Origin of the sequence: Neomoorella stamsii (assembly GCF_002995805.1) — a bacterium.
GTDB lineage: Bacteria > Bacillota > DSM-521 > Neomoorellales > Neomoorellaceae > Neomoorella > Neomoorella stamsii.
Map to the genome: position 1 here is coordinate 1 of NZ_PVXL01000043.1, position 56,629 is coordinate 56,629.

Here is a 56,629-nt window from a genome sequence, read left to right on the forward strand (position 1 = left end):
AGGCAAGTACTGGCTGGCGAAGCTGATTATCTTAATGACGTAACCTATGACCCCTTAGTTCTTTAAGCAGCTTAATATGGCAATATGTGGATAAGGACTACCCCTGATACCCTAAGTCCTTTAACCAGAGAAGGGGAAAGAACATGGTTGTATACACCATTATTGTTGTTATATTACATTTAATCAACTACCATATATTGCCTTGCAATGGGTTAAAGATTTTTATGCAACGCTAGTGGCCTAAGATATAATTGACGATGGGGGTGGTATACCAAATGACTGCCTGTAAGGCCTGCGTTTTAACCTGTATGGACTTCCGTATTCAAAGTGCCGTAGCTAACTGGCTCCGAGAAAGGGGACTGTCTGGTAAATATGATTATCTGGCCCTGCCCGGCGCCAGCCGCAACTTTGTTGCGGAAGGAAAACTGGCTTTGGTGGAGTATTCCTACAGGCTCCACCACATCCAGGAAGTTTACCTAGTCCACCATGAAGACTGCGGCGCTTATAGCCTGGGAGATTTGCCTGTTGAAGAACAGCTGGCCCGCCAGCGCCAGGACATGGAACTGGCTGCCCGACTACTGAAAGAACGCCATCCGGAACTAAAGGTATACCTTGCCTTTCTTTACCTGGATGGCCGCATGGTTGAATTAACTGGCTAATAAATAAGCCGGCTCCAGGGATAACCCGGAAACCGGCTTTTTTATTCTATCCCTAGTATGCACTGTGGGATGAGCCTACCCGAACCCTGCTGGTCCGGCTTGTTTTTGTTCTATCCTCAGGGCGCCTGCTCCAGGCCGGCGGCCCGCAGGACATTGGCCTGGTGCTGGGGCTGGATCTCATTGGTATTGTGGCTGCGGCTGTTCCAGAAATAGACGTCAAAATGGCCGGGGAAATCATTGTCCAGTATCGTTTCCACGCTGTGGGGCATGCCGGCCATGGAAGCCGCCAGGACGCGATCCCCCACTTTAAGTAATATAGCCCGGGTATCCCAGGACCAGCGGCCGTTAAAAATTTGCTTCATGGTGGCTGTGTCAGCCGCAGTCAGGGGTTCCGAATCGGCATGGTTGGACCCGCCCAGGTGCCGGACGCGGAAGGACAGCCCGCTGTCCAGGTCGGTAATGGTGGCCACGGCGCCAACGTTATAGATCCAGCGTGCCCATTCCCAGTCTAAAAATTCGCCATAGCCCGGTTTTTGCTTGCCACGGGGGCCAGCCACCGGTACCGGTTCCGTCCGGCTGACGGGTATGTACAGGGGCTGGCCGGGCATGAGGATGTCTGAATTTAGCCTGTTGGTGTCATAGATGGCCCTGACGGTAGTGTTAAACCTTTGGGCAATGGTTGACAGGGTATCTCCTGCTACGACCCGGTAAACCGGCAGTTCCGGTTCTACCGGTTGCGGTTGCGGTGCAGGTGCCGGTGGTATTTCCATCACCTGGCCTACCATGATTAAATCCGAAGGCAGGTTGTTAAAGCGAGAAAGTTCAGTTACGGTCAGGTTAAAACGCCTGGCGATAAGATAGAGGTTATCACCCGGCTGCACCTGGTAGATAGTAGCCCCGCTACGGGCCAGGGGAATGAGTAAGGTTTGCCCGGGGTAAAGGGTGTCCCCCGCCAGGTTACTTGCCGCCTGGATGGCCGCTATGGAACGGCCCGTCCGCAGGGATATGAGGTAAAGGGTATCGCCCCGCTGGACGGTATACTTATAGTTACTATCCTGCAGGGTTACCGGCAGGTACAGAACCTGCCCCGGTACTAAAGCATCACCAGGTAACTTATTCAGTTGTTGAATGGCAGCCACCGTTGCTCCATAGCGCTGGGCGAGGAGCCAGAGGCTATCCCCCTGCCGGACCTGATAAAGGATGATCCCTGAACCGGTCCCGGCCCAGGCCGCCGGCGGGGCTCCCCACAGCAGGATCGCCGTTAGGAAAAATACTACCCCCCAAAAACGCCACACCCGCATAGCATACCCCCTGCTTTGCCAGGAAAGTCCTCCATTGGTTCCTGGCGACATGTTTTGACAAATTATTCTACACGGGTGCAGGTTTCTCCTTTATGTAAATTATACCAGGGCCAGTTCAGCTGGGCAGCCTGGCAGGGCCTGGTCGGGCAGTCATAAGCCACTTTCTTGATGGCCAGGGAACTACCAACATTTGTTCATTTGCCCCTTGTTATTTTAACGGCCAGGGTTATAATATAAATAAAAACAAATGTTCGTAGAGGTGAGGGTATTGTCCCTGGCTTGCTCCATTCTTTTATGTGATGCCAACAGCTTCTTTGCCTCCGTTCACCAGGCCCTGGACCCGGCTTTACGCGGGCGCCCGGTTATCGTCGCCGGCCGGGAGACCACCCGCCACGGCATTGTCCTGGCGGCCAGCTATGAGGCCAAACGGGGTTACGGCATTAAAACCGGGATGACCGTCCGGGAGGCGCGCAGCCTCTGCCCGGAAGGCATTTTTATCTCTCCCCGCCATGACCTGTACATCGAATTTTCCACCCGCCTTTTACGCATCATGCGGGACTTTACTCCCCTGGTGGAGCCCTTCTCCATCGATGAAGCCTGGCTGGATGTCCGCGGCTGCCGGGAACTCCACGGTTCGCCCCTGGCCATCGCCCGCCGGTTGAAGAAGCGGATTAAAGACGAGGTGGGCATTACCACCAGCATCGGCCTGGGGCCTTCCAAGCTCCTGGCCAAGATGGCGGCTGAGATGCAAAAGCCCGACGGCCTGACGGTCCTGGATTACCCGGATGTCCCTAAAAAAATGTGGCCCCTGCCGGTGAAGGAACTTTTTGGCGTCGGTCCCCGCATGGAGGCTCACCTGGCCAAACTTGGCATCCATACCATCGGCGACCTGGCCCGTTTTCCCGTCGAGGTACTGGTCAAGCGCTTCGGGGTCGTGGGGCAGATTTTACACCAGTGCGCCCACGGTGTTGACTACAGCCCGGTGGATCCTCACTCCCTGGAAAGGGTGAAATCCATTGGCCACCAGATTACCCTGCCACGGGACTACCAGGGTTATGAAGAGATTGAGGTGGTTTTACTGGAACTGGCCGAACTGGTGGCTCGGCGGGTGCGCCTGGGAGGGTATCTGGGGCGCACAGTGGCTTTAAGCCTTAAAGACCCGGAGTTTAACTGGCTGGGACGTTCTTACACCCTGCCCCATTATACCGATACGGCGGCCGATATTTACTCGGCGGCCCGGCAGCTCCTTCGCCGCCACTGGCCGCCCTGGCGGCCGGTGCGGCTGGTGGGGGTGAGCCTGGCCGGTCTGGTGCCGGCAACAGTGCGCCAGGAAGACCTTTTTGGCCGGGTGGAAAAACAGGCCCGCCTGAACCGGGCCTGTGACCGGTTAAAAAACCGCTACGGCGAAAGGATCATTCACCCGGCGGTATCCTTGACAAAGGCAGGGGTTCTCTATGCGCGGGGCTAACGCTTTATATGAAGGCCACCGGCTGATGCTGCCGGGGCTTAAAGACCGGGCCACGGCCACCTGCCAGGGCTGCCGCTTTTATGCCCTGGTCCTGGGCCGGGAGGAAAATAAACCAGCTTGCCTGGCCACCCTGGATCTCTATCTTACGGGGGAACGCCGGGTGCCGGTGGAACTCCAGGCCCGGGATTTTATCTGGCTGGCCGGTAAAGAAGCCCTGGTCAAGGCTGTGGAGAAGGTCCGGCCGGAAAGGCAGGCCTGCGGTTTCTATTGCCCGCGGGAGTAACGCGGATTATCGTCTTGCCCCCACTTCTCGGAAGCCTGGATTCTATCCAGTGGTGAGGGGTGAGATGAGGTCAGCCATTCGATAAAGGGCGGCGGGGCTACGTCGCCGAGGTTTTTCCGGGTCAGGTCCACTTGCAACTTGATCATGGCCCTGGGGTTACCGGTAAGCTCCAGGGCCACCTGGTCGGCTTCAGTTTCATAGCGGCGGGAGATGGCGTTCTGCACCGGCTGGCCCAGGAAGGACACCAGCTGGAGAAAAAGGAGCATGGCAACCAGGAGGTGGGGCGGGTATGGCCCAGGCCGGGCTATCTCGTAGGTGAAGGTTAGTTTCAGGACGGCATATAACAATCCCAGAAGCAAGAAATTAGCCAGGATACCCCACAGCAATCCCCGGACAATATGGCCGCGTTGCCAGTGGGCCATTTCGTGGGCGACTACGGCTTCCACTTCATCAGGGGGGTAATTAGCCAGGAGCGTGTCATAGAGAACGATACGTTTGGTAGCTCCCAGGCCGGTAAAATAGGCATTGGCCTTGGTGGTCCGGCGGCTGGCATCCATGACCAGTATTTCCTTAACCTTCAACCCGGCGCGGCCGGCCAGTTGCGTAACCATAGTTTTAACCGGTCCTTCTGTGACCGGCTGGAAACGGTTAAAGAGGGGGGCGACAAGGAGCGGCCAGAGGAAGGTGGAAACAAAGAGCCAGCCGGACAGGAACAGGCCGGCGGCAGCCCACCAGGTATGGGGCCAGCGGCCGGTAACCCAGAAAAGGAGTATTACCCCGGCCCCGGATAAGATTAGGTCCAGAAACGAGCTTTTCAGATAATCGGCCCACCAGGAAGCCAGATTCTGGGTGGCAAAGCCCCACTGGTGCTGGACAATAAAGCTGCCGTAAAAATTAAAAGGCAGGCCCACCACTTTTAAAAGCAGCCAGATCAGGCCAAAGTAAATTACCAGGGCCGGGTAATAGCGCCCGCCCGTCAGGCGCAAGACGCCATCCGACCAGTAGGCGGCCCGGGCACTGTAGACCAGCCAGACCAGGAAAGCCGTCTTGGCCAGGAAAGCCAGGATACTTACCAGGCGCATGATCTGCTGGTAACGCCGCGCCCTTTCTACCTCCACCGGGGAGAAATATTGCCAGGCAGCATCCGGTACTTGGCCCGGAAAGAGGGTAAAAAAGATAAAGGCCAGGCTGAAGATGCCTGCCAGGATTAAAAGCGTGGTCCAGATGATACCGGCCCTGGCTGTCATTTAAATTTCCTCCTTCCCAAACTATTTGGATACGATCTTATTCTTCCTTCCCGTTCCCATTCCTGCTCTCTAAATCTTCCTTACCCCTTTTAATCTTATTCCTCTTCCCTGCTGTTCATTTCTCAGGCAAATAAAAAACCGGCCCCGCGGGGCCGGACCAAGAGCAGGTGAATCTGCTCTGGCTAACTAGCTTCCGGTGAATAATTTCCTGCTGGTTAATATTGCAGAATGAAGTTACAGAGTCAGCGATAGCGAACGGATACCGGCCGCGCCATTTTCTCGTTAATTAAGTAGCTTGTCCGGTTAACAGCCCGATGATAGTACTTTTACCCACACTTTTTGACTGGATATTGGTGGGCCAGGTTTACATAAGCAGGCAGGCCGTTATGGTAAGGCACGTTAACTTCTCCCTGAATCAAAGGCCGGGCGTAATTGATGAAGTCGGTAGTAACGTCGTTTCCTGCCGCGTTGATCCAGTCCCGCGGTACCTTCTTTTCCTGGTTGGCTACCTTATCAAGTTCCACGAGCTCATAAGTACACCGGTACTCTTCCCCTTCCAGGCGCTTGATGGCTACCATATGGCCACTGGCTCCCCGGAGGGCCTCCTCAACGGCTACCCGGCCTACGTTATAGGCTTCTTCCGCATCGGTCCGGGAGGCCAGGTGCATGGCACTGCGCTGGCTGGTGGCCGGGAGGATAAAGCGACCTTTGATTTTTAATTCAGCTTCAATTTTATTAAGGAGGAACTGCCCTAGACCACCGAGGCGTTGGTGGCCGAAAACATCTACGGTGCCGGCATCGTTAAATATATAGTTGCCATTTTTATCGACCAGGCCTTCGGATACGACTACCAGGACCGTACCATACTGGCGGTAGGCGGTTTCCACATCGGCCAGGAAAGCGTCCAGGTCAAAGGCTACTTCCGGCAAGTAGATTAAGTGGGGGGCTTCTCCTGGTGCACGCCGGGCCAGGGCCGTAGCTGCCGCCAGCCAGCCGGTATTGCGGCCCATGGCTTCCACAATAGCTACTTTGGTAGAGGTGACGATGCTTTTAATATCCATCCCCATCTCCAGGACACTGGCGGCAAGGTATTTGGCGGCGCTACCATAACCCGGACAGTGATCCGTCCGGGGCAAGTCATTGTCTACCGTTTTGGGAATGCCAATTACCCGTAGCTCATACCCTTCTTCCTGCGCCAGCTGGTTGACTTTATGGGCCGTATCCATAGAGTCATTGCCGCCGATGTAGAAAAAATAACGGATATTAAATTTGCGGAAGATGGCCAGGAGCTTATCATAGTCTTCCTTCTTCTCTAACTGGTACCGGCAGGAGCCAAGGGCTGCTCCCGGTGTGAAACGCAAGCCTTGAATGGTAGCCGCGTCTTGCCGGCGTAAATCAATAAAATTCTCTGCTAAGACACCCATGATGCCGTTGCGGGCGCCATAAATTTCGCCAATGGCTTCACCGTGATAGGCGGCTTCGATGGCTCCGGCAAGGCTGTTATTAATCACAGCCGTAGGGCCACCTGACTGGGCAATGACACAGTTCCCTTTAAGCAAAGGGATTTCCTCCTCTCCCGGATCAAGCGTTGCTTTCTATATTATAATCTGGGCCGGCTTTCCTGGCTATAGAGAGTGGCATCTTAAGGTCCTTCTGAATAAGCTACAGTAGACTAAATCCCATTGGAGGTGTAACTAATGGCTGAGGAAGGCAGCAGCATCTTCGGACCGAAAAAAAACGCACAGGATGGTAGCCTAGGCTTTACTTTTCCTGGCGGCAGTTTTGCTTTTATATTGTTCTTGATCTTGATCCTCCTCTTCTTTGGTGATAATTAGCAGTTAATCGGGAGAACCCCGCAGATAGCGGGGTTATTTTTTATAAGCGTGATGGCTAAAACAATGAAGCAAGAATGAAGAAGCCGGGAGTCCGGATAATCGGGGTCCCTTTTATACCAGTACTACCGGGACACCGGTAGCACTTGCCAGGTCCAGGTAATATTGACCCGTCAGGTCGAAGCCCCGGTAGTCAAAGGCGATGGCAGGTAAGATAATGAGGTCAACGGGGTTGTGATCCAGACGCCACTCCTGCCAGGCAATCTTAAAATCCCCTAAGGTTAATAAGCCGGCGCAGGCGATGGAACCGCCAAAAAAGCGGCTGGGAGCAGTTATTACCTCCAGGTCCCAGGGGAGCCCAGCCACGGCTTCCTTTATTACGTTACCGGCCAGTTCAGAAGTCATAATCAGCGCCCGCCGGGCATGGTGATGCCGGCAGGCTTGCTCAACTTCCTGGAGAATGTCAGGGTCAAAATCCCAGCTAAAGGTAAGACCGCTACCGTCCTTTTCCACCAGTAAGGCAAGAGAACGCCTTTGTTCTTTATACCCGGCAAGCGACGTATCCGGACCGGAACCGGTAGTTTCGTTCCTGAAAGGTGCTGCCGCGGCGGTACGGGATTGTACCACTAAATGCCGCCTGCCTGGCCGGTTAATCAGGCGATAGGCTTCTACTCGGGAACGCGGTTTTTGCCCGTCTACGGCCAGTATGATATCGCCCTTTTGGAGGCCGGCCCTGGAAGCCGGGGTACCGGGGATAACCCCCTCTACTACCGGCGTTAGATTATTTAAGCAAGGGGGTTCCAGCAGCAAAGGGACGTCCGTTTGCTTACGGAGGTGCTCCAATTCTGCTTCTATTTGTTGCCGTAAATTGGCTGGAAAACGCAACTCCGGCGGTGCCAGACGGGTGTAGCCGGGTAAAAAAATGCGGATGGTCCTGGCCCCGGAACGGGCCAGGTAAAGGATTGTCTCCCGGACATCCGGCCAGCCGGCAATCCAGGGAAGGGCCACCAGGCTACCGTGGTAGGTAATCCCGGCCTGCTGCAAGGTCAGGGGTGCCTGCAATGCCGTTTCAGGTTGCTTATCACCCATGAGTTTTAGCCGGCCTGCCGGGCTGGCGCTGTTGAGGGACAGGTTTATTTCCAGGGGCCCCAGGTCAGCCAGGGCCCTGGCCAGTTCACGGGTCAATAAAGTCCCATTGGTAGTAATCTCCAGGGTGGTCGCAGGAAAACGCCGCCGCACTCTGGCCAGGATTTCCAGGAAATCGGGATGGGTCAGGGGTTCTCCTTCAATGAGCCGGGTGGCTGACTCGCCAATGACGATTTTTCGTGTACCAACTAGAAAGTCCAGGAGGGTGTCAACCTGTTCCGGCTTTAAAGGGGGCAGGTATCGCGTTTCCACTCCCGGAGGATTCTGGCGGTGACTGCAGAAAAGACAGCGTAAATTACAACTGGAAGTCAGCGGTAAGATATTATACCGGGCGGCCGTCAGGACGACCAGATGGTAGCTTTCCATGGATTTTCTTAGTCCCTGTTTGAGTATGGTTGAGCAACCTGTAGTCTATAATAACCTACCCTTCACCGTAGCAGAATCCCCCCCAGAAGCATGGAAACAATTACACCCACAAGGGGGCTCAAATTTAGATAATGAACCAGGATGAAATAAGCGGCCGCTATGCCAAAGGGGAGCCAGTTGAGGGGGGCCGTGTTTTTGGGCACAAAGGCATATTTGGCAAAATCCCAGGCTAGCATGGCCAGCATCACGAAAACCACGGGCCGGATGCCGGCCACCATGCCCTTTAAGAAGGGGCTATCCTTGAATTTCTCCAGAAAGGCGAAGAAACCAATCAAGATTATAAACACAGGGATGGTTACGGCGATCAAAGCAACGGCAGCACCCAGCCAGCCGGCTACTTTGTAACCAATGTACATTGTTAACTTGGTTGCAATGGGTCCCGGAAGAGCGTTGCCGAAGGCCAGGGCCTGGCCGAATTCTTCCTGGCTTACCCAGCGGTAAACCTCAACTGCCTCGTGCTCATAAAGAGGTACAATGGCCGGTCCTCCCCCATAGCCCAGCAAGGTCGCCCGCCCAAAGCCTATAAAAAGGTCCAGCAGCGTCTTGAGCATTCAGGTTCTCCTTCATCCTTTCATCAATTATAGTGTCGAACTGGATCGAAATAAGTACCTTTTATATTTCTACTATTTAAGGGAAACTCCTTTTTTATTACACAAATAACATGACCAATTCTAATTAAAAAGAGCGAGACCCTTGACAAGGGATGTCAAGGGTCTCGCTTCTAACAGTGGTGCGGCAGAAGGGATTTGAACCCCCACCCTGCTAATCAGGACTAGAACCTGAATCTAGCGCGTCTGCCAATTCCGCCACTGCCGCTCGCAATCGCTCCCTTCAGGAGCAAGATTAATTATAGCAGCCCGCCGGCTACCTGTCAAGGGTCCCAGCGTAAAGTAACCTGATCTCCTTCGGCCAGGGGGGTAGTAAATTCGGCCGGACGGCCGTTAACCTCCATAACCAGCCTTTTCCGGCCCGGCGGCGGTGTTGACGGGAAATCCAGGTAGTTAAAAACATCGGTAAATAAAACATCGGCTGCCTGGACTTTGAGGGTGGCCGGGCGGCCATTTAAGATGATAGTTATGGCCCGGCCGGCAGCCTCTACCCCTGTCACCAGGTTGTCGCCATCTTTGATGGGAGCTTCGGGCCGGACCGGCTGGCCGTTTAAAAGAATAGTGTCTTCCAGGGACTCCCCCAGCCTGGCCAGGACCCGGGCTACCGTATCCAGGGGTTCATAGGTGATGCGGGCCTGATCTTCTACCGGGGTATGGTAATCCACCTGGTTATCATTCATGATAATCATGGGTTCCAGGGTAACCTGGCGGCCGTTAAAGGTAATTGTTTTAGGAGTAAGTTCCGGCACCAGGTCTTTTATTGTACCCCGGGCATCGGCGCCATCCCGGCCCGGAATCACCTGGATTTCATCGCCAGGCCTGACGGTGGTATTCAAGGTGGCTGGGGAATTATTCACCAGGATGGTTCCCGGCTGCCCGGGCTGGCCGCGGAGAAAGGTCAGGCGGCCGTTAATTTCCACCCCCAGGCCCTTACCCGGCCGGCCGTAAAGCAGGCGCGCCGGGATGCCGGCTGCCAGCAGGGCCTGAGTAACCGTCATCTGCTGCCCGGCCAGGAAATGCACCGGCCGGCCGTTGACAATTACCCGGGCCAGACCCAGGCCTTCCTGTTTTAAGGCTGTAATGGCGATCCCAATAGGGGTAATGGCCTGGGGTCCCTGAAAATTTTTAGCCCCGCTGATGCCATTTAAAACTTCCCGGCCGCGCACGGCCACCCTGTCCGGCGGTATTTCCAGCTGGCCGGCCAGGGCCTCAGGGAGTCCAGGGGTCAGGCTACCGCCCCCTACCAGCAGGACGGCCTGGGGGGCGCGGCCGTTGAGCAAGATAATCTGGGTGGCAATCTGCCGGGCCAGTTCAGTTACCGCCGGTTTAATGGCCTCTATAATCCCGGCTGCCGGTAGGGTGCGTTGTTGCCCGACGATATCGGTAAAGGTCACACTGGCATTTTTTAATAACTGGCGCTTGACTGCTTCGGCTGTATGAAAGTCCAAAAGGAGGGCCCCTGCCAGGGCTTCGGTAATTTCATCCCCGGCTGAGGGTACCATGGCGTAGCCGGTAATGGTGCCCTGGCCGGTAATGGCAATGTCGGAAGTGCCGGCGCCGATATCTACCAGGGCCAGGTTTAATCCCCGCATGGCTGCCGGTACGGCCACGGCGCTGGCGGCAATGGGTTCCAGGGTAAGGGAAGCCATGGTGAGCCCTGCCCTTTGCAGGGACGCCACCAGGGAATCTACCACCACCCGGGGCAAAAAGGTGGCTATAACTTCAGTAGCCATGCGCTGGCCCCGCTGGCCTACCAGGTTACCGATGGGATGACCATCGAGGCTGTAGCCCACCACACTGTAACCCACACAGTGGTAGGCCAATTGATTTTCACTACCAGCCAGGAGACGTTTTTCTGCTTCCTGGACGGCTGCCGCCTCCAGGGCCAGCACCTCCTGGCCACTGATTTCCGTAGCCGGCGATATTTCTTCCTCGGCGGTGGCCCGCTGGGTTTTTAAAGCCCGGCCGGCAGCGGCTACCGCTGCTTCTTTTAAGGGTATATGTAGTTTTTTTTCCAGCTGTTCTTTAACCGCCTCGATGGCCAGGGCGACCTGGGGAATATCATGGATCTGGCCGTCCAGCATAGCGCGCTGCTGGTGTTCAACTATTGCTGCCGCCCGGATGTGGTAACCCTTTGTCCCGGGGGCCAGTACCAGGCCAGCGACTTTGCGGGTCCCCACATCCAGGGCAAAAACCGGGCCTTCAGCCATTGCAGCACCTCCCTCCTACAAAATTCGCCCTGTCCAGGTAAAATCCTGCTTCCCTCTGGTAAAAGCCGGCCTTTTCCTGCTTTGTAAATTAACCACGGTAGGAAGCAGCAAAAATTTACCCGGGTGTTTCAATCCCGGGTCACTTAGTCACTACCCTATTTCTTTTCTCCCTCAGCAAAGCCGCTGTAGGGGTCAGGATAACCTGGCGCCCCGCCGTACATTTGCAGGATCTTCTTTATGTCTTCCATTTCTTTCTTTTCCCGCTCCAGCATACTGTTAATTATTTGCTTGACTCCATCCGGGGCTGTAGAGGCAATTTCCGGCCAGAGGGTCAGCTCTTCCTCATCAAGGCGCAGGACCTGGCGCAGTTTATCCAACCAGTGCATAGTTCCTTCTCCTTTCTATATTCTATTCTTCCGCAGGTTTTTCACTGTAAGGGACAGGGTCATCATAGTAAGGCGGCCTTGGCGGTTTATAAGGCGGCGGGTAGGGAGGTTGATAGGGCGGCTCGTAGACCATTAAATGGGCCAGGTGGTGGTTCCAGAACATAGCTTCCTCTACTTCACCCAGGATGTGGTTTAAAAGGGTATGCCGGACGCCAAAGGAAGGTGTTGCCGCCGCGGCTTCAGCCAGGAGCCGGATCTCTTCCAGGTCTATTTCCAGGGCTCTTTTGGTTTTATGATAGGAACCGTTCATACTATTACTCCTTCCATAAAAGGATTTATCTGTAATAACCTATGCCATCTGTTACCAGGATGTTACTGGTGGCCGGTTTTTTCTAATTGCACTGGCGGGGAAAGTGTTATAAAATCATTGCGGAGAGGAGATTAGACATGCAACCTCAGGATGAAGTTTTGCCCCGTGATGTTACCGTACCTGTAGCGGTTGCCCCCCTTATGTGGCAAGGTGTCCGGGCAGCCCTGCCCATCGTCCTCGGCTATTTACCCCTCGGCTTTGCCTATGGTGTCCTGGCCCGGGAGGCGGGCTTTAACCTCTGGGAGACAGTACTGATGTCGGTGCTGCTCTATGCCGGCTCCGGCCAGTTTATTGCCGTCAGCATGTTTGGCAGCGGCGTGGCAGCGGCCGCCATTATTTTCACCGTCTTCCTGGTCAACCTGCGCCACCTGCTCTTCAGCGCCTCCCTGGTACCCCATTTACGGCGTTTCCGGCCGGCCGCCCTGGCCCTGCTGGCAGCGGAAATTACCGACGAGACCTTTGCCGTGGCCATCAACCACTACAGCGACCACGAGGCCCATCTTCCCTATCATTTCGGCCTTAACCTGACGGCCCATTTTTCCTGGGTGCTGGCTTCGCTGCTGGGCGGACTGGCGGGTAATTTGATGGGGGATCCGGCCCGTTTCGGTTTCAACTTTGCCCTGCCGGCCATGTTCATCATCCTGCTGGTCCTGCAGTTAAAGGATAAGCAGACCTTGGTGGTTGCTGCCCTGGCGGCTCTATTTTCGGTAGTTATTGCCCTCCTCTGGCCCGGCAGCTGGAACATCATCCTGGCAACGGTGATAGCCGCCACCCTGGGGGTGATCCTGGAACCATGGACAGGCAAATTTTAATTATTATCCTCGGTACCGCCCTGGTAACCTATTTGCCCCGGATGCTTCCCCTGGTAGTTCTGAGTCGCATGAGGTTACCGGAGGTTTTTTTACGCTGGCTAAGTTATGTTCCAGCGGCCGTCCTGGCCGCCCTGCTGGCGCCGGGACTGCTGCTGCCAGGTGGCAAGCTGGCTTTAACCGCTAACCCCTACCTGCTGGCAGCCATCCCCACTGGGATAGTAGCTCTGAAGACCCGTAGCATGGCCCTGACCATTTTAACCGGCATGCTGGCCATGGTCTTGGTCCAGCACTGAAAGGAAGGTTTTAACTATAGCTACCTATCGTTCCGTCTGTCCCCTCGACTGCCCCGATGCCTGTGGCTTGCTCATTGAAGTTAACGACGGCCGGGTGACTAAAGTTAGCGGCGACCCGGAGCATCCCTACACGAGGGGATATACTTGCGCCAAAATGCGCCATTACCCGCAACTCATTCACTCCCCGGAACGGATTCTGACGCCCTTAAAGCGTAGCGGTCCCAAAGGTAGCGGCCTTTTTACGCCCATTTCGTGGACGGAAGCCCTGGAGACCATCGCCGGTCGCTGGCAGGAAATAATAGCTACCTATGGCGCGGAAGCCATTCTCCCCTATTCCTATGCCGGCGTTATGGGATTGCTCCAGCGCAATGCCGGCCATCCCTTTTTCCACCGCCTGGGGGCTTCAGAACTCCAGCGGACCATCTGCTCACCGGCAGCCGAGGCTGGCTGGCAACAGGTTTTAGGCCAGACCTGGGGTACCGACCCGGAGACGGTTGTCGATGCGGACCTGGTAATCATCTGGGGTATGAACCCGGCCTCTACCAGTATCCATTTCCTCTCCCTGGTCCAGCAGGCCCGGCAGAAAGGTGCCCGGTTAATTGTTATCGATGCCTACCGTACCCGGACGGCTGCCCTGGCCGACGAGGTTATCCTGGTCCGGCCCGGCAGCGATGCCGCCCTAGCGTTAGGCGTCATGCAGGTACTGGTAGCAGAAGAACTGGTCGATAGTAGCTTTATAGCCGCCCACGTCTCCGGTTATGAGGAGCTTCGTACTAAAGTTCTGCCCGGTTATTCTCCGGAAAGGGTGGCCGCCCTTACCGGCGTACCGGCCGGAACGATAATTAACCTGGCTCGAGCCTATGGCCGGGCCAGGGCGCCCTTTATCCGCATCGGCTACGGCTTTTCCCGCCACCGCCAGGGCGGTATGGCTGTCAGGGTCATTGCCTCCCTGCCAGCCCTGGTGGGAGCCTATGGTAAACATGGAGGTGGAGCTCTGCAAAGCTCCGGGACCGGCAATGCTTTTAAGCTGGATGTCCTGAACCGGCCGGACCTGCGGCAGCGGCCGGTGCGGGCGATAAATATGGTCCAGCTGGGCCGGGCTTTAACTGAGGCGCTGGATCCACCGGTGATGGGCCTTTACGTCTACCACGGCAACCCGGCCACGGTGGCCCCAGACCAGAACCGCGTTCTGGCGGGCTTAAGGCGGGAGGATATCTTTACAGTGGTCCACGAGCGCTTCCTGACGGATACGGCCCTTTACGCCGACATCATCCTGCCGGCCACCTTTTCTGTAGAACAGGAGGATCTATACCGCAGTTACGGCCAGTATTACCTCCAGCGCAGCCCGGCAATACTACCACCCCCGGGCGAGGCGAAGAGTAACTGGCAGACCTTTTGCCTCCTGGCCCAAACCCTGGGCTTTAGCGAAGATATTTTCCGGCGCTCCGAGGCGGAAATGGTCGAGCTTTTAATCCGGGAGATACCCCTTGACAAGGTAGACCGCGAAGCCCTGGCTGCCGGCAGGGCTGTTAAATTAAAACCGGCCCAGGGATTTGCCACCCCTTCAGGGAAAATCGAACTTATGGCTGCCGGTGCCAAACCCCCCGGCTACGAGCCGCCGGGCGATACTGAACTGGCCGGCCTTTATCCTTTCTACCTCCTCACGGCCCCGGCCCATTTTGCCCTCAACTCCAATTTCGGGCAGCTGGCTCCCCTCCGGGAACGGGAAGGGTGCCCTCAGGTTCTCGTCAACCCGGATGACTGCCGTAAAAAGGGCCTGGTGGAGGGCGCCCTGGCTGAAGTTTACAACCAGCGCGGCTCCTGTCTCCTTAAGGTGCGGGCCAGCAGCGATGTTCCCCCGGGTACTACCGTAGCTCCCGGTGTCTGGTGGTGCCAGCATTCCCCTGGCGGCCGCAACATTAACAGCGTCATTGGCGACGAGTTGACCGACCTGGGTGGGGGCAGCACCTTTTACGACCACCGGGTCGATATCCGGCCGTTATAGCTGGCAACCGGTGGTGAGCCCCAAAAAACCGGCAGGGCCTTGAACGTCGTTGCTCAAGGCCCTGCTGGCTCAAGGAGGTCTTTGAAGAAGTGAGTGTGTATTCCTATTATAACCTCCCTGGCCAATCTTATACATAGCTACCAAAAATTTTTTTCGGGGATGTCCCAGAGACACCCCCTAGAAGGTTAAAGGATTGATACTTATACGGTTTTTTCAGGCGGCGATCTCTTGGAAGGCCTCCCGGGCAGCTTCAACGGTTCGGTCAATATCTGCTTCAGTGTGGGCCAGGGACATGAAAGCAGCTTCATACTGGGACGGCGCCAGGTAAATTCCCCGGCGCAACATGGCCTGGAAGTAAGCGGCAAAGGCTTTGGTATCGCTGGTCGTGGCCGTAGTGTAATCAGTCACCGGGCCGGGGTTAAAGAAGGCAGTGAACATGGCTCCCACCCGGTTAAAGGTAACGGGTACACCGGCCTCCCTGGCTGCTTCTTTGATCCCTTTTTCCAGGCGGGCCGAGAGGGTTTCCAGGCGCTCATAGACACCGGGCTCCTTGAGGATTTTTAAAGTTGCCAGGCCGGCACTGACGGCCAGAGGGTTGCCGGACAGGGTCCCGGCCTGGTAGACCGGCCCGACCGGAGCTACCCTGGCCATAATCTCCCGCCGGCCACCGTAGGCCCCTACCGGCAGGCCGCCGCCGATGATTTTACCCAGGCAGGTAAGGTCCGGCCGGACGCCAAAGCGGGCCTGGGCACCGCCGTAGGCTAGCCGGAAACCGGTCATGACTTCATCAAAAATTAACAGGGTTCCATAGTGTTTCGTTATGGCCCGCAGGCCCTCCAGGAACCCCGGCTGCGGCGGGACGCAGCCCATATTGCCGGCCACAGGTTCGACAATGACGGCGGCAATCTCCTCGCCGGCCTGCTTAAAGATAGCCTCGACGGCATCCAGATCGTTATACGGGGCAACGATGGTATTGGCGGCCGTGGCAGACGGGACGCCGGGGCTGTCGGGGACGCCAAAGGTCAGGGCCCCGGAGCCGGCCTGGATTAAAAAATAATCGGCATGGCCGTGGTAACAACCGGCAAATTTAACGACTTTCTCCCGGCCGGTATAACCACGGGCCAGGCGGATGGCGCTCATGGTCGCCTCCGTTCCCGAATTGACCAGGCGCACCATCTCGATGGAAGGAACGGCGGCGGTGATTTCCCGGGCCAGTTCATTTTCCAGTTCGGTAGGAGCGCCAAAGCTGGTCCCCATGGTATGTAAGGTGTTTTCCAGGGCAGCCATAACCTCCGGGTGGCGGTGCCCCAGGATTAGAGGCCCCCAGGAGGCGACATAGTCGATATACCGGTGGCCGTCAATGTCATAGAGATAGGCCCCTTCACCACGCTGGATAAAGGGCGGCGTCAGGCCTACAGCTTTAAAGGCCCGGACGGGGCTGTTGACCCCCCCGGGCATGAGTTTAACAGCCTCAGCATAGGCGGCAGCTGATTTGGGCCAGGCTTCGATCACCGGGTACTTCCTCCTTTTCTATTCCCGACACTCGGGGGGTTCCTGAATAAAATACTGCATGCTCTCTTTTTTTAGCTCGGCCGTACTGAAAATGAGGCGGTAATTATTATGGCCAATGGCTGCGGCCAGGCGGGCCGCCAGTTTCTCGCAGGCCTCCCTGGTGCGGCAGTGAATGACGGCATACAGGTTATAGGGCCATTCGGGCCGCTGCTGGCGCTGGTAACAGTGGGTTACTTCCGGGAAGGTGGCCAGTTTTTCCCCTGCTCTTTTTAATTCTTCCGGCGGCAGCTGCCAGACTACCATGGCGTTGGCAGTTATACCGGCTTCCCGGTGGCGCAGAGCGGCACCGAAGCGGCGGATAATGCCCTCGGCCTGGAGGCGGCGGATGTGCTCCAGGACTTCCGCTTCGCTAAGGCCCAGCTTTTGGGCCACCGGTAAAAAAGGACGGGAAACCAGGGGGATGTCGCCCTGGAGCAGGCGCACCAGTTCTTTTTCCAGGTTGGTTAAAGGACGCGGCAAACACATACCTCCATACAATGGAGTTAGAGGTCGGAGGTTGGAAGTCGGATTGGTGGTAGAAACTACCTGCGCTAGTTTCATTAATTATCAACCTCTTACTTCCATATTATTTTTGCAGTTAAGGGGGCTAAATATAAGCTAAATATAATTGGGTAGTCACGAGGTACTGCTTCATGGGTTCCCTTCTTCCAGGTTAAAGTTTACTCGAATCTTGTAGGAGCTTTCCGCCGGGAGTTCCAGTACTGGCAGGCCGGTCCTGGCTTCGATGCTGGCCATAACCTTTTCCAGGTGGCGGCGGCAGGGGCCGATAAGGGTAAACCACATGTTATAAGCATCTTCCCGCAGGTAATTGTGGGTAACTCCTGGAAAGGCATTAACCACTGCCGCTACTTCCGCCAGGCGCCCTTCAGGGACCTTAATAGCACAAAGGGTACTGGTATAACCCAGCCGCCGCAGGTCAAAGACAGCGCCGATGCGGCGAATGATCCCCTCTTCTTTTAATTTAGCCAGGCGTTCCAGGACTTCCTTTTCCGTCAGGCCCAGGCGCCGGCCCACTTCGGCGTACGGTTCCTCCGTCAGGGGGAAATCTTCCTGGATCATATTTAATAAACGGCGGTCAAGGCTATCCAACCTTCATCCCCTTCCGGCCCTGGTAGATGCACCAGGGCTCTTCAGCCATATAGTCACCGTGGTAATACCAGGCCCGGGCGCGGCAACCGCCACAAATCTTTTTGTAGCCGCAGTGGCCGCAGCCACCGCCGTAGCTTTCCGTGCGTAAGATGCGGAAAACCTCACTCTCCTGCCAGAGGCGGCTAAAGGGCGTTTCCCGGACATTGCCCACGGGCAGGTTCAGGTAGGCACAGGGCTGTACATCCCCCCGGGGACTGATAATACAGTAGGCAATGCCGGCCAGGCAGCCGCGGCTGTAACGTACAGGCACTCCGGTTTCCCGGGCAATGCGCATGAACTGGGGCGCGCAGGTCGGTTTTAATTCAATATCTACCTGCTGCTGCTTTTGTAAGATGCGCCTTAAAGTTGCCTCGTATGCCTCGGCCCGTAAGGATTCCGCTTCAATGCTCGCCGCCCGTCCGGTGGGCACCAGGAAAAAGAAATGGTGGGCCGCCGCACCAAGATCCACCGCCAGGTCGGTGAGTTTTTCCAGCTCGTCCTGGTTCCAGTCAAAGACGGTGGTATGCACCTGGAAGGGCAAACCTGCCTCCCGGCAGGCCGCCATACCGGCCACGGCCTGCTGCCAGGCTCCTTCCTGGCGTCTCAGGCGATCATGGCGGGCGGGATCGCAGCTATCCAGGGAAATACCTATGGCCCGCGCTCCGGCCTTTTTCAATTCCAGGGCCAGGTCCGGGGTGAGCAAGGTACCGTTGCTCCCCAGGACCGGCCTTAAGCCGTGCGTAGCAGCATAAGCTATCAAGTCCAGCAAGTCGGACCTTAACAGGGGTTCGCCACCGCTGAAGATCATAATCCGGAAACCGGCTTTAACGGCCTCATCGATTAGATTCTTTGCTTCCGCCGTACTTAATTCATCCTCCACTTTAGCGCCGGCGTCCCGGTAGCAGTGGTCGCAGTAGAGGTTGCACTGGTTGGTCGTATTCCATGATAAGAGCATTATTTTAGCCACCTTGCTACATCCAGGGCATAATAGGTAATAATGAGATCGGCCCCGGCCCTCTTGATGGCCGTCAGGCTTTCCAGCACGGTTCTTTCTTCATCCAGCCAGCCATTGGCCGCGGCGGCTTTGAGCATGGCGTACTCGCCGCTGACCTGGTAGGCTACCAGCGGGGCGTTAAAGTTATCTTTAACCCGCCGGATAATATCCAGGTAAGGCAGGGCCGGTTTGACCATGATCATATCAGCCCCTTCCTGGAGGTCCAGTTCCACTTCCCGCAGGGCCTCGTCGCTGTTGGCCGGGTCCATCTGGTAGCTGCGGCGGTCGCCAAACCGGGGTGCCGAACCGGCGGCTTCCCGGAAGGGACCGTAGAAAGCCGAAGCGAACTTGGCCGCGTAGGCCAGGATAGGTGTGTGGGTGAAGCCTTCTGTATCCAGGAGGCGGCGAATGGCCCCCACCCGGCCGTCCATCATATCCGAGGGAGCTACGATATCGGCCCCGGCCTCCACATGGGAGAGGGCCGTTTTAGCGATAAGCTCCAGGGTGGGGTCGTTTAAAACCTGGCCACCATCCACCAGGCCGCAGTGGCCGTGGCTGGTATACTCGCACAGGCAGACGTCGGTAATGACCAGGAGTTCGGGGTAAGCGCGCTTTAAGGCCCGCACGGCTTCCTGGACAATGCCCTGGGGGTCATAGGCCCCGGAGCCTACCTCATCCTTTACTGCCGGGATGCCAAAAAGGAGGACGGCCGGGATGCCGGCAGCGACTACTCCTGCGGCTTCTTTAACCAGGTTGTCGATGGAGAGCTGGTATACGCCCGGCATGGAAGGTACCGGGTTTTTTATACCCTGGCCGTGGATGACGAAAAAGGGATAAATGAGGTCGTGGACGTTAATTTCCGTTTCCCGGATCATGGCCCGCAAGGTTTCATTCTGCCGCAGGCGGCGCGGCCGGCGCACGGGAAAACCGGACATGAAAAATCACCTCGGCAAATATGTTGATTATGGCTATATCCCGGGGCATGGCCGTGACCGGCGAGGGACATAGCCAAACGGGGGCATTTTTACCTGGCTGCAATTTCTGCTTCCGTTAAATAGCAGGCTGGGTCGGACTCCCAGAAGTCGCCGGTCAGGCTTTCCGCCCGGGCGCGGCAGTTGCCGTTACAGAGGTCCAGCCAGGCGCAAGTTGAGCAGCGGCCTTTGAGCAGGGGCTTGCGATCCCGCAGGCCTTGCAGGAGGGGATGGCTCAAATCGGTCCAGATTTCACCAAAGGGCCGTTCCCGGACATTACCCAGGGTGTGGTGCATGGTAAACTGGTCAGGGTGGACGTTACCGGCCCAGTCGACGGAGCTGATGGCGATCCCGCTGCGGTTACCCCCGTTCAGGCGCAATAACTCCAGCACGGCTGCCGCCCGCTCCGGGTCCTGGCGGCGCAGTTGCAAATAAAGGTAAATGCCGTCGGCATGGTTATCGACGGTTAAGATTTCCACTTCCCGGTCCTGTTCCTTCAGGCGCCTGGTTGCTTCGATAAGCAAATCCATGGCGGCGCGGCTTTCTTCATGGCTCAGGTCTTCCCCGGCGAGCTCACTGCCCCGGCCGCTGTAAACTAAATGATAGAAACAGGCACGGGGAATGTTCTCTTCCCGGATGAGGTAAAAAATCTCCTCCAGCTGGTCGACATTGGCACGGCTGATGGTAAAACGTAAACCTACCCGCTGGTCGACAGCCAAGCAGTTACGGATGCCTTCCAGGGCCGCCGCAAAGGCTCCCTTTTGCCCCCGGAAGGCATCATGCTTGCCCTCCACGCCGTCCAGGCTGATCCCCACATAGCTGACGCCGATTTTTTTCAATTCCCGGGCTGTACTGCGGTCAATAAGGGTACCGTTAGTAGACAGGGTGACCCGCAGGCCCCCTTTCACGGCAGTGGCCATCAGGTCAAAGATATCCGTCCGCACCAGGGGTTCACCCCCGGACAGGAGAAGGACAGGCACGCGGAAGGCCACCAGTTGCTCCAGGAAATCCCGGGCGGCCCGGGTATCCATCTCTTCGCTGCCTGCACCCGGACCGGCGCTGGCATAGCAATGGCGGCACTTCAGGTTGCAGGCCCGGGTACAATTCCAGACTACTACCGGCCCGCTGTCCTGGCGCGCTCCCGCTGCCGCTCCAAAGGCAGACTGGCTGTAGCGCAACGTATCCCCGAAATAACTATCATTAAAAAGCAGTTTAGTCAGGCTGATCAGTTCTCCTCACCTGCCTTCCGGCCGGCATAATAGTCCAGCATTGCCTGGATCAGGCCTGCTTCCGTATATTCCCCGGCCGTAGCTGTTACCGTTAGCCCCGCTTCCCTGGCCGTGGCTGCCGTAATAGGCCCGATGCAAAAAACATCGACGCCCTGCATGAGGGTAAGAGCATCCTTCCCCAGGAGTTCAAGGAAAGACTTGACCGTCGAAGAACTGGTAAAGGTAACGGCCGTTACTTTCCCGGCGGCTAAAAGTTCCCGCAAAGCGGAAGCATCGCCTTCCCTTTTAACCGTCCGGTAGACGGCTACTTCCGTCACTTCTGCCCCCTGGCGGCGGAGATCTTCAGCCAGGAAGGGCCGGGCAATATCAGCCCGGGGCAGGAGCACCCGCCGGCCCTGAAGTAAAGGTCCCAGGCCCGCAGCTACGGCTTCGGCCACATATTCCCCCGGCTGCCAGTCGGGGAGCAACCCCCGTTCCTGGAGGGCTCTGGCCGTAGCCGGGCCGATGGCGGCAATTTTTATCCCGGCCAGGGTGCGGATGTCAAGCTGCCTTTCCTGTAAACGCCGGCAGAAATAACGGACACCGTTGGCACTGGTAAAAATTAACCACTCGAAATCTTTAATCTTAGCCAGGGCGGCATCCACAGGGCCCCAGTCGGCCGGTGGCTGGATTTCAATGGCCGGGAAGGCCAGCACTTCGGCCCCTAGCCCGGCCAGCCGCCGGGCCATTGCTTCCACCTGGGCCCGGGGGCGAGTAATTACCACCCGCCGGCCGAAAAGGGGTTTGCCTTCCAGCCAGGCCAGGGTAGAACGCAAGGTGACCACCTGGCCGACAACGATAATGGCCGGATTGCTGAAGCCGGTCTCCTGGGCTTTGGCCTCAATATCGGCCAGGGTACCGACCAGAGTCTCCTGCTCGGCCCTGGTGCCCCAGCGGATGAGGGCCACCGGGGTACCGGGTGGACGGCCACAGGCCAGCAGCCGGCTGACAATCGGGGCCAGGTTGGCCATGCCCATGAGGAAAACCAGGGTATCGACGGCGCCGGCCAGGCCTTCCCAGTTTATGGCGCTGCTTTCTTTACCCGGATCTTCATTGCCGGTAATAAAGGCTACCGTCGAAGCCAGGCCGCGGTGGGTGACCGGGATGCCGGCGTAGGCCGGTACGGCGATGGCCGCCGTGACCCCCGGCACCACTTCAAAGGGTATCCCGGCGGCCTTGAGGGCCAGGGCTTCTTCCCCGCCGCGGCCAAAGACAAAGGGGTCACCGCCTTTTAAGCGCACTACCTGCTTTCCCTGCCGGGCGAGCTCTACCAGGAGTTCATTGATTTCTTCCTGGCGCAGGGCATGGCGGTAGGGGGCTTTGCCGACATAGATTTTTTCGGCCCCGTCCGGTGCATAATCCAGGAGGCTCGGGTTAATCAGACGGTCATAGACCACCACGTCGGCCCGGGCCAGGCATTCGTGTCCCTTGATAGTTAATAAACCGGCGTCACCGGGGCCGGCACCGACCAGATATACTTTACCTGTGGGAATTGCCACCCTTCAGTCTTACCTCCTGTAAAATGGCCCCCGCGCCCTGGGCCAGTAATTTTCGGGCTAGTTCCTGGCCGGCGGCCTCCGGGTTGGCCGTGCTCCCGGAAGTAAAATCCCTTAACACTTGCCTGCCGTCCAGGCTGGCTACCATACCCTGCAGGACCAGGGCTTCGCCTTCCACGGTAGCCAGGGCACCTATAGGAACCTGGCAGCCTCCTTCCAGGGCGCGTAAGTATGCCCTTTCCGCCCGCACAGCCGCTGTCGTGGGCGGGTGGTTGATGGCGGCCACCAGCTGCGCGATTTGTTCATCCCCGGCCCGGATCTCGACGCCGATGGCCCCCTGCCCTACAGCCGGCAGGCAGAGGTGGTAGGGAATGGGTTCCCCCAGGAGGCGGCCATGGTTTAACCTTTTCACCCCGGCGGCAGCCAGGACGATGGCCTCCAACCCTTCCCGTTCCATTTTCGCCAGGCGGGTGGGGACATTGCCCCGCAGGTCCACCAGTTCCAGGTCGGGGCGGACATTGGCCAGCTGGGCCTTGCGCCTCAGGCTGCTTGTCCCCACCCGGGCCTTGACTGGTAGAGATGCCAGGGTATAGCCCGCCGGGGAGATGAGGACATCAGCCGGGTCTTCCCGCGGCCCCATGGCACCGATAATCAGGCCCTCTGGCAAGCTGGTCGGCATATCTTTCATGCTGTGGACGGCCATATCGATAACCCCGTCCAGGAGGGCCAGTTCCAGTTCCTTGGTAAAAAGGCCCTTATCGCCAATCCGCGCCAGGGCCACATCGAGGATCTTATCGCCCTTAGTTTTAAAGGTAACCAGGCGACAGGTCAGATCCGGCCAGGCTTTTTCCAGGGCCTCGATAACCCAGCGAGCCTGCCAGCGGGCCAGCTCACTTTCCCTGGCGCCCACCTTTACTTCCAGCATTTATTGCCCTCCTCCTTCCACTGCCGCCGCTTCTTTCCGGGACTTAGCCCCTTCCACAGGCAGGTTAAAAAGTTCATGCAGGGCTTCGGCATACAAATGTCCCCGCGGTGTCAGGGCGGCCTTTTTTAAGTTCACGACAGCATCGTGGAGGAGCTGGTTGACAATGGAGTTGGCCAGGGAGCCGATTATTTTTTGCTGCCTTGGTGTCAATTCTCCCAGCCGGTTACAGGCCCGCTCCAGTTCAGCCTGTTTAATGGCTTCGGCCTTTTCCTTCAAGGCAATAATAGTCGGCACCACATACAGGGAGCCTAGCCACCGGAAAAAGGCCTCGACTTCAGCCGTAATGATACCTTCCGCCTGCCGGGCGGCATGCTGCCGTTCCTCCAGGTTGGCCAGTACCACCTGTTGCAGGTCGTCGATATCATACAGTTTAACCCCCGGCAGGTTGCCTGCGGATGGCTCAATATCCCGGGGCACGGCAATGTCAATGAGCATCAGGGGGCTGTCCGGCCGTGCCGCCCGGGCCCGGGCTACCTGTTCCCGGTGAAGAATATAGTGGCTGGCCGCCGTACAGCTGATAACGATATCGGCCCGGGACAGGTAGTCCTCCAGGGCATCCAGGCGCACCGCCCGGCCGCCAATTTTAGCGGCCAGGTCTACGGCCCGGTCATAAGAACGATTGGAAACCAGAACTGTGGTCACGCCTTTATCTTTCAGGTAACGGGCAGCCAGGGTACTCATTTTACCGGCACCGATTACTAAAACGGTCCGCCCCTGGAGGTTTCCGTGAAAAACCTGGCGGGCCAGTTCTACGGCAGCGTAGCTGATTGATACCGTATTGCGGTCGATGCGCGTTTCCGTTCTTACCCTCTTGCCAACGGTAATGGCCTGCTGCCACAGGGTGTTGAGGATGTTATTAGTTGTTCCTGTTTCCCGGGCTATCTCGTAAGCTTCGGCCACCTGGGCTAAAACCTGGTCTTCGCCGAGAATCATGGAATCCAGGCCGGCAGCCACCCGGAACAGGTGGCGGACGGTATGGCGCGTATTCAGGGTGTAAAGATAGCCTTCCAGGTTTTTAAGGTCCATCCGGCAGGACTGGCCAAGGAAATTTTTGCCCGCCCTGATCCCGGTTTCCTCCTGCTGGCAGGCCACATATATTTCCGTCCGGTTACAGGTACTTAAAATCACGCAACCCTCAACGCCGGCCACGGCCCGTAGCTGTTCCAGGGCCGCCGGCAAACCGTGGCGGGCAAAAGCCAGTTGCTCCCGGATTTCTACCGGCGCCGTGCGATGATTTAAACCGACGGCAACGACAAACACTGCTTCACCCGCTCCTTTGCTAAATCTTCTTTGCCCCGGGCTACCAGGCGAAATAATATCTCATCCCCGGCCAGCCGCCGCAATAATTCTTCCCGGCGTTTCTGATCATGGGGCCAGACCTTTTTAAGAAAAGGACGCAGTTCTCCTAAAAAATCCACCCAGGGGCCGTATTCCGGTCCAATTTCAGCCTCCAGCTGTTTGCGTAACTGGCGGGCCAGGGCCGGGCTTTTCCCGGCGGTAGAGATGGCTATTTGCAAATCCCCGCGCCGGACGACAGATGGGACCATAAAAGTACACTTTTCCGGCGCATCGGCGACATTGACCCAAATGCCGGCCTGGTGGCAGTCGGCAGCCACGCGGGCATTGAGGCCAGCGTCATCGGTGACGGCGAAAACCAGGGTCATCCCCGTAATATCGCCGGGCTGGTATTCACGCCGCCACCATACCAGTTGCCTGGCCAGGGCCAGGTCGGCCAGGACGCGCGTGACCTCCGGGCTTACCAGGGTAACCCTGGCGCCTGCTTCCAGCAAATTTAAAACCTTGCGCTCACCCACCTGCCCGCCGCCGACTACCAGGCAGGGACGGTCCGTTAGCTCTACAGCCATAGAATAAAAGCCCATTATATACCACGCGTCCTCACAAAGTACGTCAGGCCCATTAAAGTATCCCGCGCCTGTCCTTCCGGCAGGAAAATGGCCTGCTGCCTGGCCCGGGCCAGGTAACGCTCGGCCAGCCCCAGGGCATAATCAATGCCGCCACAATCTTTAATGAGGTCAATGACTTCCAGAATTTCCGTAGCTGTTTTATCCCTTTTGGCCAGCAGGCAAACCAGCTTTTGTTTTTTGGGAGAGCATCGTAAAGCATAGATGGCCGGCAGGGTAATAACCCCCTGGCGCAGGTCGCTACCTATGGGCTTACCCAGGCGTTCCGGGTCGGCCACCATATCCAGGACATCATCGGTGATCTGGAAGGCCATCCCCAGGTTGCGACCATAATGGTACAGGTGGCGGATAAAATCCTCCCCGGCCCCGGCAGCTATGGCCCCCAGCTGGCAACTGGCGGCAATTAGCAGGGCCGTCTTGCGGTAAATACGTTTCAGGTAGTCACGCAAGGTAACTTCCAGGTCAAAGGCGCCGGCCAGCTGGTACAGTTCCCCCTGGACCATTTTGACGCTGGTGGAAGCCAGGATCGAAGGGATACGGGGATCGTCATAGGTGGCCACCAGGAGCAGGGACCGGGCAAAAAGGTAATCCCCTGTATGCAAAGAAAGCTCCTGGCCCCAGCGGGCCCACACCGTCGGCCGCCCCCGCCGGACCGGGGAGGCATCGATGACGTCGTCATGGACCAGGGTGGCCATATGAATCATTTCCAGGGCCACGGCCAGGGGCAGGACCCGTTCCAGGGGGGCGCCGCAGCATTTGGCTGCCAGGATGGCAAAGGCCGGGCGCAGTCTTTTTCCCCCCGCCTGGACTAGGTGCCGGGCCGCCTGGCTTAAGACCGGGTCGGGAGCATCCACCTGGCGCAATAATTCAGCCTCTACCTCTTGTAAATCGGCTTGTACCTCCTGCCAGAGGGGTAACTCTTTCATAATTACATTATACCACCTGTAACTGTTCTTGCCGAGTATTTTTCCCCATTACCAGATACTTACCGCTCAGGTGAGCCTCTACCTATTTAGCAAGAACCGGCAGGTTTTTAAACTGGTCGTATTGTTTGGCCAGGCCGGCATCGACCTTCTCCACTTGGGCCAGGAGCTGATTGGCCCGGTCGGTATCTCCCTGGTGATAAGCGAGTATTGCCTGCCAGAGCTGGACTTCCGCTTTTATTTTTGCATCTTTAGCTGCGGCGTTAAGATTGGCTGCCGCTTCCCTTTCCTGCCCCAGGAAATACTGGCCAATGGCCGCCCGGAGCTGGATAGCCGGGCTCAGGGTCACCCCGCCGGGCTGGTGCAGGTCTTTGAATTCTCCCAGGCTATCCACTTTTTCCTTTACGGCTGCCGGCAAGGCCGCTACCTGCTGGAACACCTGCCGCGCCTTGTCCTGCTGGCCGGCCCGTAGATAGTTAATGCCGGCAGCAGTATAAGCCTGCCCCAGGTTCTCCCAGCTGGCGCCTACCCAGGGAGCAACCTGCCGGGCGCGTTCCATGGTGGCCAGGGCCTGCTCTACCGCACCATCCTGCCAGTAGGCTTCGGCCAGGCGGTTTAAGACCGCCAGGTTATAGGGCTCTTTATTACTGGCAGCCAGGGCCATGGCCAGGGCTTCCTTAATTTTCCCTTCCTTCAGGTAAATACCGGCCAGGTCACTGTTGTAGGATGCCGTAAAGGGGTCATAACGGCTGGCTTCTTCCAGGTAAGCGACCGTAGCCCGGAGGTTGTTGCGCTGCAGGGCAGCAGCCGCCTGGCGGGCGCTGGCCACCCCGGCCAGGTAAGAAAAGCTGAAAAGGACGATGACCAGGGTTGCCAGGGCTGCTCCTGTAACGTAGGCCACCTGCTTATTTTTAAATACTGCCGCGGTCAGGGTCGGCTCCGGTCCCAGGCGCTGGCCTTCTATACTCCTGGCCAGGCCGAAGCAGGCCCAGAGCATCATGGAGACGGCTCCCAGGGCTAGGTCGAAATCAATGGCGGCATGGAGGCCGAGGTTCAAGGCAGTCATACCTATAGCCAGGGCCTGGAGGCGTTCTGGGCCGCGGGAAGAACGGTAGTTACCCAGGGCAGTCAGCAGGAAAAACAGCCATACAATTCCCAGTACAGCGATGCCCACCAGCCCGGTTTCTACGGCTACCTGGGCGTAATCATTGTGCACCTGGGTGGAATTATAAAAGTAACTCTGGTATTGGCGGTAGGCTGCTTCCCAGCCACCACCGCCAAAGCCAAGGACGGGGCGTTCCCGGACCATCTTCAGTGCATCCCCAGTCCAGATCAGCCGTTCCCGGCTGCTCTTGGTCTCCAGGTTGATGTCCTGGAGGCGGGCCATAACCTGGGGCGGCAGGATGCGGGCCAGGATACCTGCCGGTTGCCTGCCCCCTGCTACCGGAGTGACCGCCAGCTGGTACTGGACCAGGAAAATGCCGCCGCCAATGAGAAGGACCAGGGCGGCCACCACGGCTGCCATGCGCGCCCTGGGGGTCCGCAGGCTCCAGCCGGCTCCCTGGATAATTAGCTGGCCGGCAAGGGCCACCAGCAAGCCCAGGGCAAACCAGCTCCAGGCCGGGCCATAGGCTTTGGCTACAGCCAGGGGAATAAACCGGGCATTGCCTGCCAGGGCGGCGGCGCCGCTGGTCACCAGGTGGGCCAGGGTATTCAGGCGGTAGCCTTTTGGCGCCAGCAGCCAGTAGAGGAAGATAACCAGGGGGAAAACGAGGTAAGCGCCCCGGGAGCCTGTCCCCAGGAAAACCATGAGCAACAGGTAGTTGGCCGCTGCGTATAAATACCGCTGGCGACTGCCGGCCCGGGCCCAGAGGTAAAAACCGATGATACTGCCGGCACCGACGTAACTGGCCAGGGCATTGGGGTACTGTAAAGTGGAGTAGAAACGCCCGCCCACGAAACCATCTTTAATATAAATAAGCTCTGTAGCCGTAAGTAAAGCCGCCAGGGCGGCTCCAACTGCGGCCAGGTAAAGGGCATGGAGCAGGTAGAGGGTACGGCGCTGGCCGCCCAGGTGGGAAGTCAGCCAGAAGGTTAAAAAGTAAAGGAGGACCTTAACTACTTCAGCTACGGCCAGGCTGCGGCTGGCCGGCTTGATGGCAGCCAGGATATAAACTACTACCAGGGCCGCTGCTGCAAAATCCAGGGGCCGGTTAAGGAAGGATACTTCCCGGCGGGACAACTTCCACAGGTAAGTAAGGAAAAACAGGACGGCGGCAAACAGTAAGGTCCAGCGCTGCTCTACCGGGAAAAAGAGGCCACGAAAAAAAGGAGGGTAAAAGAGGAGCAACAACAGGCCGGCAAAGGCGAGAAGAAATAAAGTCTGGTTGCCCCCGGAGGGCCAGAAGGGCTCCCCGCTGCTGTTTTTTTCCCTGGCGCGGCGCCAGGGGGTTACTCGCGTATTAGTATCAGGGTTATCTTTAGCGTTATTTACCGTTTGATTTTTCCCGCCCTTGATGGCACTTGTTAAGGGGATTACTTTGCCTTTTCTATGTGCTTCTTTTATATATGCTTCCCCGTTCTTTCTTTTGCTCCGTGCCATGGCTAGACCCCTTTCACGTCATGTCCTCCCTATTCATTCGCCGCTTCCCTATCCTTTTCCTGCTAAAATAAAAAGATAGCCGGGGGTAAACGATAGCCGGTGCTGCCGGGGGGCTTTTTTCTACCACCCCAGAGCATAACCATCACCACGGGGATCGGCTCCACCCATGAGGACACCCCTTTGATAGTCGATTACAATCCCCTGGGCATGACCTGTTTCATTTGACCAGGCCGGTAAAAGGTGTACTTTGTGACCCAAGCGGCGCAGGTCTTCAATTACGGTAGGATCAAAACGATTTTCCAGGTTCAGGCTGGGCGGTCCGTCTCCCAGGGCCCTACCATGGATCCAGCGTGGTGCTTCAATGGCCTCCTGGATGTTGCAGCCGAAATCCAGGAAACGGGATATTACCTGCAGGTGAGTCTGGGGCTGGCCGTCGGCCCCCATGGTACCGAAGACCAGGCAGGGCTTGTCACCCTTAGTTATAATAGCTGCCATCAGTGTATGGAGGGTGCGTTTACCAGGTGACAGGCAGTTGGGATGGCTGGGGTCGAGGGAAAAATAAGCACCCCGGCTTTGAAGTAAAATACCGGTACCCCTGGCCACCAGGCCGGAACCAAAGGGAAAATAAATACTCTGAATGCAAGAAACAATATTTCCTTCCCTGTCCACCACAGCAAAGTAGGTGGTATCGCCTCGCAACTGGCTGCCGGCAGCTATTTCCATAGCCTGCTGCGGGTCAATGAGACGGCGGCGCTTGGCTGCATAATCCTTAGAGAGTAAATGATCGATAGGGATTTGCACAAAATCCGGGTCACTAATATAGGCATCCCGGTCGGCAAAGGCCAGCTTTTTGGCCTCTACCAGGTGGTGAATGTAGGTGGACGTGTCGAGCCCCATGGCTTTAAGGTCAAAACCTTCCACCAAGTTAAATTCCAACAGGGCCGTTAAACCCTGGCTGTTAGGCGCTGTTTCGTAAATGGTATAGCCGCGATAAGTAGTGGCTACCGGTTGGCCCCAGGTCGAAGTATGGCTGGCCATGTCTTCGAGGGCCAGTAAACCACCCTCTTCTTGAACGGTTCTGGTTATTGCTTCAGCAATTGGCCCCTGGTAGAAGGCGGCTTTTCCCTCCCTGGCCAGGAGGCGGAAAGTGGCAGCCAGGTCATCCTGGCGTAAAATATCTCCCGGTCGGGGTGGCCTCCCGCCGGGTAAAAAGATGGCCGCTGTATCCGGGTAGCGGGACAAAACTTCCCGGTGTTCGGTTATGTACCAGGCCAGTTTATGGCTCACAGGATGCCCTTCGGCATAGGTAATGGCCTCGGCCAGGAGATCAGCCAGGGGCATAGTACCATAACGTTCTCGTGCATCCTCCCAGGCAGCTACGCAGCCAGGAACAGTAACGGCATAGGCGCTACGGGGTGGTATTTTAACCATTCTTTTTTCCCGGAAAAATTCCAGACTGGCTCTTCGGGGCGCCCGGCCGGAACCGTTAAGAAAAATTACTTCTCTCGTACGGGCCAGGTAAATGAGATAAAACAAGTCACCACCAATACCGCACATATGAGGCTGGGTAACATTTAAGACGGCATTGATAGCAATGGCAGCATCAATAGCATTACCACCGCGCTTGAGGATATTAACTCCTGCCAGGGAAGCCAGCGGGTGGGCCGCTGCCACCATTCCGTTGATACCCATAACTATTGGCCGATACATACGAACTACACCTCATTTCAGGAGACTTCAGTCTTTATTGTAACCTTTAATCTATATTTTTGACGAGATCTTTTGACGATGGAGGTCTTCAGGTGTTATTCTTTAAAGAGGATTTTTGAACCAGCACTTTTATTGAGGGTGAATTTAATGGTACTGGTAACAACCATCAGCATCCTGGCATTTTTAACTGCCGTTCTCCTCGCGGTTAGTACCTGGTGGCATGCTTTGCGCCGGGCCGGGAAAAAGGCCAAACGCCAGGCCATCTATGCCGTCCTCGCTTTTACCCTCTCCTTGGCTACTGCCTGTGGTAACCTTACCGGGGAACAGCCCCCTTCTCCGGCCAACCAGTTGCGGCCGCCGGTAGCGCAAACAGCTTCCCCTGCACCAGGAGCAGCGCCTGGTACCTCAACATCTCAAGAAAAGCCTCCGGACTCCTCAACCCCACCGGCTGAAACCGGCAAGCTACGCGTCCATTACCTGGATGTCGGCCAGGGGGATGCCATCCTGGTGCAGTTGCCCGATGGCAAGAACATTTTAATCGACGGTGGCACCAATGAAGCCGGGCCCTGGGTAGTCCAGAAATTGAAGCAGTACGGTGTTGAGATACTGGACTTTGTCATTGGCACCCACCCCCATGAGGACCATATAGGCGGCCTGGACGTGGTAATTAACAGCTTCCAGGTAGGTAAAGTTTACCTTCCCCGTGTGACCCATAATACTGATTCATACCGAGACCTCTTGCTGGCTATAAAAAATAAAGGCCTCAAGGCCATGGAAGCGAAGGCCGGCGTTGCCCTGCCCCTGGAAGGCAGCATCCAGGCTCTTTTTGTCAGCCCGGCAAGAAAGACCTACGAGGATCTAAACGATTATAGTGCCGTCCTGCACCTGACCTACGGGCAAACGGCCTTTCTCTTTACCGGTGACGCCGGTACTACCGTGGAGGAGGAAATGCTGGCCGGTGGCAAACCTCTCAAGTCTGATGTACTCAAAGTTGCCCACCACGGCTCCCGTCACTCCACCAGTACCGCTTTTCTCAAAGCTGTGGCCCCTGCGTATGCTGTTATCTCCGTAGGTAAAGGTAATGATTACGGCCATCCCCATGCCCAAACCCTGCAGCGCTTGCAAAAAGCCGGGGTTAAAATCTACCGCACCGATCGCGATGGTACCATAACGGCCTTCTCCGACGGCCAAAAGGTGACTATACAATAGCATTGTACCGGCCAGGCCGGTAGCATTCTTGTTATCTATAGCGACCTGATGCAAGGTAAGAGTGAAAGGAGTAAGAAAAATGCCCCGCCGGGAATTGCTGGTCATTGACCGTTTTGAAGAAGACATGGCAGTAATTGAATACGGCCGCCGCACCTTTACCCTACCCCGTTCCCTCCTGCCCCGGGCCGCCAAAGAGGGTGACGTGATCAAACTCGCCGTTGTCCTGGATCCGGAAGCCACTGCCCGGCGCAAAAAAGAAGTCCGCTCCCTGGCGGACGACGTGTTTGAGGAGTAGGTGCTTAATGTTTACCGGGCTGCATCCACAACGGCCCTGATTTTAGCATCCACCTGTGAGGCTATTTCTTCCAGGCCGGCCTGGGGGTAAAAGCTGGCCAGCATGGTGGGCCTGAGGGCGCTGATGTAGGTCTTACCTTCCTTGGTGTAGACGTTAATTTTACAGGGCATCATCAAGCTGATCAGAACGTTTTTAGCCAGGACTTCATGGGCGTAGCGGGCATTGCAGATTTCAATGATTTTCAGTGGTTCAGAATCGTAGCCCTTGCTTTTCAGGGTGGCCTGTACGTCATGGATGTGCTGGACCTTCATACCCTGGATTGCTGTAGCTTCTTCTACGGCAGCCACGGCGGCAGCAAAATCTTTATCAGTTGTCACGGTGTAGCTGATGTCTTGATAATCCATGCCATATGCCTCCTTCACCTATTGGCCTGTAGTAAGGCTGGCTTTCATTGTTGGTTTTTTAGTGCTTTTCGGTTGTATTTGTTACTATAATACTACTATCATAATTCGCTGTCAATATACATAGCAAATAATAATCGGACTTCAGCAGTAGATATAAGCCTTCCCGTTCAGGGCAACAAAAAAGGGTACCTGCCATGTACCCTTAGTTTACCTTTTTAAAATAATCTAATTAAAGTCACCTGACTTTAACCGGCCAGGGATTTTTCTTGCCCTTCCGGACAGTTTTTACTGCTACCTTTACCGCCGCCATGGCCCGGGGCCAGGAGTTCCTTGATGGCCCCCAAGGAGCCCAGGACACTGGCGGTTTCGTAGGGAATAAAGACTTTATTATGGCTATCGGCCAGCTTCATAAGGGCTTCGATGGACTTCATGGTGAGCATCTTCTCATCCATGTCGGCTTCTTTCAGGGCCTTCATAACCAGTTCTATACGTTTGGCTTCGGCGGCAGCCACCAGTTGAATAGCCTGGGCTTCACCCTCGGCCTTTTTAATATTGGCTACCCGCTGGGCTTCAGCCCGGAGGATCTGGGCTTCTTTCTCGGCCTCGGCCCGGAGGATCTGGGCCTGCTTTTCACCTTCGGCTTTTTTGATTTCGGCTTCCCGTTGACCTTCAGCCTGGAGGATAGCAGCCCGTTTCTCCCGTTCAGCCCGCATTTGGGCTTCCATGGCCTGGCGGATGTCAGCTGGTGGGTTGATGTTTTTCACCTCAACGCGTTCCACCCGGACACCCCACTTGTCGGTAGCCTCATCCAGTACCAACCGCAGGCGGTTGTTAATCTCATCCCGCGAGGACAGGGTCTGGTCCAACTCCATATTGCCGATAATATCGCGCAGGGTGGTCAGGGTCAGGTAATGCATGGCCCGCACAAGATCGGCAATCTCATAGGTAGCTTTAAAGGGGTCAGTTATCTGGTAGTAAACTACCGTATCGATCTCCATGGTGACATTATCTTTAGTGATAACTGGCTGGGGCTCGGAATCCAGGACCTGGACTCTGAGATCGACAACACGGCGTACATTATCTATAAACGGGATGATAATGTTCAAGCCGGATCCACAGGTCTTGTAGTATTTCCCCAGGCGTTCAACAATGAGCACTTGAGATTGATGAACTATCCTCACGGTCCTGGCTACCAGGGACAGAGCAAAGATAATCAGGATGAGCAGCAACAGGAAAGTAAAGATATCACCTAACAAAATATAACCCCCTCGAAAATAGTTTGGAATTGAGACCAGCTTCCTTTTTAAATCCTCTGTTGGTGCCACCGGGGTGGTAGCAACGTCTACTCTTGAGTCTGCGGAGTAACAATGGCGATCACCTGTGCGGTCAGGAATTATTGCACTCTTTTTACTAAAAGTTTGGCTCCTTCTACCCGGACCACCTGGACCGGCGTACCGGGTGCAAGGGTCTGGCCGTCCAAACTCCGGGCTGACCAGGTTTCCCCGTTGACCTTAACCAGGCCCCGGTCAACAGTGACCTCCCCGGTCACATAACCCCTTTGCCCTACCAGGGCTTCAGCGTTGGAAAGACGCCCCTGGTGGTTTAAAACAAAAGTACGCTTAAGAATTGGCTGGACAAAAACGGCCAGGATAATTGATATAACTACAAAGATGCCCACCTGGTAACTAAGAGACAACCCCAAGGCCTGGACCAGGGCCGCACCGAAGGCGCCAATGGCAAAAAGGATCAGGTAAAAGGTTAAGGAAAATATCTCGGCTACGATCAGGGCGATGGCGATGGCTACCCAGACTTGCCAGGCCAACTGTTCTCCTCCTTTCTTAGCTCTATATACCTCCATTATACCTTATTTCCGGCAAGTGGATAGATATTTTAAAATGTAAATACCTGTTCTGATGGGGCCATACTTTTGTCTTTCACCGGCTTTTATATAAAAAATACTGGCTGCCGGTATTAGCTGCTTTTTGCCAGGGCAATAAGACTCCTTGCTGCTTGGTAGGCTTCCAGGTAATCGGCTCCCGTGTAAGTTACGGTAACGGCATCGGGGCACTGGCTGCGGGGCAGGATAGCCGCTGCCGCCGCCCGGGCCGGGTCGGTAAATTTAATAGTTACTGTTGCCTTTGCCGGTACCGCAAGGGGTTGATAACTTTTTTTGCTAAGGGCCCGGGCTACTCCCTGGCGAATTTTTTCCCTGGCCAGCCGGGGTGGGAGTGACCTGGCGGCGTGGTAGTTAATTGCTTCTTTAACAATAATGGCTTCTACTCCTTCCAGCATTTTTCTGGCTTCACTGGCCAGGACCTGGTCGCCGCTCACCAGGACCACCGGTACACCAAAATAGCCGGCCAGCAGGGCATTCAGGCCCAGTTCCCCCATTTCCTGTCCATTAACCTCCAGGCGATGGACTACGTCGCTGTAGGTGTGAGCCAGGACGCCCGGGCTGCCAGCCCGGGCATGGTAACCTATGAAACAGGCTACAGTAAAGCCCCTGTCTATACCCTCCATCATACCCAGTTTTTTCGGTGTGCCGCTGATAAGCTGGGCCCCGAGGTGCAGGTCTTCCGGCAGGAGGTTACGCATCCTGCCATGGGCGTCATTGACGGTTACACTGGTAGCCCCGGCTTCCATGGCGCCACGGATGGCGGCATTGACTTCAGCCGTCATCAATTTTTGGGAGCGGGCGTATTCCGCCCCGCCGATCGTTTCTACCTGTTCCCAGGCAGTTACCCCGGCCACGCCTTCCATATCGGCAGATATGTAAACCCGCATCCCTGTCATTCCTCCCTTATGACGGTTGAATGTCAAAAGGGCCTGACCGGCCCTAAGAACAACTCCTTCATGATTTATGGATATAATGGTAACCGAGTTTGGTGATATGGTGACCAATTATTTCCAGGCTTATCTGGGGCAAATAATAGGTAATCACCACCCAGCGACGTTCGAGGACGATATTGACGCTAATTACACCCGGCAGACCTGCCAGGGCATTACTAATTTTTTTGGCATCTTCCCCGGTGCGCATATCGCTTACAATCAGGGTCATGGTTACCTGCCGGAGCTCAGGGGTGTAACCCTCACGTAAATTTTGCCCCTGTTGCCCGGCCAGAATTTCTGCGGCCCGCTGGCTGTACCAGCTCATCTTTTTAACCTCCTTTTACCATTTTAACTTTTAATTACTGATGAGCATCCTGCTCACCCGTTTTCCCCTCAGGGACTCAGACGTCGGAACTCAATCCCCCTTTGCAGTAACAAATAGTCCATAAAAGAAGGTGTAATCCTTTCCGGGTCATAGATTATTTTGACCATATTGGCCTGGTCCTCCCGGGGTAACTGGATCTCCTTTACCAGGGCTGCCAGGGTATAATAGACTGTTTCCCGGATGACCGGCGTTTCAAGGTTGGGTATAATGTAGGTAACTTCCAGGTGCCGTCCAGGTTGTAATTTTTCCTGGCGGGCGTCAATCCACATTCTTACCTTCGGTTCCATGTTCTTTCCACCTCCAGAGCCCTGCCCTAATATTTTATGCACCAACTCACCTTTTGCCGCCTGTTTTTAGGTCCATCCCACCCTTCACCAACATATGCTGTAATAGTGATTCTATGAAATGAGGGGTGAAAGATGGCTAAAATTCTTCTGGGGGATATTACCTTATCATCATGGGAGCTTGATGCTTCTAGCAAAGCCTTGCTCCCGGTCCTGGGCCGCAGTCTGGGTGTAAGTTTCTTAGAAGATGGTGAAGGAAACTTTATCCTGAATCCGCCCCTGGCTAATAAGACGGTTGTTTTACGCCCGCTGGCCGGCCAGGATCAAACCTTGAAGGTTCTGCTAACTGCCTTAAGCCAGGAGTTGCAGGGACGGGGGTCCAATGTTTTAATTGTTCCAGCTACCGCCAGTGACGGGCGGCTTTTCCGGCTCTGGCAGACCCAGGTCCTTTTTGCCTTCTCGCAAAAGGATGGTGCCGCTCCAGAACCAGCTTTACGCTTTTTTTACGCCCCCAAAAAGCGCGAGGAAAGCCTGGGTCTAATTGCCGCCCTGGTACAGGCTATGCTCCGTTCAGGAAGACCCCTGAGTTATACCATCCCCGGAGCCTGGGAGCATTTTAAAAACTTCCGTTACCGCCGCCTCTTAAATAACACAGAAGTACCATCGGTCTTAATTGAATTTTGCCAGGTTCACCTGGATCAGGAAATTATTCACAACATAACGACGTGGCTGGTTGGTGGTTTGACCTGGTATTTCGAGAAGCCCCTTACTGAAGAAACGGTTTTTAAGCTCCAATCCCTGTTGCAGCACTTCCGGGATGCCTCTTTACCCGGGTTACCTGAAGGAAGCAAGTCCCGGGAAAGCAAGACAATACCTGGACAAGGCGAGGTTTTGGCTGCGGAAAGCCCGGCCATTACAACAAGGGAACCGCAGTACCGGGTTCCCGCAACAAACCAGGAAAAGATGGAAACTGCGCCTCCGGAAGGGGAACCGGCAACTATGACGCCGGCCGGGCCGGGAGAGAACCCTGTTCAGACCGGAGAAAAGAGGGATGCAGGAGCAGAAACCACAGGGGGCGCGGCCCGGGGAGAGACTGGGGGAAAGATGACAGAGTCAGGGGCTAAAACGGGCCCTGGAGAGGGAACGGAGGCAGGAGCTACAACGACCCCGCAAGAGGTAGCCATACCCGGCAGAAGCGCAATGCAGGTGCAGGATGGACTGCCGGTACAGGGTAAAATACAGGGGCGAGACGGGGCGGCAGGGCAAGCAAAGATACCACACCAAAATGAGCTCCTGGCAACGGAAGTAAACCAAAGGGCAACGGCGACAAAGGATTCAGTTTCCAGCAGCCTGGCTTCTCCGCCGGCACCTTCCGGGCAGGTCCGGAATGCCCGGCAAAGTAAAGGCCGTCACCGGGGCAACCCATTTCCCCCTCCCGGTGACGGGCCGGTGTTTATCTTTAAGCGGCCCCTGGAAGCCAGCCTTGCTCCTGCTTTGTTTACCCAGGAAGTCCTGGAACGTATGGTACCACTGCCCCTCCAGAGCACTTTCCTGACAGGAGAACAATGGCGTAAATACCTTTCCTCTACCGGAGCGAATACGGCCATGGCCAGCCTCGCTGCCCGGCAGGCCCCTGAGCAGGGAGCAGTAAAACCCCCGGTTCTTAACTTTAACCAAATAAGGATAGATCCGATCGGGACGGGTACGGTAGCCCAGGAAACCGGAAAAAATGATAATACCCTGGCGGCGCTCAAAAACCTGAGTGCCGCCATCCTCGCCCCGGAACAGCCCGGAGAACCACTAAAGAGCGAAGCACCGTCAATTTGACGGTGCTTCTTAATGGTGGGGCCGTTAACTGTTATACTAGAAACATTGAGCCGGTGGCGCCGGCGGGCAGACGCCCGGAGCCACAGTGCAGGGAGCCGGCACGCAGAAGCCGTAGCTGGGCACCAGGAGCTGGACGGAAAGGATGGTCTTAATGACAACGCATACCTGGAAGTCACAGGTAACGGTGATGTTACCGACACCTACGGCCGAGACGACGCAGTTGCAGAAAAGCAAGGTACTCTCGGAGCAATCTACGGTTACTCCTTCAGGAGCGCAGAGGGTGACGACTTTGGTAAAGGTAAAGACACGATTGGCAGTTTCAGCTGGAGCATTGGGGTTGGTCAGGGTTATTGGAACAGAGACTACTATGGTTAAAGTAGCAAAATTGCCGGTAGCTGGTACCCGGTTAATCACGCTGCAGGAAATGGTCCCATTCAGGGCACAGGGGATAGCTTGCCCTACGGTAAAAGTCCCGGTGACAAACTCACCGGTAAGACCCGTCGTTACTGTTGTATCCCGGGTACGGCTTTCCACCTGGAAACAGCTGTCATAAACCTTGTCAACGACAATACACTCGATACGAGTCGGTGGCGGACATCCTTCCGGCGGGCACTGGCCGGGAGCAACGACGGCCTGCTTGACGCTCGCTTCATCAGCCATGTTTAAACTTACCTCCTTAGAGCAAATATTTCGGGTTAATGCCTGGTATATAATATTGACCTCAACGGGTGGATGTTACCGGGAAAACATAATTTATTGCCGGCAATCAAAATTATATTTTTTCTGCCAGGAAAGCATATGCATTAGTTAGGTAGACCTGGTCCGGGGAGGTGATGGCCATGGTAAATTATTTAGCTACACCAGGTGATAGCTGGCAGTTAGTTTTGCGCCAGGGCATATTACATTACAGTTATACCGCAACCGGTGAACCCATGGCTGGCCTGAGCGCCTCTACTGCCGTTATTGACCCTGCCGGTCGCTTACATATAGTGGCAACAATGCTTAATAAGCGGTTAATTTATGCCCGCTGGCAGGGTCACCGCTGGGAAAGTAGTGAGTTGCCGGTAAATGGTTCCGTCCTGGCCTTTGTCCTCGATTCCCGCAAGCAACCGCACCTCTTATTAGAGGAATCCTATAGACCGGAAATTATCCACCTTTACCTGGCCGGTAACCGTTGGCAAAGGCAGTTTTTACCCTTTAACCTTACGGCTCCTCCCTTACTATTTAAACCCCTGCTCCGGGGCCGGCTCTTCTTTACCGGTCAGGATGTATCCAGGGGAAGGCAGCTTTTATTTTTAACAGTTTATGATCCTGCCACGGGCTGGCAGGTACCCCGTCCCCTTACCGGCGTAGAACCTGGTAATAAAATTTATGCTTACTGGTTTCAGGGGTATCTTTACCTCTTGTCCTGGCACAGGCAGGAAAAGGACTACTTGCTTTATTTACACGTAGTTGACCCGGAAAAAAACACCTCGCTGAGGCTCTGCCCGGGAACAATGGTTGATCTTCCCGATGACCGGCCAGTACTCCTGGCTAAGGAAAAAAACTTACTTTTCCTCTGGACATCCAGCAACCGCCTGGCCTTTTGCTTTTCCCAGGATGGCGGCAGTACCTGGTTGCCACCCCAGAGCGCCTATTTCTTTTTCCCGGCCCGGATTAAAGCCGTAGAGGGGCCAGAGGGCCCCTCCACCAGACAGGTAGCTTTCACCAAGATCAGCGGTCTGGAGCCGGACTGGCCCCTCGTAATCAATTTTGAGCCTCTTTTTTCTTTGTGCAGGGCTGTCGTTGTAAATCCCAGCAGCAGGAATACTCCTTTTAAGCAATGATTTTAGATAATGATTGGCACCACAATACCCAGGAATAAAGGACCAAAGACAAAGGGGAACCTGCGGGCAGCGCCGATTAACAAGACAGGGTCTTTATCCATATCAGCATCCATCATATGATGGCCCATCATCATACCATGGGCCATGGGCATCATTTCAACTACCTTAAATTCTTCCATTTCCCGGTAGCGAACCATTAAAACGACATGATCCATATCGAAATGCCTGGGATCAGGAATCCCCCGGGCAACAACCAGTAATTCCCGTTTTTCTATATCAATCATGCCCATACCCATGGCGCCGGGGCAATGATGGGTGGGATGCATCATAAAGCAGTGGCGCCGGGGCATTACTGGAGGCATGATGGGAATGCAGATGCGCTGGCCGGGATAAATCAAATTGGGATCTGTAATTTGCGGGTTGGCCGCCAGGATCTGATCCACTGTAGTACCGAACTTGCGGGCGATGCTGCTTAAAGTATCTCCGGGCTTGACGACATAGATAAACCCGTTGGGGCAGGGCATTATGGGCTTAACTGGAATGCAGAGTACTTGACCAGGGTAAATCAGGTTGGGATCCTGGACCTGGGGATTGGCTGCTATCAGGGCATCCAGGCTGACATTAAATTTCTGGGCAATGGAGTACATGGAATCGCCTGGTTGGACAGTATAATAGAAGCCGCCGGGGCAAGGTACAGGCATTTTCTTGGGAATGCACAGCACCTGGCCGGGATAAATGAGATTGGGATCTTTTACCTGGGGGTTGGCAGCAATAAGCTCATCCAGGGTTATACCAAAACGCCGGGCAATAAGATACATAGTATCGCCGCTTTTAACGGTATAATGGAAGCCATGGGGACACGGGGGCACCATATGCTGGGCTGCCGCCTCACTTACAGTTGCCTCAACTTTCTTACTTTCGTCACTCATAAAGCCGGTCTCCTTTCTTGCTGGCATGCTTTGCTAGTATAGGGTATGAAACCGGCCAGTTCTTGGTGACTAAAAAAGCGCCCCTACGGGTGCGCTAAATTACTTGTTCTGGTATGGGGGCCTCACTCAACGGCGGCTTCGCTCCGCCACCCGTGGGTGGCTACTGTTTATCTTATCACCAGCAAATTCTCCTCCTTTCGCCGGACTTATAACAGCTACTGCCGTTTGGGGTAAGCATAATAATCAGTACCTGTACGCCTCCCGGCCCAGGCCAGCATCTCGGATGATATCCGGTTGGCCTGACGAACGATTTCAGTTTCATCAACCTTCAACAGCCGGCCTTCCCGGACTACGACCTCGCCGTTAACAATGGTGGTATCTACCAGCTGGCTATCACCGCAAGTAATAATAGCTGCTACCGGGTCATGCTGGCCCCCGGCAAACCCCAGTTCCTCAAAGTTAATCAGGATCATGTCTGCTGCCATTCCCGGCGCCAGGTGACCAAGGTCCTCGCGGCCTAATACTTGGGCACTGCCGACAGTTGCCAAACGTAAAACTTCTTCTGCTGTCAGGCCGTCATTACCGTAAGCCAGTTTTTGTAAGAGATAGGCAATACGCATTTCGTTCCACATATTAGAGGAATCATTACTGGCGCTGCCATCGACGGCCAGACCTACCCGGGCCCCGGCAGACAGCAGGTCCTTCACCCGGCAGACGCCGGAAGATAGCTTCATATTGGAAACCGGGCAATGAGCCACACCGCTTTTCGTCTCGCCTAGCAAGGCTACCTCGGCATCGTTTAAATGTATGGCATGGGCAAACCATACATCGGACCCCAGCCAGCCCAGGTCAGCCATGTACTCTACCGGCCGCCGGCCAAATTTTTCTTTACAGAAGCGTTCTTCATCCAGAGTTTCGGCCAGGTGGGTATGGAGCATGACACCGTATCGGCGCGCCAGGGCGGCACTATCTCGCATCAATTGGGGAGTTACAGAAAAAGGTGAACAGGGAGCCAGGGCAACCCGGCACATGGCGAAGGGGCCGGCCTCATGGTACTGCCGGATCAAGCGCTCGCTATCAGCTAATATCTCGTCTTCTTTTTGAACTACTTCATCCGGTGGCAGGCCACCCCGGCTTTTGCCCAGGGACATGCTGCCCCGGGTGGCATGAAAGCGGATCCCCAGTTCCCGGGCCGCCTGGATTTCAATATCAATAAGTTCATTTCCCTGACCACGGGGAAAGACGTAGTGATGGTCGCTGGAGCAGGTACAGCCTGTCTTCAGCAATTCCCCCAACCCCACCAGGGCTCCCTGGCGAACTGCTTCCGGCGTCAGTTCACGCCAGATTTCGTAAAGGGTCACTAACCAGGGGAACAGGGGTATATCCTGGGTTGCCGGAATATTGCGGGTCAGGGTCTGGTAGAGGTGATGATGGGTATTGATCAGTCCCGGCAAAACAACCTTACCCCTGGCGTTAATAATTTCGTCTCCATCTCCCGCAGGTAGATTGGATCCAATGGCCTTAATTGCCGGCCCCTCAATTAAAAGATCAGCCTGCCGGTAACGATGGCCTTCGCTATCCAGGGTAATAATCCATTCGGCATTTTTGATAAGTAAAGCCAAGCCAAGTGCCCCCAGTCAACCGGGCAAACCCGCTTAAATTTAATGACTTATTTCAGCATTAAAGCGGGCTTCCAGGACGATGACGTGTGGTTTGTTTTTTCTCCCATGGCTTAATTATACCATAGAAGCAAATGTTTGGGTATCTAGTCCCGGGTACTCAGGCATGCTAAAATGAAAAATTACACGGTATTAAATTTAACCTGGCTAAAAGATTGGCCAAAGCGGCAGCCAATTCAGCCCGGGTGGCATTCTGGTCGGGCCGGAAGGTACCGTCCGGGTAGCCGCTCATGATCCCGGCGGCCATAACCTGGCGGATGGCTGTCTCCGCCCAGTGGCCCTGGATATCGCGGGGCTCGTTTAGCTTCAGGCCCAGGTAGGCGGCGAGGCCGCGAAAGATGGCCCGGGCCAGGGATTGCTGTACTGCCTGCATGGCGAGTTGAGCTGCCGTCTCCGGGTTGCTGATAAAACCCATTTCCACCAGGACTGCCGAGGCATCGGTCTCCCGCAGGATGTAGAAATTCGCCTCGCGGACACCCCCGTCCGGCCAGCCAGTGGCAGCCACCAGTTCGGATTGGATCAAGCGGGCGATCTTTTCAGCCTGGCCACCAGGAGCCAGGATAAAAGTGCTAACGTAACTGGCGGCTGGAGTACCGGCGCTGTTGACGTGCAGGCTGATGACGAGGTCTACCTGTTCCCGGTTGAAGAGACCAGCCCGGTCAGCCAAAGAAACGTCCTGGTCGCCTGTCCGGGACATCACCACTACCACACCTGCCCCCTGGAGCAACTGCCGCAACGCCAGGCCCACAGCCAGGGTGACGTCCTTTTCCTGGAGGCCGCTGGCGGCGACGGCCCCGGGGTCACTGCCGCCATGGCCGGGATCAATGCCAATTTTGGGCATCAAAACCACCCCCAATCTAAGATATGCTTTAAGTTGATCTTAAGCTCCGGGGGTGACCATGGCTAATGGCGTAAATTGCTAATTACACAAGCCCTGGCCCTGTTGCGGTCTATTTATGGTCTTAACTGTACCGGGTTTCGTCATGGCTGCCGGGGTTAAGATGCTTTCCAGTTCGTCCGGGGTTAAAAACCCTTTTTCTAAAATGATTTCTCTAATCGAGCGGCCGGAAGCTTCTGCTTCCCGTACCACCTCTGTGGCTTTTTCGTACCCGAGATAGGGCAGTAAAGCTGTGGCCAGGACGGGACTCTGCTCCAGCACTTCCCAGCAGCGCCCGGCGTTGGCTGTTATACCGCTAATACATTCCGTGCGGAAAATCCGGGCCGCTGCCGCCAGCATTTCCAGGGATTCCAGCATGGCGTGGGCGATGAGGGGCGCGAAGGCATTGAGCTCCAGGTGGCCCTGGCTGGCGGCCATGGCGATTACCATATCGTTGGCCATGACCTGCATGGCAACCTGATGAACCATTTCCGGGATCACCGGGTTGACTTTGCCAGGCATGATGGAAGAACCGGCCTGCCGGGGGGGCAGGTTGATTTCCGCCGGCCCGCCCCTGGGACCGGCAGAAAGGAAACGCAGGTCGCCGGCGATTTTATGCATGGTTACAGCGGCGGCCTTCACGAGACCGGAAACTTCCACAAAGACGTCCATATTCTGGGTGCCATCGATCATGTTTTCCGCCCGGGCCAGGCCCAGCGCCGTGAGGCGCCTCAAATAATCATTAACCAGGTAAATATATTTCAGGGGGGCATTGAGGCCGGTGCCGGTGGCTGTGCCGCCCAGGTTCACCTGGCGCAGGCGCTCCTCAACCTTGTACAGCCGCCAGCGGTCCCGGGCCACGGCCTGGGCATAGGCACCGAATTCCTGTCCCAGGGTTACCGGAACGGCATCCTGGAATTCAGTACGGCCGATTTTAAGTATCCCAGCAAAGGCAACCTCTTTTTCCTGAAGGGCTTCCTGGAGCCTGGCCAGTTCCTCGGCCAGGGGCAGTAAAAGGCGGATGGCCGCTATACGCATGGCGGTAGGATAGACATCGTTAGTGGACTGGTGCAGGTTAACGTGGTCGTTGGGGTGGATGGTGGCATAATCACCCCTGGGAAGGCCCAGGATTTCCAGGGCGCGGTTGGCGATTACTTCGTTGACGTTCATATTGGTCGAAGTACCGGCGCCGCCCTGGAAGGCGTCGAGAAAAAACTGATCGGCCAGTTCACCCCGGGCTACTTCCTGGCAGGCGGCAATAATGGCCTCTCCCTTTTCCCGGGGCAGGTAGCCCAGGTCGAGGTTGGCCCGGGCGGCCGCTTCTTTGACGGTAGCCAGGGCTTTAATTAGCTCTGGATGGACTTGATGCCGGCTGACGCGGAAATTCTCCGCTGCCCTTAAGGTGTGGATGCCGTAGTAGGCGCTGGCGGGCACTTCCCTGGTACCCAGGAGATCGTGTTCCTGGCGGGTAGACATAGATGATCCCTTCCTTTGGACTCTATTGTAGCAAACCAGGTACGGCCAGGAAATACGAGCAAGTAAAAAGCGACCGGCCATAGAAATTGCCAGTCGCTCTGGAGGGGCAGTCTGCGTCCATCAGCTGGCGCCTATTGCTGGATGTACCTTCCTGAGGTACAGAATTATTTCTGGACGTAAATATGGGCATCCTGGGGCAGGGCCAGACCGGCAGCTACTTCGACGGCTTTAACCATGCCGGGGAGTACCGGGCAGGCAGCATGGGGGCAATATTGAAAGAATAATTCCCGCAGGCGGCTGTTGCCTTTGAAGCTAATCTCGTCCAGGGGATTGAGGGTGCTCAGTTCAGCGGCAATCTTCTGGATGTTGGGACAGGTAGTGTTGATGGTCAGGTTGCAGGAAAACATATCCGGTGCTTCAGCCAGAATGTCGGTGGTAAAACCACAGATGCCGGATTGTACAGTTACTTTAGCCATGGGAGAACTCCTTTCTTTAATTAGAAATTGTTAAAAAGTGTCTGAGACGGCTTTTATGTTACTCATTTGTCCTGCTTTTTAAATACTCGAGAAAGATTGTTGCTGTGGCCAGATTGGTGGCCGCCGGTACGTTGTGGACGTCACAAATGCGCAGGAGGGCGCTGATATCCGGCTCATGGGGCTGGGGCGTCAGTGGATCCCGCAGGAAAATTACCAGGTCCAGGCGTTTTTTGGCTACCAGGGAACCCATTTGCTGGTCTCCCCCCAGGGGCCCGGACATGAGACGGTGGACCTTTAGACCGGTTCGTTCCATGATCCTGGTACCGGTAGTCCCTGTGGCTACCAGGCGGTGACCGGCAAAGATATGTTTATGCTCATCGACAAAGTTGACCAGTTCATCTTTCATACGATCGTGGGCTATGAGAGCGATGCGCATAAATTATCCTCCAAAATTCATATTAGCCCTCGTAACAGGCCAGCCTTATTTTAATCTTTTCAACGAGCCTCGCTACAAATATTCACCAAAAAATTGTTTTTCCCTTCTGCTATAGAAATATTTTGCATTAGATTTCTACTGGCGAAGCTGCCGCCACAGCTCCAGGGAACATAGGGACTTTAAAGGTACTTCGGCAAAACTCAAGCACCCGGCGAAAGGGGTTGGCGGCCAGTCATGACGGCGCACCCCTGCTGGTACCGCTGGCTGCCAGGAAAGCCAGTACCGCACCAGTTCATCTTCCCCGCGGTTGACAAGGGTTTCTCGTAAAACCCTGGCCCGCCGGGTGAGGGGGCAGCAAAAATAGGTGCGGCAGATGAGGGGACGGTATTTGTACAGGCGGCAACGACACCGGTGCGGTTCTAAAAAAATACAGTAACCTTCGGCGTCAGTCCGCAAAGTAATATCCACCGCCCGCCCCTTCACCTGGACCTGGCAGTACTCCTCCAGCATTTCCGGGAGGGAAAACCTTTTACCAGTAAGTTCCTCTAGTCCCTGTTGCAATACCTGCAGGTCAATGCTGGTCAGGGGCAGGCGCCCGCCACAGCAATGATCACAACCCAGGCAATCGCCGTTAGTATAGGGGCGGTAAAGGAGTGATGGGTCCAGTCCTTCCACGGCGGTAATATAATCAGCTATGCTGGCCTCAGGAGATAAAACCCGGAGGTCATAACCTTGCTTGCCATTGACCTGCCAGTAACGCACCTGGACGGGGTTCTGTTCTTGCCTTGCGAGCAAATGACAACCTCCTGCCAATTATATTTACTCTTCTTCCCGCCATGCCATCAGGGCCAGGGGGAAGGGTTCCAGGGCCCGTTCGAGGACCCCGTGGATAAAGGCCAGGAGGACGCCGTAATTAACTATTGGTACGCCGGCTTCCTTGGCCAGCTGGATGCGGTAGAGCATTTCCCGGCGGTTGATCATGCAGCCGCCGCAGTGAATTATCACTTTGTAACTGGCCACATCTTCCGGGTAGCCAGTGCCGGAATACCAGGAAAACTGTAAATCACCACCCACGTACTGGCGCAGCCAGCGGGGTATCTGCACTTTACCGATGTCATCAGCCTGGCGGTGGTGGGTACAGGCCTCAGCAATGAGAACCCTGTCGCCCGGCTGTAAATTTTTAACAGCCTTCGCGCCCCGCACCAGCTCCACCAGGTCACCTTTATAGCGGGCAAATAAAATGGAAAAGGAAGTCATCCAGATGCCTGGCGGCGTGTCGGCCGCCACCTTCAAGAAAGCCTGGGAATCGGTAATAACAATCTTCGGGGGCGGGATCTTCGCCAGGGCCAGCTTCAGTTCCCGCTCCTTGACCACCAGGCCCATGGCGTCATGATCCAGCAAGTCCCGCAGCGTCTGTACCTGGGGTAGGATCAGGCGCCCTTTCGGTGCCGCCAGGTCGATAGGGACCACCAGGACGGCCATTTCTCCGGGCCCCACCAGGTCGGCAACAATATAAGGCTCCTCAAAGTCGGCAGGAGCGGCTTTAATCATCTCCCCCTTCAATTCCTCGATACCCTGGCGGGTCAGAGCGCTAACCGGCAGGACCCGCTGTCCCAGGTTTTTTTCCAGGTCCGACAATAGTTCCCGGCCACCCTGGTCGATTTTATTTAAAACTATCACCAGGGGCAGGTTTTGTTCCTTTAGTCGCTGCAAGAGTTCCAGTTCGTAAGGTCCAACCCCGGCTGCCGGGTCCAGGACCAGGATGGCCAGATCAGTGCGCCGCAGGACTTCCATGGTCTTTTTAATCCTTAAAGCGCCCAGTTCGCCCACGTCGTCAATCCCGGCCGTGTCGATGAGCACGACGGGACCCAGGGGTAAAATTTCCATGGATTTAAGGACCGGGTCGGTTGTCGTGCCAGGAACGCTGGAGACTACGGCCAGTTCCTGGTTGGTCAGGGCGTTGATTAAACTGGACTTGCCGGCGTTGCGGCGACCAAAGATAGCAATATGCAAGCGGTTCCCCCTTGGTGTTGTTTCCAAAGCCACCTCACCTCGCAGTAAAGCAAAAACAAGCTGCGTTCTAAAGAATTTATGTATTCTTTCAGGCGCTGGCCGGGGAATTTTACCAGAAAAAAACGGGAGTTTATCTCCCGTAGCTTACCACTCTTTAACTGGCCTGTTTAGCGGCCTTCTCTTTATTGGCACTGCCATCGCCGTCATCTATTCTGGCCGCTTCTTTGATTTCCTCAGTTACGGAATTAGTAGCATTCTTAAACTCCCTGATCCCCTTACCCAGGGCGCGGCCCACTTCGGGTAGCTTGCCGGGGCCAAAAATAATCAACGCCAGGACTAAAATCAAGATTAATTCAGGAGCTCCCAAACCGAACATCCTTCTCACCTCCTGTTTAACTTAATTGTACACCTGTTTCCTTTAAATTTAAATACCTTCTTCCTTGGCCTTTTCTTCCCGCTTGCGTCGTACCAGGTAAGAAATCCAGATGCTGACTTCATAAAGGGCAATTACCGGTAAAGCCATTAGCGTCTGGGAAATCATATCCGGCGTTGGAGTAAGAATGGCTGCCAGGACAAAGATAATTAAAATAGCATATTTACGGTTTTTCGCCAGAAACCTTGGCGTTACCAGCCCTAAATGGGTTAGGAGCATAATAGCCAAGGGCAACTGGAAAACGGCCCCGAAAGGTAAAATAAACATGGTTAAGAAACTAAAATACCGGGAGATGGAAATCAGCGGCGTAAAGCCTTCGCTGGCAGTTACCAATAAAAAGCGAAGGGCTGCCGGGAAAACTACCAGGTAACCAAAGACTATTCCCGCGGCAAAGAGCACTATTGAGGCCGGCATTAACATATAAACCAGGCGCCGTTCATGGCTGTGCAGGGCCGGCAGGATAAAGCTCCAGACCTCCCAGAGGATCACCGGTAGAGCCAGGAAGATAGCTGCCACGAAGCAAATTTTTATAGTGGTAAAAAAGGCTTCCCAGGGAGTGATAAAGACCGGGTTTATGCCTATTTCCTTAATGGGTCTCATGATTAAAACCAGCAACTGGTCCCGGAAGCCAAAATAAACAGCGATAGTTGCGATCACCAGAGCGATAATACATACCAGCAGTACCCGTCGCAAAGCTTCCAGGTGCTCAGTCAGGGTCATAGACTTATCTTCCATCGCTCCACCTCCTTTTAACCTGTTTATGGCTAGTTTCATTATACCGCCCCTGTCATAGCAAGGCAACATTATTTCTTTATCCCCACATGGACAGCTACAATTCCGCCCGTCAGCTCGTAATAACGTGCCCTGGCTAGGCCCAGGTCGCGGAAGTACTGCAATATTTCTTCCTGGTGGGGATAGCCCTTAAGGGAACGGGGCAGGTAGCTATAGGGGCCCTCCATTCCTACTCCCAGGCGTCCTATTAAAGGCACCAGGTGGTCAAAGTACAGGTAATAAATCTGCTTAAAAAAGGGCCGGGAGGGTTTGGCTAATTCCAGGGAAATCACCCGTCCTCCCGTCCGTACCACTCGCATCATTTCCGCCAGGCCCCTTTTGATATCAGGGAGGTTACGCAGGCCAAAGGCAATGGTGGCGCAATCAAAGGTATTATCCGGGAAGGGGAGCTCCAGGGCATTGCCTTCTACCAGCTGCACCAGGTGACCATAGGCACTGGCTGCCAGGCGGCGCCGGGCCACCTCAAGCATGGCCGGGGCAAAGTCTAACCCAACTACCTGCCCACCAGGGGCTACGGCGCGGGCAAGCTCCAGAGAAAGCATACCGGTGCCACAGCAGACATCCAAAGCCCTCTTCCCAGGTACAAGGCCTGCCTGGGCTACGGTAAAGCGGCGCCAGCCCCGGTCGCAGTTAAAACTGAGAATCGTATTTAAAAGGTCATAACGGGGAGCAATGTTGTTAAAAATGCCACGTACATATTCCTCTTTGGTCACAGGGCCATCACCCGCTTGACAGGCAACTCATCGCCTAATTGTATGACCAGTTCGCCAAGGAGTTCCCTTACCGTTCCAGGAGCAAGTCTTTCTACGGCCTCGGTGGCTTTAACGGTTACTGCCTGGCCATTCCACAGCTTGCCTAAAAGTAAGCCTATCTCCTGCCAGAACTGGGCTACCTTTGGTTCGGCCTGGCCTAACTGGCTGCCCAGGTAAGTTGCCGCGGCAGCCAGGTATTCCCTGGTATGAAGTTTTTCGAAAAAAGAATTTCCCCTGGCAGTAACTGCTCCTTCCCTGGCTTTTTCTAGTTGCCGGGCAGCATCAAGGTGAATCTGGCAAATCAACTGGGAAAGGGGTGCCAGAAATTGCAGATTACCATCGCGGCACAGGAGATCAAAAAATCGGGTGTAGAAATAATCTCCCACCAGGGTTTCCAGGGCTACCTCATGCTTAACATTGTTATGAATTAATGAGGCCAGGAAAATAAATTGAAAAACAGCAGCCAGGGATAGAGCCCTGGGGCCAAAGTAACCCTGAGTATGGGCGCTTAAAAGGACTAGAGCAGGTAGAAAATCTTGATCTAAATGGTTCAAAACAGGCCAGGTAAGCCCGGGTAGCGTTCGCCCTTGCATGCGGGTTTCCTTTAACAAACGCTGGCGAACTATTTCCAGCTCTGGTTGTAATAATTTAAACAGGGCGGTCAACCTCCAGCCCTCCTATAAATGAAAATGAGTATTCCTTTTGATATTCTATTCTTTAATGCATATTCCTGCTGGTTTTTTATCGTAAAAAACGCTACAGGCCCTGCAAGTTTCCTCCCTGCAAGGCCTGTCAGCTACTACCATCGCTACTACCTTTAGTTGTAGGTAATAAAATAAATATCCCTCCTACAGATTTACCGCTGCCGCCCGAGGAGGTTCCATGACGCCCCGTTCAATTTCGGTGGCGTGGACTTCGCCTGCCTGGAACTGCTCGGTTAAATACCTGCAGGCATCCCAGGGATTAACCCTTTCACCACAGGTAAAAACATCTACGGCAGCATACCCTAACTCCGGCCACGTGTGGATTGCCAGGTGCGATTCGGAGATGACCACCACGCCGCTGACACCCTGAGGGCTGAATTTATGGAAGCAGACTTCCCGGATTTCGGCACCGGCTTCTAGAGCGGCTTTGACCATGATTTCTTCGACCTTTTTGATGTCGTTTAAGATCTCGAAGCTGCATCCATAAACCTCAGCTAAAACATGACGGCCCAATGCGCGCAATTATCATTCCTCCTCCAGGATAAAAGTGGGGCATGACATCAATCAAATCCAATTGTAACCCCACTCCCCCTTATTGTCAACTAAAAATCGCAGTAGATGTCGGATAAAGTTGAGGGCTTGTCTTCACTGGCTATAACAAAGCATCCTTGAAGGCAAATTCCAACTAAGAAGCGGCCTGGTACCAAACCATGCCGCTTCTTAGTCTTTTATCCCTCCAATTCCAGCAAATCGTATTCCCTTCAATGTGAGGATATCCAAGGGGTTTAATTGTACTTAACTAACCGGAACGAACATCACCATCTCATCTCCGTACCTACTCCGTTATATGAACGTAGAAAACATAAAGTTATATTTAATAACCCTCCTATTTTCGGGCCACGTCGTGGCCGCCGAACTCATGGCGCAGGGCGGCGACCACCTTGGTGGCAAAGCTCTCCTCCTGCTCGGAGCGGTAGCGCATCAGCAGGGCTGCCGTGATTACCGGCGCCGGTACCTTCAGCCGCAGGGCTTCCTCCACTGTCCAGAGGCCCTCACCGGATGAATAAGCGATATCTTTTATGCTTTCCAGGGTAGCGTCTTTGCTAAGGGCACTTTCCATGAGGTCCATAAGCCAACCCCGGATTACCGAGCCATGGCGCCAGACCCTTGCCACCGCCTTCAGATCCAGTTTGAAGGGCCCTTTAGCCAGGACTTCCATACCCTCGCCAATGGCCTGCATCATGCCGTATTCGATACCGTTGTGGATCATTTTGACATAGTGGCCACTGCCGGGCGGCCCGGTATGGAGATAACCGCCGGGTACGGTTATATCTTTAAATAAAGGTTCCAGGTAAGCGAAAACCTCGTCCTCGGCCCCCACCATGCAGCAGGCGCCGTAGCGGGCCCCCTCCATACCGCCGCTGGTACCGGAATCTGCGAAGCGAATACCCTTTTCCTTTAAATATTGATAACGACGTAAAGTATCCCGGTAATGAGAATTACCCCCGTCGACGATAATATCCCCGGGAGTAAGCAGGGGTAATAGCTGCTCAATTACCTCATCGATCACCAGCCCGGCAGGGATCATCAACCAGACCAGGCGCGGGGTCTTAAGCTGGCCTACCAGTTCTTCCAAACTATAAGCGCTTTTAATTCCTTGCGCCGCAGCTTTGTCCACGGTAGCCTTTGTGCGGGCATATCCTATCACTTCATGACCATGTTCCATTATATTGAGGGCCAGGTTGAGGCCCATTTTACCCAAACCTACTAAACCAACCTGCAAAATAAATTCCTCCTCGGGTATATGTGGAATATACAAACATCCATGCCCCGGATAACCAGGGCCTGGATATTTTTCATTTGGCTATAATCTCGCGCATGCGATCTAAAAAGACCTGAATATCTTTACGAAAAGATATCAGCGTTTCCGGCAGCTTCTGGATCAGTCTTTCCAACCGTTCGGCTGCCAGGTTGAAACCGTAAACGTTACGAAAAACATGGCGGAAACCGCGGTATTCGTCCAACAAGGCTGCCGTTTAAAGCTCACCAAATTTTACCTCTCACTCTTTTGCCCCCTGTATTACATTGTATCGTTACTTTTTTTACCAGTCAACGGTCATATCTTAAGAAGTGAAAAATAAAAGACGCCGTTATGGCGTCCTGTAAAAATGGTCGGAGCGACTGGACTTGAACCAGCGGCCTCTACCACCCCAAGGTAGCGCTCTAGCCAAACTGAGCTACGCCCCGTTCTTCCTCTGTGCAAGGAAAAGTATATCACCTGACAACCGGCATTGTCAAGGGGCGATCGGGGCGATCCTGGCGCAGCCCAGGGCAAGCAAAATTATTTATTCTGCAGGGCGCTGTGCAGCTCGCACAGGTGCCGCCTTTCCTGGCGTAACAACTCATCAATCATAGCTGTCTCAGTTACAGAAACAAGGTTCTTTAAACCGCTGAAAAACAGTAGGGCATCCTTTTCAAACTGGATGGCGAAATTAAGGGCTTCTATATCAGTAGTAATCTGCTTGATCAGGGTCTCAGGATGCAGGTCCTTAGGGAAAACATTGCTATCCACCAGGGCCTGCATGTATGCCTCATATTCCCCCGGGTAAGACTCCGGGGGATCATATGGAGTTGCTTTAGAAGCTAGTTGATCAAAATCCAGGATATGCTGACCTTCTTCTAAGGCCAAACGTTGGAAAAGCTTTCGGACTTTATCATCCTGGGCGCTGGCAGCCATGGCTTGATAAAAGACCTGGCCCTTTTGTTCAATGGCCCGGGCAAATGCAAAGACTTCACTGGCGTGGAACATAACTTGCCCCCTTCAAAGGTATAATACCTGCTATCAATTGCCGTGTTAACTATATAGAGCCGCCACCGCAATCAGGGATATAGCAGTTGGCATCGACAAAACTACAGGTTGACTGGCAGGAAGGACATTTTTCCGGAGGGGCTTCCCCTTCAAAAGCATAACCACATACGGAACAGCGCCATTTATTCATACCAATATACCTCCTTTAGACTCTAGCCCAGAGAACTTTTGTCGCTTTATTGCAACTGCAGTCAGCCATATAATAATGGCGCCTACCGGTTAACAGGGTGCTTTCAGGCTTCAGGTTCAAACATCTCTTTGCCGGCGCTGCACACCGGGCAAACCCAATCTTCCGGCAGGTCGGCAAAGGGCGTATCCGGGGCGATGCCGTTAGCGGGATCGCCTTCAGCCGGGTCATAGACATAGCCGCACGCTATGCACACATACTTTTCCATTAAGATTACACTCCTTGCCATATTATCTTACCCGGGTATACCGCCCTGGTTAATTTGACTTCAAATAACGTAAAGAAACATGCTGAGCTGGGGTGGTTATTTTTAACATGGTTTAATTATTGGACCGCCAGTGGCCGTGGAGGTTGCAATAGGCGCGGGCCGTGGCACTCCCGGATTCAGTACAAAAAACTGCCTCGGGAGCGTCACCGGGATCCAGGTGCTGCCGCAAGACCTGGCCGCCGGCCTGCAGTTCGATCCACTCAATATAATGCTTTTCTTCCATTGGATGGGGAACACTGCCAACGGTCACTTTAAAACCACCATTAACTTTAGTAACTACCGGGACATGCTTTTCCTTGCTGGCGTCTACGGTGTTCTCCGTCAATAACTCCATGGGTTTGCCGCAGCAAACCAGGGCCCCAACTCCGGGATGGAGGACCTCGACAATATTACCGCAAACATTGCACCTGTAAACCTGGCCGATTGCTGTCATAATTAAATTCCCCCTTTTAGTAAGGATTACTATTTGCAATTAATATTCGCTATAATTCCCCTTTTTTCCTGCCGGTTATAAAAGTTTTTCAAAAAAAATTTGCCTTTTAATTGCTTAAACCAACTGATGCCTGCCTTGACTTCCTAACTTTGGTAAGGTAAAATGGCGTCGAAATCTTATAGAGGAGTGAGCAATATGCCCGGTCTTAAAGGTACCCAGACGGAAAAAAACCTTCTGACGGCTTTTGCCGGCGAATCCCAGGCTCGCAACCGCTATACTTACTATGCCAGTCAGGCGAAAAAGGAAGGCTATGAGCAAATTGCAGCTATCTTTTTAGAAACTGCCGATAACGAAAAAGAACATGCCAAGCGTATCTTTAAATTCCTGGAGGGCGGCGAAGTAGAAATTAGCGCAGCTTTTCCGGCAGGTACCATTGCCACTACTTCCTTGAACCTTGCCGCTAGTGCCGACGGGGAAAATTACGAACATACCACCATGTATCCCGAGTTTGCCCGGGTAGCTGAAGAAGAAGGTTTCAAGGAGATAGCTGCCGTCTTCCGGGCCATTGCCCGGGCCGAGAAGGGACATGAAGACCGTTATCGCGCCCTGCTGGCCAATATAGAAAATAACCGTGTCTTTAAGCGGGAAGAAAAGGTAATATGGCGCTGCCGCAACTGCGGCTATATCCATGAAGGCAATGCCGCCCCGGAAGTATGCCCGGCCTGTGCTCATCCCCAGGCGTTCTTTGAACTACAGGCGGAAAATTATTAAATAAAGATAACATAAAGTTGCACCTGGCTCCTATGCCAGGCGATGCTAGCAAAAAACAGACCGAAAGGATGATTAAGAATCCATGGGCCAGCCCATTACCATTGCGGAAGGTATTTACTGGGTGGGGGCCATCGACTGGAACATCCGTTACTTTCATGGCCCCGCCTTTTCCACCCACCGGGGGACTACATATAATGCCTACTATATTGTCGATGAAAAAACCGCCCTGGTGGATACCGTTTACGAACCCTTTCAAGAGGAATTGATCGCCAAACTGAAGCAAATCCAGGACCCGGTTAAAATCGATTACCTGGTGGTCAACCACACTGAAAGCGACCACGCAGGCGCCTTCCCGGCTATCATGGACCTCTGCCCCGGCGCCCACGTCCTCTGTACCCAGCGTGGTTATGAAAGCCTCAAGGACCATTACCCTCATCTTGATTTCCAGTACACCATCGTCAAAACCGGGACCAGCATCAGCCTTGGTAAACGTTCCCTGGCATTTATCGAAGCGCCCATGCTCCACTGGCCTGACAGCATGTTTACCTATGTTCCCGAAGAGGCCCTGCTCCTTCCCAACGATGCCTTCGGCCAGCATATCGCCTCCAGCGCCCGCTTCGATGATCAAGTAGATGTGGGACTAATTATGGACGAGGCGGCCAAGTATTACGCTAATATCCTCATGCCCTTCAGCAGCCTGATTACCAAAAAGCTGGAAGAAATTCAGAAGATGAATCTGGCCATTAAAACCATTGCCCCCAGCCACGGCATTATCTGGCGGCAGGATCCCCGGCGGATCATTGAAGCCTATGCCCGCTGGGCTGAAGGCAAAGGTACGGCGAAGGCCGTTATTGCCTATGATACCATGTGGCTGAGTACGGAAAAGATGGCCCACGCCCTTCTAGACGGCCTGGTGGCCGGGGGCTGTGAGGTCAGGCTCTTCAAGCTCTCCGTATCCGACCGCAATGATATTATCAAAGAGATCCTCGATGCCCGCGCCGTCCTGGTAGGTTCGCCGACAATTAATAACGACATTCTACCAGTGGTTTCTCCCCTCCTGGATGACCTGGTGGGCTTAAGGCCGAAAAATAAAATCGGCCTGGCCTTCGGTGCTTACGGGTGGGGCGGCGGCGCCCAGAAGATCCTGGAGGAACGTTTAAAGGCCGCCAAAATTGAGTTAATTGCCGAGCCCGGCCCCACAGTGAAGTGGGTGCCTAAAGAGAGCGACCTGCAGCACTGCTATAACTTGGGCCGGGAGATGGCTATAAGAATTAGGGGCTAGAGGCGTTATGACACTCTGACTTCCATTTAAATGGAGGGATAGTTTTGGATATCAAAGCCCTGCATACCATTTCCTACGGGCTGTATGTGGTTACGGCCAAAAAAGACAATCGTTTCAACGGCCAGGTTGCCAATACCGTCTTCCAGATTTCCTCGGAACCGCCGACGGTTGCCGTTAGCATCAACAAGCAAAACCTGACCCATGAATTTATCCAGGCCGGCAGGAGCTTTGCCGTCTCGGTCCTGGCCAAGGATGCCCCCCTTTCCCTCATCGGCCAGTTTGGCTTCAAATCCGGCCGTGAGGTAGACAAGTTTGCCGGGTTGAACTACAAGCTAACGCAGTCAGGTCTTCCTTACCTGGCTGAACACACCCTGGCCCACCTGGAAGCTGAAGTAAATCAAACAGTTGACGCCGGCACCCACAGCATATTTATCGGCACTTTAACGGATGCCGCCGTCCTTCTCCAGGGTGAGCCCATGACCTATGCCTACTACCACCAGGTCAAGCGCGGTACGACCCCGAAAACGGCGCCTACCTTCGCGGTCGCCCAGGCTGAAACCGGGCCAGTTACCACTA

The 56,629-nt window shown here is 55.0% G+C and carries 61 protein-coding genes and 2 tRNA genes (1 of these 63 cut by a window edge); 14 read left to right on the plus strand and 49 right to left on the minus strand.

The genetic code is table 11. The annotated features are described in order from the left end of the window. Positions 1–275: 275 nt before the first annotated feature. On the plus strand, positions 276–659 hold the full coding sequence (locus tag MOST_RS07465) for a carbonic anhydrase (protein WP_054936762.1): 384 nt from the start codon (positions 276–278) through the stop codon (positions 657–659). A 116-nt stretch (positions 660–775) separates the two neighbouring features. Here the strand turns inward: MOST_RS07465 and MOST_RS07470 are convergent, their stop codons facing one another. Further along, entirely contained in the window at positions 776–1,960 is a 1,185-nt protein-coding gene (locus MOST_RS07470; RefSeq protein ID WP_054936763.1) for a LysM peptidoglycan-binding domain-containing protein, read from the minus strand. Between the two features lie 274 nt (positions 1,961–2,234). Here MOST_RS07470 and dinB point away from each other — a divergent pair, with 274 nt between their 5' ends. Beyond that, positions 2,235–3,428, plus strand: coding sequence for a DNA polymerase IV (dinB, locus tag MOST_RS07475; protein ID WP_054936849.1), 1,194 nt, complete (start codon positions 2,235–2,237; stop codon positions 3,426–3,428). Continuing rightward, a complete protein-coding gene (locus tag MOST_RS07480) occupies positions 3,415–3,711 on the plus strand; it encodes a hypothetical protein (RefSeq protein WP_054936764.1) in 297 nt (98 codons plus the stop codon). The genes dinB and MOST_RS07480 overlap by 14 nt, the downstream gene beginning before the upstream one ends. Here the strand turns inward: MOST_RS07480 and MOST_RS07485 are convergent. Together MOST_RS07485 and MOST_RS07490 are read right to left on the minus strand one after the other, a co-directional pair. After that, on the minus strand, positions 3,693–4,958 hold the full coding sequence (locus MOST_RS07485) for a M48 family metallopeptidase (RefSeq protein WP_054936765.1): 1,266 nt from the start codon (positions 4,956–4,958) through the stop codon (positions 3,693–3,695). The genes MOST_RS07480 and MOST_RS07485 overlap by 19 nt on opposite strands. 326 nt (positions 4,959–5,284) lie before the next feature. Then, positions 5,285–6,517: a 6-phosphofructokinase gene (locus MOST_RS07490; protein WP_106007078.1), complete on the minus strand. Its 1,233-nt coding sequence runs from the start codon at positions 6,515–6,517 to the stop codon at positions 5,285–5,287. A 138-nt stretch (positions 6,518–6,655) separates the two neighbouring features. Between MOST_RS07490 and MOST_RS17500 the strand changes: the two genes are divergently transcribed. Then, positions 6,656–6,793, plus strand: coding sequence for a hypothetical protein (locus tag MOST_RS17500; RefSeq protein WP_157049480.1), 138 nt, complete (start codon positions 6,656–6,658; stop codon positions 6,791–6,793). A gap of 111 nt (positions 6,794–6,904) precedes the next feature. Here the strand turns inward: MOST_RS17500 and MOST_RS07495 are convergent, their stop codons facing one another. From MOST_RS07495 to MOST_RS07520, 6 genes are all read right to left on the minus strand, one after another. Further along, positions 6,905–8,302, minus strand: coding sequence for a radical SAM protein (locus MOST_RS07495; protein WP_054936767.1), 1,398 nt, complete (start codon positions 8,300–8,302; stop codon positions 6,905–6,907). 62 nt (positions 8,303–8,364) lie between these two features. After that, positions 8,365–8,913: a chromate transporter gene (locus MOST_RS07500; RefSeq protein WP_054936768.1), complete on the minus strand. Its 549-nt coding sequence runs from the start codon at positions 8,911–8,913 to the stop codon at positions 8,365–8,367. A 177-nt stretch (positions 8,914–9,090) separates the two neighbouring features. Continuing rightward, a tRNA-Leu gene (locus MOST_RS07505) sits at positions 9,091–9,178 on the minus strand. Positions 9,179–9,233: 55 nt separating this feature from the next. After that, entirely contained in the window at positions 9,234–11,180 is a 1,947-nt protein-coding gene (locus MOST_RS07510; protein ID WP_054936769.1) for a cell division FtsA domain-containing protein, read from the minus strand. A 155-nt stretch (positions 11,181–11,335) separates the two neighbouring features. Beyond that, a complete protein-coding gene (locus MOST_RS07515; RefSeq protein ID WP_054936770.1) occupies positions 11,336–11,566 on the minus strand; it encodes a hypothetical protein in 231 nt (76 codons plus the stop codon). 22 nt (positions 11,567–11,588) lie between these two features. Next, the gene (locus tag MOST_RS07520) at positions 11,589–11,876 is read right to left on the minus strand and encodes a hypothetical protein (protein WP_054936771.1); all 288 of its coding nucleotides are present in this window, start codon (positions 11,874–11,876) and stop codon (positions 11,589–11,591) included. A 137-nt stretch (positions 11,877–12,013) separates the two neighbouring features. On the opposite strand from MOST_RS07520, the gene MOST_RS07525 reads away from it, so the two are divergent. Genes MOST_RS07525 through MOST_RS07535 form a run of 3 tightly spaced genes read left to right on the plus strand, consistent with a single transcriptional unit; the run spans position 12,014 to position 15,046 of the window. Then, positions 12,014–12,748, plus strand: a complete 735-nt coding sequence (locus tag MOST_RS07525) for an AzlC family ABC transporter permease (protein WP_244267022.1) — start codon at positions 12,014–12,016, stop codon at positions 12,746–12,748. Continuing rightward, positions 12,730–13,041, plus strand: a complete 312-nt coding sequence (locus MOST_RS07530; protein WP_054936772.1) for an AzlD domain-containing protein — start codon at positions 12,730–12,732, stop codon at positions 13,039–13,041. Before MOST_RS07525 ends, MOST_RS07530 begins: the two co-directional genes overlap by 19 nt. 16 nt (positions 13,042–13,057) lie before the next feature. Next, a complete protein-coding gene (locus MOST_RS07535; protein WP_054936773.1) occupies positions 13,058–15,046 on the plus strand; it encodes a molybdopterin oxidoreductase family protein in 1,989 nt (662 codons plus the stop codon). Positions 15,047–15,259: 213 nt separating this feature from the next. Here the strand turns inward: MOST_RS07535 and hemL are convergent, their stop codons facing one another. The 13 genes from hemL to ggt all read right to left on the minus strand — a co-directional run bounded on the left by hemL (position 15,260) and on the right by ggt (position 30,617). Then, entirely contained in the window at positions 15,260–16,558 is a 1,299-nt protein-coding gene (gene hemL / locus MOST_RS07540) for a glutamate-1-semialdehyde 2,1-aminomutase (RefSeq protein ID WP_083476623.1), read from the minus strand. A gap of 18 nt (positions 16,559–16,576) precedes the next feature. Beyond that, complete coding sequence (gene ahbB / locus MOST_RS07545; RefSeq protein WP_106007079.1) at positions 16,577–17,077, minus strand: siroheme decarboxylase subunit beta; 501 nt, start codon at positions 17,075–17,077, stop codon at positions 16,577–16,579. Between the two features lie 171 nt (positions 17,078–17,248). Further along, entirely contained in the window at positions 17,249–17,707 is a 459-nt protein-coding gene (ahbA, locus tag MOST_RS07550; protein ID WP_054936775.1) for a siroheme decarboxylase subunit alpha, read from the minus strand. Further along, entirely contained in the window at positions 17,700–18,701 is a 1,002-nt protein-coding gene (nirJ2, locus tag MOST_RS07555) for a putative heme d1 biosynthesis radical SAM protein NirJ2 (protein WP_054936776.1), read from the minus strand. The genes ahbA and nirJ2 overlap by 8 nt, the downstream gene beginning before the upstream one ends. After that, positions 18,701–19,675 carry a porphobilinogen synthase gene (hemB, locus tag MOST_RS07560; RefSeq protein WP_054936777.1) on the minus strand — a complete coding sequence of 325 codons (975 nt, stop codon included), beginning with the start codon at positions 19,673–19,675 and terminating at the stop codon, positions 18,701–18,703. The genes nirJ2 and hemB overlap by 1 nt, the downstream gene beginning before the upstream one ends. A gap of 89 nt (positions 19,676–19,764) precedes the next feature. Continuing rightward, positions 19,765–20,940, minus strand: a complete 1,176-nt coding sequence (locus MOST_RS07565; RefSeq protein ID WP_054936778.1) for a radical SAM/SPASM domain-containing protein — start codon at positions 20,938–20,940, stop codon at positions 19,765–19,767. After that, entirely contained in the window at positions 20,937–22,472 is a 1,536-nt protein-coding gene (cobA, locus tag MOST_RS07570) for a uroporphyrinogen-III C-methyltransferase (protein ID WP_054936852.1), read from the minus strand. The genes MOST_RS07565 and cobA overlap by 4 nt, the downstream gene beginning before the upstream one ends. After that, positions 22,459–23,400: a hydroxymethylbilane synthase gene (gene hemC / locus MOST_RS07575; RefSeq protein WP_054936779.1), complete on the minus strand. Its 942-nt coding sequence runs from the start codon at positions 23,398–23,400 to the stop codon at positions 22,459–22,461. Before hemC ends, cobA begins: the two co-directional genes overlap by 14 nt. Next, complete coding sequence (gene hemA, locus MOST_RS07580) at positions 23,401–24,720, minus strand: glutamyl-tRNA reductase (protein WP_054936780.1); 1,320 nt, start codon at positions 24,718–24,720, stop codon at positions 23,401–23,403. Then, complete coding sequence (locus MOST_RS07585) at positions 24,696–25,325, minus strand: precorrin-2 dehydrogenase/sirohydrochlorin ferrochelatase family protein (protein ID WP_161952817.1); 630 nt, start codon at positions 25,323–25,325, stop codon at positions 24,696–24,698. The genes hemA and MOST_RS07585 overlap by 25 nt, the downstream gene beginning before the upstream one ends. A gap of 14 nt (positions 25,326–25,339) precedes the next feature. Next, positions 25,340–26,308 carry a polyprenyl synthetase family protein gene (locus tag MOST_RS07590; protein ID WP_054936782.1) on the minus strand — a complete coding sequence of 323 codons (969 nt, stop codon included), beginning with the start codon at positions 26,306–26,308 and terminating at the stop codon, positions 25,340–25,342. Positions 26,309–26,390: 82 nt separating this feature from the next. After that, positions 26,391–28,907: an O-antigen ligase family protein gene (locus tag MOST_RS07595; protein ID WP_054936783.1), complete on the minus strand. Its 2,517-nt coding sequence runs from the start codon at positions 28,905–28,907 to the stop codon at positions 26,391–26,393. A gap of 120 nt (positions 28,908–29,027) precedes the next feature. Continuing rightward, on the minus strand, positions 29,028–30,617 hold the full coding sequence (gene ggt / locus MOST_RS07600; RefSeq protein WP_054936784.1) for a gamma-glutamyltransferase: 1,590 nt from the start codon (positions 30,615–30,617) through the stop codon (positions 29,028–29,030). A gap of 147 nt (positions 30,618–30,764) precedes the next feature. Here ggt and MOST_RS07605 point away from each other — a divergent pair, with 147 nt between their 5' ends. Continuing rightward, positions 30,765–31,826, plus strand: coding sequence for a ComEC/Rec2 family competence protein (locus tag MOST_RS07605; protein WP_054936853.1), 1,062 nt, complete (start codon positions 30,765–30,767; stop codon positions 31,824–31,826). A gap of 79 nt (positions 31,827–31,905) precedes the next feature. Beyond that, positions 31,906–32,121 carry a DUF3006 domain-containing protein gene (locus tag MOST_RS07610; protein ID WP_054936785.1) on the plus strand — a complete coding sequence of 72 codons (216 nt, stop codon included), beginning with the start codon at positions 31,906–31,908 and terminating at the stop codon, positions 32,119–32,121. An 11-nt stretch (positions 32,122–32,132) separates the two neighbouring features. Here the strand turns inward: MOST_RS07610 and MOST_RS07615 are convergent, their stop codons facing one another. From MOST_RS07615 to MOST_RS07640, 6 genes are all read right to left on the minus strand, one after another. After that, positions 32,133–32,525, minus strand: coding sequence for a DUF302 domain-containing protein (locus MOST_RS07615; RefSeq protein WP_054936786.1), 393 nt, complete (start codon positions 32,523–32,525; stop codon positions 32,133–32,135). A gap of 245 nt (positions 32,526–32,770) precedes the next feature. Beyond that, positions 32,771–33,781 carry an SPFH domain-containing protein gene (locus MOST_RS07620; protein WP_208974845.1) on the minus strand — a complete coding sequence of 337 codons (1,011 nt, stop codon included), beginning with the start codon at positions 33,779–33,781 and terminating at the stop codon, positions 32,771–32,773. A 137-nt stretch (positions 33,782–33,918) separates the two neighbouring features. After that, a complete protein-coding gene (locus MOST_RS07625) occupies positions 33,919–34,347 on the minus strand; it encodes an NfeD family protein (RefSeq protein WP_054936787.1) in 429 nt (142 codons plus the stop codon). Positions 34,348–34,496: 149 nt separating this feature from the next. Further along, a complete protein-coding gene (locus MOST_RS07630; RefSeq protein WP_054936788.1) occupies positions 34,497–35,309 on the minus strand; it encodes a M55 family metallopeptidase in 813 nt (270 codons plus the stop codon). Positions 35,310–35,376: 67 nt separating this feature from the next. Continuing rightward, complete coding sequence (locus tag MOST_RS07635; protein WP_054936789.1) at positions 35,377–35,679, minus strand: heavy-metal-associated domain-containing protein; 303 nt, start codon at positions 35,677–35,679, stop codon at positions 35,377–35,379. 68 nt (positions 35,680–35,747) lie between these two features. Then, positions 35,748–36,026, minus strand: coding sequence for a hypothetical protein (locus MOST_RS07640; RefSeq protein ID WP_054936790.1), 279 nt, complete (start codon positions 36,024–36,026; stop codon positions 35,748–35,750). A gap of 132 nt (positions 36,027–36,158) precedes the next feature. Here MOST_RS07640 and MOST_RS07645 point away from each other — a divergent pair, with 132 nt between their 5' ends. Beyond that, positions 36,159–37,850: a hypothetical protein gene (locus MOST_RS07645; protein ID WP_054936791.1), complete on the plus strand. Its 1,692-nt coding sequence runs from the start codon at positions 36,159–36,161 to the stop codon at positions 37,848–37,850. A 36-nt stretch (positions 37,851–37,886) separates the two neighbouring features. On the opposite strand, the gene MOST_RS07650 is transcribed toward MOST_RS07645, so the two are convergent. After that, a complete protein-coding gene (locus tag MOST_RS07650) occupies positions 37,887–38,510 on the minus strand; it encodes a hypothetical protein (protein ID WP_054936792.1) in 624 nt (207 codons plus the stop codon). Between the two features lie 179 nt (positions 38,511–38,689). Here MOST_RS07650 and MOST_RS07655 point away from each other — a divergent pair, with 179 nt between their 5' ends. Next, positions 38,690–39,676, plus strand: coding sequence for a hypothetical protein (locus tag MOST_RS07655; RefSeq protein WP_054936793.1), 987 nt, complete (start codon positions 38,690–38,692; stop codon positions 39,674–39,676). A gap of 2 nt (positions 39,677–39,678) precedes the next feature. Here the strand turns inward: MOST_RS07655 and MOST_RS07660 are convergent, their stop codons facing one another. The 20 genes from MOST_RS07660 to MOST_RS07745 form a co-directional block, all read right to left on the minus strand. Continuing rightward, the gene (locus tag MOST_RS07660) at positions 39,679–40,605 is read right to left on the minus strand and encodes a LysM peptidoglycan-binding domain-containing protein (RefSeq protein ID WP_083476627.1); all 927 of its coding nucleotides are present in this window, start codon (positions 40,603–40,605) and stop codon (positions 39,679–39,681) included. A 215-nt stretch (positions 40,606–40,820) separates the two neighbouring features. Continuing rightward, on the minus strand, positions 40,821–42,227 hold the full coding sequence (locus tag MOST_RS07665) for an 8-oxoguanine deaminase (RefSeq protein ID WP_054936794.1): 1,407 nt from the start codon (positions 42,225–42,227) through the stop codon (positions 40,821–40,823). A 166-nt stretch (positions 42,228–42,393) separates the two neighbouring features. Beyond that, positions 42,394–43,125 (minus strand): N-acetylmuramoyl-L-alanine amidase, encoded by a 732-nt coding sequence (locus MOST_RS07670; RefSeq protein WP_054936795.1) that lies wholly within the window; start codon positions 43,123–43,125, stop codon positions 42,394–42,396. 78 nt (positions 43,126–43,203) lie between these two features. Next, positions 43,204–44,637 carry an aspartate ammonia-lyase gene (locus tag MOST_RS07675; RefSeq protein WP_054936796.1) on the minus strand — a complete coding sequence of 478 codons (1,434 nt, stop codon included), beginning with the start codon at positions 44,635–44,637 and terminating at the stop codon, positions 43,204–43,206. A gap of 164 nt (positions 44,638–44,801) precedes the next feature. Further along, positions 44,802–45,113, minus strand: a complete 312-nt coding sequence (locus tag MOST_RS07680) for a DUF6951 family protein (RefSeq protein WP_054936797.1) — start codon at positions 45,111–45,113, stop codon at positions 44,802–44,804. A 58-nt stretch (positions 45,114–45,171) separates the two neighbouring features. Beyond that, the gene (locus tag MOST_RS07685) at positions 45,172–45,549 is read right to left on the minus strand and encodes a methylglyoxal synthase (RefSeq protein WP_054936798.1); all 378 of its coding nucleotides are present in this window, start codon (positions 45,547–45,549) and stop codon (positions 45,172–45,174) included. Between the two features lie 135 nt (positions 45,550–45,684). Further along, complete coding sequence (locus MOST_RS07690) at positions 45,685–46,344, minus strand: YkgJ family cysteine cluster protein (protein WP_054936799.1); 660 nt, start codon at positions 46,342–46,344, stop codon at positions 45,685–45,687. Positions 46,345–46,368: 24 nt separating this feature from the next. Further along, positions 46,369–47,589 (minus strand): [FeFe] hydrogenase H-cluster maturation GTPase HydF, encoded by a 1,221-nt coding sequence (gene hydF, locus MOST_RS07695; RefSeq protein WP_083476629.1) that lies wholly within the window; start codon positions 47,587–47,589, stop codon positions 46,369–46,371. A 127-nt stretch (positions 47,590–47,716) separates the two neighbouring features. Continuing rightward, positions 47,717–47,938, minus strand: a complete 222-nt coding sequence (locus MOST_RS07700; RefSeq protein ID WP_054936801.1) for a Sec-independent protein translocase subunit TatA/TatB — start codon at positions 47,936–47,938, stop codon at positions 47,717–47,719. A 48-nt stretch (positions 47,939–47,986) separates the two neighbouring features. After that, complete coding sequence (gene tatC, locus MOST_RS07705; RefSeq protein WP_054936802.1) at positions 47,987–48,730, minus strand: twin-arginine translocase subunit TatC; 744 nt, start codon at positions 48,728–48,730, stop codon at positions 47,987–47,989. Positions 48,731–48,798: 68 nt separating this feature from the next. After that, the gene (gene ubiE, locus MOST_RS07710) at positions 48,799–49,500 is read right to left on the minus strand and encodes a bifunctional demethylmenaquinone methyltransferase/2-methoxy-6-polyprenyl-1,4-benzoquinol methylase UbiE (protein ID WP_054936803.1); all 702 of its coding nucleotides are present in this window, start codon (positions 49,498–49,500) and stop codon (positions 48,799–48,801) included. Next, a complete protein-coding gene (locus MOST_RS07715) occupies positions 49,497–50,204 on the minus strand; it encodes a polyprenyl synthetase family protein (protein ID WP_054936804.1) in 708 nt (235 codons plus the stop codon). Before MOST_RS07715 ends, ubiE begins: the two co-directional genes overlap by 4 nt. A 183-nt stretch (positions 50,205–50,387) precedes the next feature. After that, entirely contained in the window at positions 50,388–50,765 is a 378-nt protein-coding gene (gene speD, locus MOST_RS07720) for an adenosylmethionine decarboxylase (protein ID WP_054936805.1), read from the minus strand. Positions 50,766–51,129: 364 nt separating this feature from the next. Next, positions 51,130–52,026: a phosphogluconate dehydrogenase (NAD(+)-dependent, decarboxylating) gene (gnd, locus tag MOST_RS07725; protein WP_054936806.1), complete on the minus strand. Its 897-nt coding sequence runs from the start codon at positions 52,024–52,026 to the stop codon at positions 51,130–51,132. A gap of 73 nt (positions 52,027–52,099) precedes the next feature. After that, a complete protein-coding gene (locus MOST_RS17235; protein ID WP_157049481.1) occupies positions 52,100–52,270 on the minus strand; it encodes a ribonuclease toxin HepT-like protein in 171 nt (56 codons plus the stop codon). Positions 52,271–52,412: 142 nt separating this feature from the next. Further along, positions 52,413–52,490: transfer RNA gene (locus MOST_RS07730), tRNA-Pro, on the minus strand. Between the two features lie 94 nt (positions 52,491–52,584). Continuing rightward, positions 52,585–53,052, minus strand: a complete 468-nt coding sequence (locus MOST_RS07735) for a ferritin-like domain-containing protein (protein WP_054936807.1) — start codon at positions 53,050–53,052, stop codon at positions 52,585–52,587. Between the two features lie 49 nt (positions 53,053–53,101). Then, positions 53,102–53,242, minus strand: a complete 141-nt coding sequence (locus MOST_RS17240; protein WP_129588675.1) for a rubredoxin-like domain-containing protein — start codon at positions 53,240–53,242, stop codon at positions 53,102–53,104. Between the two features lie 103 nt (positions 53,243–53,345). Next, the gene (gene rd, locus MOST_RS07740) at positions 53,346–53,507 is read right to left on the minus strand and encodes a rubredoxin (RefSeq protein ID WP_083476630.1); all 162 of its coding nucleotides are present in this window, start codon (positions 53,505–53,507) and stop codon (positions 53,346–53,348) included. Between the two features lie 112 nt (positions 53,508–53,619). Further along, positions 53,620–54,000 (minus strand): desulfoferrodoxin, encoded by a 381-nt coding sequence (locus MOST_RS07745; RefSeq protein ID WP_054936808.1) that lies wholly within the window; start codon positions 53,998–54,000, stop codon positions 53,620–53,622. A gap of 195 nt (positions 54,001–54,195) precedes the next feature. Here MOST_RS07745 and rbr point away from each other — a divergent pair, with 195 nt between their 5' ends. The 3 genes from rbr to rd (MOST_RS18340) form a co-directional block, all read left to right on the plus strand. Next, entirely contained in the window at positions 54,196–54,771 is a 576-nt protein-coding gene (rbr, locus tag MOST_RS07750; RefSeq protein ID WP_054936809.1) for a rubrerythrin, read from the plus strand. 82 nt (positions 54,772–54,853) lie between these two features. Continuing rightward, the gene (fprA, locus tag MOST_RS07755) at positions 54,854–56,053 is read left to right on the plus strand and encodes a nitric oxide reductase FrpA (protein WP_054936810.1); all 1,200 of its coding nucleotides are present in this window, start codon (positions 54,854–54,856) and stop codon (positions 56,051–56,053) included. Between the two features lie 44 nt (positions 56,054–56,097). Further along, positions 56,098–56,629: the 5' portion of a rubredoxin gene (gene rd, locus MOST_RS18340; protein ID WP_054936811.1), read on the plus strand. Its footprint extends 158 nt past the window's final position; 532 of the gene's 690 nt are visible here — the first part of the coding sequence; its start codon is at positions 56,098–56,100; its stop codon lies off the right edge, out of view.

Bases quoted from the DNA above. Each gene is read 5' to 3' on its own strand.
- MOST_RS17500 (WP_157049480.1), top strand. From the start codon at position 6,656: ATGGCTGAGGAAGGCAGCAGCATCTTCGGACCGAAAAAAAACGCACAG.
- MOST_RS07530 (WP_054936772.1), top strand. From the start codon at position 12,730: ATGGACAGGCAAATTTTAATTATTATCCTCGGTACCGCCCTGGTAACC.
- tatC (WP_054936802.1), bottom strand. From the start codon at position 48,730: ATGGAAGATAAGTCTATGACCCTGACTGAGCACCTGGAAGCTTTGCGA.
- MOST_RS07510 (WP_054936769.1), bottom strand. From the start codon at position 11,180: ATGGCTGAAGGCCCGGTTTTTGCCCTGGATGTGGGGACCCGCAAAGTC.
- MOST_RS07635 (WP_054936789.1), bottom strand. From the start codon at position 35,679: ATGAGCTGGTACAGCCAGCGGGCCGCAGAAATTCTGGCCGGGCAACAG.
- MOST_RS07495 (WP_054936767.1), bottom strand. From the start codon at position 8,302: ATGGAAAGCTACCATCTGGTCGTCCTGACGGCCGCCCGGTATAATATC.
- MOST_RS07615 (WP_054936786.1), bottom strand. From the start codon at position 32,525: ATGGATTATCAAGACATCAGCTACACCGTGACAACTGATAAAGATTTT.
- nirJ2 (WP_054936776.1), bottom strand. From the start codon at position 18,701: ATGCTCTTATCATGGAATACGACCAACCAGTGCAACCTCTACTGCGAC.
- MOST_RS07685 (WP_054936798.1), bottom strand. From the start codon at position 45,549: ATGCGCATCGCTCTCATAGCCCACGATCGTATGAAAGATGAACTGGTC.
- MOST_RS07470 (WP_054936763.1), bottom strand. From the start codon at position 1,960: ATGCGGGTGTGGCGTTTTTGGGGGGTAGTATTTTTCCTAACGGCGATC.
- MOST_RS07640 (WP_054936790.1), bottom strand. From the start codon at position 36,026: ATGGAACCGAAGGTAAGAATGTGGATTGACGCCCGCCAGGAAAAATTA.
- rbr (WP_054936809.1), top strand. From the start codon at position 54,196: ATGCCCGGTCTTAAAGGTACCCAGACGGAAAAAAACCTTCTGACGGCT.
- MOST_RS07660 (WP_083476627.1), bottom strand. From the start codon at position 40,605: ATGAGTGACGAAAGTAAGAAAGTTGAGGCAACTGTAAGTGAGGCGGCA.
- MOST_RS07585 (WP_161952817.1), bottom strand. From the start codon at position 25,325: ATGGCTGTAGAGCTAACGGACCGTCCCTGCCTGGTAGTCGGCGGCGGG.
- fprA (WP_054936810.1), top strand. From the start codon at position 54,854: ATGGGCCAGCCCATTACCATTGCGGAAGGTATTTACTGGGTGGGGGCC.
- MOST_RS07735 (WP_054936807.1), bottom strand. From the start codon at position 53,052: ATGTTCCACGCCAGTGAAGTCTTTGCATTTGCCCGGGCCATTGAACAA.
- MOST_RS07630 (WP_054936788.1), bottom strand. From the start codon at position 35,309: ATGCGGGTTTACATATCTGCCGATATGGAAGGCGTGGCCGGGGTAACT.
- MOST_RS07645 (WP_054936791.1), top strand. From the start codon at position 36,159: ATGGCTAAAATTCTTCTGGGGGATATTACCTTATCATCATGGGAGCTT.
- MOST_RS07520 (WP_054936771.1), bottom strand. From the start codon at position 11,876: ATGAACGGTTCCTATCATAAAACCAAAAGAGCCCTGGAAATAGACCTG.
- MOST_RS17240 (WP_129588675.1), bottom strand. From the start codon at position 53,242: ATGAATAAATGGCGCTGTTCCGTATGTGGTTATGCTTTTGAAGGGGAA.
- MOST_RS07480 (WP_054936764.1), top strand. From the start codon at position 3,415: ATGCGCGGGGCTAACGCTTTATATGAAGGCCACCGGCTGATGCTGCCG.
- rd (WP_083476630.1), bottom strand. From the start codon at position 53,507: ATGGAAAAGTATGTGTGCATAGCGTGCGGCTATGTCTATGACCCGGCT.
- MOST_RS07670 (WP_054936795.1), bottom strand. From the start codon at position 43,125: ATGCCCAAAATTGGCATTGATCCCGGCCATGGCGGCAGTGACCCCGGG.
- MOST_RS07675 (WP_054936796.1), bottom strand. From the start codon at position 44,637: ATGTCTACCCGCCAGGAACACGATCTCCTGGGTACCAGGGAAGTGCCC.
- MOST_RS07515 (WP_054936770.1), bottom strand. From the start codon at position 11,566: ATGCACTGGTTGGATAAACTGCGCCAGGTCCTGCGCCTTGATGAGGAA.
- MOST_RS07590 (WP_054936782.1), bottom strand. From the start codon at position 26,308: ATGAAAGAGTTACCCCTCTGGCAGGAGGTACAAGCCGATTTACAAGAG.
- MOST_RS07500 (WP_054936768.1), bottom strand. From the start codon at position 8,913: ATGCTCAAGACGCTGCTGGACCTTTTTATAGGCTTTGGGCGGGCGACC.
- MOST_RS07595 (WP_054936783.1), bottom strand. From the start codon at position 28,907: ATGGCACGGAGCAAAAGAAAGAACGGGGAAGCATATATAAAAGAAGCA.
- MOST_RS07650 (WP_054936792.1), bottom strand. From the start codon at position 38,510: ATGGCTGATGAAGCGAGCGTCAAGCAGGCCGTCGTTGCTCCCGGCCAG.
- MOST_RS07700 (WP_054936801.1), bottom strand. From the start codon at position 47,938: ATGTTCGGTTTGGGAGCTCCTGAATTAATCTTGATTTTAGTCCTGGCG.
- ggt (WP_054936784.1), bottom strand. From the start codon at position 30,617: ATGTATCGGCCAATAGTTATGGGTATCAACGGAATGGTGGCAGCGGCC.
- hemC (WP_054936779.1), bottom strand. From the start codon at position 23,400: ATGCTGGAAGTAAAGGTGGGCGCCAGGGAAAGTGAGCTGGCCCGCTGG.
- MOST_RS07525 (WP_244267022.1), top strand. From the start codon at position 12,014: ATGCAACCTCAGGATGAAGTTTTGCCCCGTGATGTTACCGTACCTGTA.
- MOST_RS07605 (WP_054936853.1), top strand. From the start codon at position 30,765: ATGGTACTGGTAACAACCATCAGCATCCTGGCATTTTTAACTGCCGTT.
- MOST_RS07680 (WP_054936797.1), bottom strand. From the start codon at position 45,113: ATGGCTAAAGTAACTGTACAATCCGGCATCTGTGGTTTTACCACCGAC.
- MOST_RS07465 (WP_054936762.1), top strand. From the start codon at position 276: ATGACTGCCTGTAAGGCCTGCGTTTTAACCTGTATGGACTTCCGTATT.
- MOST_RS07655 (WP_054936793.1), top strand. From the start codon at position 38,690: ATGGTAAATTATTTAGCTACACCAGGTGATAGCTGGCAGTTAGTTTTG.
- MOST_RS07745 (WP_054936808.1), bottom strand. From the start codon at position 54,000: ATGACAGCAATCGGCCAGGTTTACAGGTGCAATGTTTGCGGTAATATT.
- MOST_RS07610 (WP_054936785.1), top strand. From the start codon at position 31,906: ATGCCCCGCCGGGAATTGCTGGTCATTGACCGTTTTGAAGAAGACATG.
- MOST_RS07485 (WP_054936765.1), bottom strand. From the start codon at position 4,958: ATGACAGCCAGGGCCGGTATCATCTGGACCACGCTTTTAATCCTGGCA.
- hemB (WP_054936777.1), bottom strand. From the start codon at position 19,675: ATGTCCGGTTTTCCCGTGCGCCGGCCGCGCCGCCTGCGGCAGAATGAA.